This is a genomic window from Bradyrhizobium vignae (genome assembly GCF_004114425.1).
Taxonomy (GTDB): Bacteria; Pseudomonadota; Alphaproteobacteria; order Rhizobiales; family Xanthobacteraceae; genus Bradyrhizobium; species Bradyrhizobium vignae.
On sequence record NZ_RDQF01000010.1, the window covers coordinates 55,547 to 111,224 of the forward strand.

At 64.6% G+C, this 55,678-nt stretch carries 49 protein-coding genes and 4 pseudogenes (1 of these 53 only partly in view); 27 read left to right on the plus strand and 26 right to left on the minus strand.

The annotated features are described in order from the left end of the window. Positions 1-332: pseudogene (locus EAV90_RS11215) on the minus strand (cysteine rich repeat-containing protein); its annotated part reaches 388 nt to the left of the window's first position; the annotation flags it as partial. Between EAV90_RS11215 and EAV90_RS11220 the strand changes: the two are divergent. Next, positions 322-594: pseudogene (locus tag EAV90_RS11220) on the plus strand (ISNCY family transposase); the annotation flags it as partial. The pseudogenes EAV90_RS11215 and EAV90_RS11220 sit on opposite strands and share 11 nt — an antisense overlap. 402 nt (positions 595-996) lie before the next feature. Here the strand turns inward: EAV90_RS11220 and EAV90_RS11225 are convergent. After that, positions 997-1,998 (minus strand): NADP-dependent oxidoreductase, encoded by a 1,002-nt coding sequence (locus tag EAV90_RS11225; RefSeq protein WP_129143420.1) that lies wholly within the window; start codon positions 1,996-1,998, stop codon positions 997-999. Between the two features lie 212 nt (positions 1,999-2,210). Here EAV90_RS11225 and EAV90_RS11230 point away from each other — a divergent pair, with 212 nt between their 5' ends. Together EAV90_RS11230 and EAV90_RS11235 are read left to right on the plus strand one after the other, a co-directional pair. Continuing rightward, positions 2,211-3,509, plus strand: coding sequence for a dicarboxylate/amino acid:cation symporter (locus EAV90_RS11230; RefSeq protein WP_129143421.1), 1,299 nt, complete (start codon positions 2,211-2,213; stop codon positions 3,507-3,509). 9 nt (positions 3,510-3,518) lie between these two features. After that, positions 3,519-4,448: an amino acid ABC transporter substrate-binding protein gene (locus EAV90_RS11235; protein WP_129143422.1), complete on the plus strand. Its 930-nt coding sequence runs from the start codon at positions 3,519-3,521 to the stop codon at positions 4,446-4,448. Between the two features lie 96 nt (positions 4,449-4,544). On the opposite strand, the gene EAV90_RS11240 is transcribed toward EAV90_RS11235, so the two are convergent. Further along, entirely contained in the window at positions 4,545-5,348 is an 804-nt protein-coding gene (locus EAV90_RS11240) for an ATP-grasp domain-containing protein (RefSeq protein ID WP_129143423.1), read from the minus strand. Between the two features lie 372 nt (positions 5,349-5,720). Between EAV90_RS11240 and EAV90_RS11245 the strand changes: the two genes are divergently transcribed. From EAV90_RS11245 to EAV90_RS11255, 3 genes are all read left to right on the plus strand, one after another. Further along, complete coding sequence (locus tag EAV90_RS11245) at positions 5,721-6,494, plus strand: ferredoxin--NADP reductase (protein WP_129143424.1); 774 nt, start codon at positions 5,721-5,723, stop codon at positions 6,492-6,494. Positions 6,495-6,795: 301 nt separating this feature from the next. Then, positions 6,796-8,493 carry an FMN-binding glutamate synthase family protein gene (locus tag EAV90_RS11250; RefSeq protein WP_208738484.1) on the plus strand — a complete coding sequence of 566 codons (1,698 nt, stop codon included), beginning with the start codon at positions 6,796-6,798 and terminating at the stop codon, positions 8,491-8,493. A gap of 101 nt (positions 8,494-8,594) precedes the next feature. Next, positions 8,595-8,846, plus strand: a complete 252-nt coding sequence (locus EAV90_RS11255) for a PilZ domain-containing protein (RefSeq protein WP_122400634.1) — start codon at positions 8,595-8,597, stop codon at positions 8,844-8,846. Positions 8,847-8,873: 27 nt separating this feature from the next. Here the strand turns inward: EAV90_RS11255 and EAV90_RS11260 are convergent, their stop codons facing one another. Further along, the gene (locus EAV90_RS11260) at positions 8,874-10,157 is read right to left on the minus strand and encodes a hemolysin family protein (RefSeq protein WP_129143425.1); all 1,284 of its coding nucleotides are present in this window, start codon (positions 10,155-10,157) and stop codon (positions 8,874-8,876) included. Between the two features lie 31 nt (positions 10,158-10,188). Here EAV90_RS11260 and EAV90_RS40465 point away from each other — a divergent pair, with 31 nt between their 5' ends. Beyond that, positions 10,189-10,743: a hypothetical protein gene (locus tag EAV90_RS40465; protein ID WP_245509494.1), complete on the plus strand. Its 555-nt coding sequence runs from the start codon at positions 10,189-10,191 to the stop codon at positions 10,741-10,743. 83 nt (positions 10,744-10,826) lie between these two features. After that, positions 10,827-11,558, plus strand: coding sequence for a sulfite exporter TauE/SafE family protein (locus tag EAV90_RS11270; RefSeq protein WP_129143426.1), 732 nt, complete (start codon positions 10,827-10,829; stop codon positions 11,556-11,558). Between the two features lie 8 nt (positions 11,559-11,566). On the opposite strand, the gene EAV90_RS11275 is transcribed toward EAV90_RS11270, so the two are convergent. From EAV90_RS11275 to EAV90_RS11285, 3 genes are all read right to left on the minus strand, one after another. Further along, positions 11,567-13,498, minus strand: a complete 1,932-nt coding sequence (locus EAV90_RS11275; protein ID WP_245509493.1) for a carbohydrate porin — start codon at positions 13,496-13,498, stop codon at positions 11,567-11,569. A gap of 442 nt (positions 13,499-13,940) precedes the next feature. Beyond that, positions 13,941-14,204, minus strand: coding sequence for a hypothetical protein (locus tag EAV90_RS11280; protein WP_162500090.1), 264 nt, complete (start codon positions 14,202-14,204; stop codon positions 13,941-13,943). A gap of 140 nt (positions 14,205-14,344) precedes the next feature. Continuing rightward, entirely contained in the window at positions 14,345-15,151 is an 807-nt protein-coding gene (locus EAV90_RS11285) for a creatininase family protein (protein ID WP_129143428.1), read from the minus strand. A gap of 138 nt (positions 15,152-15,289) precedes the next feature. Between EAV90_RS11285 and EAV90_RS11290 the strand changes: the two genes are divergently transcribed. From EAV90_RS11290 to EAV90_RS11320, 7 genes are all read left to right on the plus strand, one after another. Beyond that, positions 15,290-16,312 carry an ABC transporter substrate-binding protein gene (locus EAV90_RS11290; protein WP_122400639.1) on the plus strand — a complete coding sequence of 341 codons (1,023 nt, stop codon included), beginning with the start codon at positions 15,290-15,292 and terminating at the stop codon, positions 16,310-16,312. Between the two features lie 209 nt (positions 16,313-16,521). Continuing rightward, positions 16,522-17,337 carry an ABC transporter ATP-binding protein gene (locus EAV90_RS11295; RefSeq protein WP_129143429.1) on the plus strand — a complete coding sequence of 272 codons (816 nt, stop codon included), beginning with the start codon at positions 16,522-16,524 and terminating at the stop codon, positions 17,335-17,337. Next, positions 17,334-18,152, plus strand: a complete 819-nt coding sequence (locus EAV90_RS11300) for an ABC transporter permease (protein ID WP_129143430.1) — start codon at positions 17,334-17,336, stop codon at positions 18,150-18,152. Before EAV90_RS11295 ends, EAV90_RS11300 begins: the two co-directional genes overlap by 4 nt. After that, a complete protein-coding gene (locus EAV90_RS11305) occupies positions 18,152-19,141 on the plus strand; it encodes a 2-hydroxyacid dehydrogenase (protein ID WP_122400642.1) in 990 nt (329 codons plus the stop codon). Before EAV90_RS11300 ends, EAV90_RS11305 begins: the two co-directional genes overlap by 1 nt. Continuing rightward, the gene (locus EAV90_RS11310; RefSeq protein WP_122400643.1) at positions 19,141-19,833 is read left to right on the plus strand and encodes an AprI/Inh family metalloprotease inhibitor; all 693 of its coding nucleotides are present in this window, start codon (positions 19,141-19,143) and stop codon (positions 19,831-19,833) included. The genes EAV90_RS11305 and EAV90_RS11310 overlap by 1 nt, the downstream gene beginning before the upstream one ends. Before the next feature lie 125 nt (positions 19,834-19,958). Next, positions 19,959-20,360: a YciI family protein gene (locus EAV90_RS11315; protein WP_122400644.1), complete on the plus strand. Its 402-nt coding sequence runs from the start codon at positions 19,959-19,961 to the stop codon at positions 20,358-20,360. Positions 20,361-20,391: 31 nt separating this feature from the next. Next, a complete protein-coding gene (locus EAV90_RS11320) occupies positions 20,392-21,672 on the plus strand; it encodes an RNA polymerase sigma factor (RefSeq protein WP_164936879.1) in 1,281 nt (426 codons plus the stop codon). On the opposite strand, the gene EAV90_RS11325 is transcribed toward EAV90_RS11320, so the two are convergent. Beyond that, positions 21,669-23,063 (minus strand): peptidoglycan-binding protein, encoded by a 1,395-nt coding sequence (locus EAV90_RS11325; RefSeq protein ID WP_122400646.1) that lies wholly within the window; start codon positions 23,061-23,063, stop codon positions 21,669-21,671. The genes EAV90_RS11320 and EAV90_RS11325 overlap by 4 nt on opposite strands. Positions 23,064-23,310: 247 nt before the next feature. Here EAV90_RS11325 and EAV90_RS11330 point away from each other — a divergent pair, with 247 nt between their 5' ends. Next, the gene (locus tag EAV90_RS11330) at positions 23,311-23,685 is read left to right on the plus strand and encodes a hypothetical protein (RefSeq protein ID WP_122400647.1); all 375 of its coding nucleotides are present in this window, start codon (positions 23,311-23,313) and stop codon (positions 23,683-23,685) included. Between the two features lie 61 nt (positions 23,686-23,746). Here EAV90_RS11330 and EAV90_RS11335 read toward each other — a convergent pair whose 3' ends face one another. The 4 genes and pseudogenes from EAV90_RS11335 to EAV90_RS11350 all read right to left on the minus strand — a co-directional run bounded on the left by EAV90_RS11335 (position 23,747) and on the right by EAV90_RS11350 (position 26,132). After that, positions 23,747-23,971 carry a DUF4926 domain-containing protein gene (locus tag EAV90_RS11335; protein WP_122400648.1) on the minus strand — a complete coding sequence of 75 codons (225 nt, stop codon included), beginning with the start codon at positions 23,969-23,971 and terminating at the stop codon, positions 23,747-23,749. Positions 23,972-24,083: 112 nt separating this feature from the next. Further along, complete coding sequence (gene radC / locus EAV90_RS11340) at positions 24,084-24,797, minus strand: RadC family protein (RefSeq protein ID WP_122400649.1); 714 nt, start codon at positions 24,795-24,797, stop codon at positions 24,084-24,086. Between the two features lie 59 nt (positions 24,798-24,856). Then, a pseudogene (locus EAV90_RS41960) lies at positions 24,857-25,000 on the minus strand (hypothetical protein); the annotation flags it as partial. A 211-nt stretch (positions 25,001-25,211) separates the two neighbouring features. Continuing rightward, the gene (locus EAV90_RS11350; RefSeq protein WP_129143432.1) at positions 25,212-26,132 is read right to left on the minus strand and encodes a DMT family transporter; all 921 of its coding nucleotides are present in this window, start codon (positions 26,130-26,132) and stop codon (positions 25,212-25,214) included. 131 nt (positions 26,133-26,263) lie between these two features. Here EAV90_RS11350 and EAV90_RS11355 point away from each other — a divergent pair, with 131 nt between their 5' ends. Next, entirely contained in the window at positions 26,264-26,914 is a 651-nt protein-coding gene (locus tag EAV90_RS11355; protein ID WP_129143433.1) for a bifunctional transcriptional activator/DNA repair enzyme AdaA, read from the plus strand. Here the strand turns inward: EAV90_RS11355 and map are convergent. Together map and EAV90_RS11365 are read right to left on the minus strand one after the other, a co-directional pair. Then, on the minus strand, positions 26,871-27,692 hold the full coding sequence (gene map, locus EAV90_RS11360; protein ID WP_122400653.1) for a type I methionyl aminopeptidase: 822 nt from the start codon (positions 27,690-27,692) through the stop codon (positions 26,871-26,873). The two genes, EAV90_RS11355 and map, sit on opposite strands and share 44 nt — an antisense overlap. 186 nt (positions 27,693-27,878) lie before the next feature. Continuing rightward, entirely contained in the window at positions 27,879-29,195 is a 1,317-nt protein-coding gene (locus EAV90_RS11365; protein ID WP_122400654.1) for a mechanosensitive ion channel family protein, read from the minus strand. 207 nt (positions 29,196-29,402) lie between these two features. Here EAV90_RS11365 and EAV90_RS11370 point away from each other — a divergent pair, with 207 nt between their 5' ends. Together EAV90_RS11370 and EAV90_RS11375 are read left to right on the plus strand one after the other, a co-directional pair. Then, positions 29,403-31,196 carry a potassium/proton antiporter gene (locus tag EAV90_RS11370; RefSeq protein WP_129143434.1) on the plus strand — a complete coding sequence of 598 codons (1,794 nt, stop codon included), beginning with the start codon at positions 29,403-29,405 and terminating at the stop codon, positions 31,194-31,196. A 224-nt stretch (positions 31,197-31,420) separates the two neighbouring features. Continuing rightward, a complete protein-coding gene (locus EAV90_RS11375; RefSeq protein ID WP_122400656.1) occupies positions 31,421-31,681 on the plus strand; it encodes a PepSY domain-containing protein in 261 nt (86 codons plus the stop codon). 48 nt (positions 31,682-31,729) lie between these two features. Here the strand turns inward: EAV90_RS11375 and modC are convergent, their stop codons facing one another. The 4 genes from modC to mepA all read right to left on the minus strand — a co-directional run bounded on the left by modC (position 31,730) and on the right by mepA (position 35,238). Next, a complete protein-coding gene (modC, locus tag EAV90_RS11380) occupies positions 31,730-32,392 on the minus strand; it encodes a molybdenum ABC transporter ATP-binding protein (RefSeq protein WP_129143435.1) in 663 nt (220 codons plus the stop codon). Between the two features lie 2 nt (positions 32,393-32,394). Further along, complete coding sequence (modB, locus tag EAV90_RS11385) at positions 32,395-33,090, minus strand: molybdate ABC transporter permease subunit (RefSeq protein ID WP_122400658.1); 696 nt, start codon at positions 33,088-33,090, stop codon at positions 32,395-32,397. 13 nt (positions 33,091-33,103) lie between these two features. After that, a complete protein-coding gene (gene modA, locus EAV90_RS11390; protein ID WP_122400659.1) occupies positions 33,104-33,889 on the minus strand; it encodes a molybdate ABC transporter substrate-binding protein in 786 nt (261 codons plus the stop codon). Positions 33,890-34,293: 404 nt separating this feature from the next. Next, entirely contained in the window at positions 34,294-35,238 is a 945-nt protein-coding gene (gene mepA / locus EAV90_RS11395) for a penicillin-insensitive murein endopeptidase (protein WP_129143436.1), read from the minus strand. 451 nt (positions 35,239-35,689) lie between these two features. Between mepA and EAV90_RS11400 the strand changes: the two genes are divergently transcribed. Next, positions 35,690-37,855: an EAL domain-containing protein gene (locus EAV90_RS11400; protein WP_129143437.1), complete on the plus strand. Its 2,166-nt coding sequence runs from the start codon at positions 35,690-35,692 to the stop codon at positions 37,853-37,855. Between the two features lie 962 nt (positions 37,856-38,817). On the opposite strand, the gene EAV90_RS11410 is transcribed toward EAV90_RS11400, so the two are convergent. Beyond that, on the minus strand, positions 38,818-39,033 hold the full coding sequence (locus EAV90_RS11410; protein ID WP_122400662.1) for a hypothetical protein: 216 nt from the start codon (positions 39,031-39,033) through the stop codon (positions 38,818-38,820). A gap of 467 nt (positions 39,034-39,500) precedes the next feature. Between EAV90_RS11410 and EAV90_RS11415 the strand changes: the two genes are divergently transcribed. The 3 genes from EAV90_RS11415 (at position 39,501) to EAV90_RS11425 (ending at position 41,006) form a co-directional block, all read left to right on the plus strand. Continuing rightward, entirely contained in the window at positions 39,501-39,746 is a 246-nt protein-coding gene (locus EAV90_RS11415; RefSeq protein WP_244607853.1) for a tetratricopeptide repeat protein, read from the plus strand. 6 nt (positions 39,747-39,752) lie between these two features. Then, entirely contained in the window at positions 39,753-40,271 is a 519-nt protein-coding gene (locus EAV90_RS11420; RefSeq protein ID WP_122400663.1) for a hypothetical protein, read from the plus strand. 318 nt (positions 40,272-40,589) lie between these two features. Then, positions 40,590-41,006: an SRPBCC family protein gene (locus EAV90_RS11425; protein WP_122400664.1), complete on the plus strand. Its 417-nt coding sequence runs from the start codon at positions 40,590-40,592 to the stop codon at positions 41,004-41,006. A 444-nt stretch (positions 41,007-41,450) separates the two neighbouring features. On the opposite strand, the gene lepA is transcribed toward EAV90_RS11425, so the two are convergent. Continuing rightward, positions 41,451-43,262, minus strand: coding sequence for a translation elongation factor 4 (gene lepA / locus EAV90_RS11430; RefSeq protein ID WP_122400665.1), 1,812 nt, complete (start codon positions 43,260-43,262; stop codon positions 41,451-41,453). A 114-nt stretch (positions 43,263-43,376) separates the two neighbouring features. On the opposite strand from lepA, the gene EAV90_RS11435 reads away from it, so the two are divergent. Next, on the plus strand, positions 43,377-45,002 hold the full coding sequence (locus EAV90_RS11435) for a glycosyltransferase family 39 protein (RefSeq protein ID WP_129143438.1): 1,626 nt from the start codon (positions 43,377-43,379) through the stop codon (positions 45,000-45,002). Positions 45,003-45,119: 117 nt separating this feature from the next. Here the strand turns inward: EAV90_RS11435 and EAV90_RS11440 are convergent, their stop codons facing one another. The 5 genes from EAV90_RS11440 to EAV90_RS11460 form a co-directional block, all read right to left on the minus strand. After that, positions 45,120-45,437, minus strand: a complete 318-nt coding sequence (locus EAV90_RS11440) for an HPr family phosphocarrier protein (protein WP_122400667.1) — start codon at positions 45,435-45,437, stop codon at positions 45,120-45,122. Next, complete coding sequence (locus EAV90_RS11445) at positions 45,434-45,835, minus strand: PTS sugar transporter subunit IIA (protein WP_007597752.1); 402 nt, start codon at positions 45,833-45,835, stop codon at positions 45,434-45,436. Before EAV90_RS11445 ends, EAV90_RS11440 begins: the two co-directional genes overlap by 4 nt. Positions 45,836-45,968: 133 nt before the next feature. Next, positions 45,969-46,493 (minus strand): HPr kinase/phosphorylase, encoded by a 525-nt coding sequence (locus tag EAV90_RS11450; protein WP_122400668.1) that lies wholly within the window; start codon positions 46,491-46,493, stop codon positions 45,969-45,971. Next, positions 46,490-48,286 (minus strand): sensor histidine kinase, encoded by a 1,797-nt coding sequence (locus EAV90_RS11455; protein WP_129143439.1) that lies wholly within the window; start codon positions 48,284-48,286, stop codon positions 46,490-46,492. The genes EAV90_RS11450 and EAV90_RS11455 overlap by 4 nt, the downstream gene beginning before the upstream one ends. Positions 48,287-48,407: 121 nt before the next feature. Next, positions 48,408-49,109 carry a response regulator transcription factor gene (locus EAV90_RS11460; RefSeq protein ID WP_008542552.1) on the minus strand — a complete coding sequence of 234 codons (702 nt, stop codon included), beginning with the start codon at positions 49,107-49,109 and terminating at the stop codon, positions 48,408-48,410. Between the two features lie 240 nt (positions 49,110-49,349). Here EAV90_RS11460 and EAV90_RS11465 point away from each other — a divergent pair, with 240 nt between their 5' ends. The 3 genes and pseudogenes from EAV90_RS11465 (at position 49,350) to EAV90_RS11475 (ending at position 54,653) form a co-directional block, all read left to right on the plus strand. Next, a complete protein-coding gene (locus EAV90_RS11465) occupies positions 49,350-50,099 on the plus strand; it encodes a HugZ family pyridoxamine 5'-phosphate oxidase (protein WP_122400670.1) in 750 nt (249 codons plus the stop codon). Positions 50,100-50,161: 62 nt separating this feature from the next. Continuing rightward, a pseudogene (locus EAV90_RS11470) lies at positions 50,162-52,745 on the plus strand (CHAT domain-containing tetratricopeptide repeat protein). Between the two features lie 291 nt (positions 52,746-53,036). Then, the gene (locus EAV90_RS11475) at positions 53,037-54,653 is read left to right on the plus strand and encodes a phosphoenolpyruvate carboxykinase (RefSeq protein ID WP_129143440.1); all 1,617 of its coding nucleotides are present in this window, start codon (positions 53,037-53,039) and stop codon (positions 54,651-54,653) included. Between the two features lie 159 nt (positions 54,654-54,812). Here the strand turns inward: EAV90_RS11475 and EAV90_RS11480 are convergent, their stop codons facing one another. After that, positions 54,813-55,628 (minus strand): acyl-CoA thioesterase, encoded by an 816-nt coding sequence (locus EAV90_RS11480; RefSeq protein WP_129143441.1) that lies wholly within the window; start codon positions 55,626-55,628, stop codon positions 54,813-54,815. Positions 55,629-55,678: the final 50 nt, after the last annotated feature.

Here is a 55,678-nt window from a genome sequence, read left to right on the forward strand (position 1 = left end):
CTCTTGATGGCGGCGACCTGCGCGCTGCTCGGCTGCTTGGCGGGGGCAGCCTTTGCCGCCACCGCTGGCGCGGCCGGCCTGGCCGGTTCAGCGGGCGGCGTGCTAGGCGCCGCCTGGGCCTTCGGTGCGGCGGGGGCCGCCGGCGCAGCTTCAGTCTTCGGCGCCGCCGGAGCGGCTTCAGCCTTCGGTGCCGCTGGGGGCTCGAGCGCGCGAACGGCGGTCTGGCATCCCGATGACAGGCTGGACATGTTCTTCTGCAGGCATTGAAACGCTTCCGCGCCGCCCGGCGTCACGCTCGAACAACGTGCCATGAAGTCCGACCGGGACGAGTTCGTCGACATCACCGGATTCCATCGCAAGCATGCGATGCGACTACTTCGAGGTCAGGAAGACGCGCGCCCAAGCCGAAGGGCGCGACGTCGAATGTATAATGAGGTAGAACACAACGCGCTCGTGCTCCTTTGGGAGGCGTCAGACCGGATCTGCGGGAAGCGGCTGAAGGCGTTAATGCCTGCGTTGATTGAGGCGATGGAACGGCATGGCCACCTCGACCTTACCCCCGAGATCCGCGACAAACTTTTGGCAATGAGCGCGCATTGCCTCGCCCTAATTGTTACCAGATGCTGAGCCGTTGCCTCACGTAAATTGCTCCCTTGGATCGGGAGCGAGCGGGGGCGAAGATGGGGTGGCTAAGCATGGCAACGCGGAAGGAACTGACGGCGGCAGCAGGCGCGCGCTATCGGCGTTCGGATCGCGCGAAGAAGACGCCAGCACTGCTGCTGCCAGCAATGCGCTGCGCGTGGAGCCATGCTTCAATTTCCCGAACATCGGTATGAGTTCCTGCCCTATAGCTGGAGCGCTCTAATGACCGTTCGGCGCTCTAAAAAAAAGTGATGCGATTGCAATCGTCGGGAGCCATGCGATGCATGGCATCATTGGCCGCTTTGTCCGCGACCGCAAGCAGATTGTGTCGAAGGACGGCGCTGTGGGGCGACGCTACAGTTTCACCATGCGCTTGCCGCGGTTCTCGCCCGCGAGGAGCCCGATCAGCGCTTTCGGCGTATTCTCGAGCCCGTCGATGATGTCCTCCTGCACCTTCAGCTTGCCGGACTTGACCCAGGCTTGCAGGTCGGCGAGCGCGCGCTGGCTCTCCTTCATGTAATCCATCACGATGAAGCCCTGCATGACGAGCCGCTTCACCACGATCAGCCCGGGCACGCCGCGCGGGCCGTGCGCGGCGGGCGTGCCGTCATATTGCGAGATCGCGCCGCAGCAGGCGATGCGGCCGTAATTGTTCATCTGCGGCAGGCAGGCTTCCAGAATGTCGCCGCCGACATTGTCGAAATAGACGTCGATGCCGTCGGGCGCGGCGGCGCGCAGCGCCTTGAACACCGCGCCGTCCTTATAGTCCACGGCAGCATCGAAGCCGAGCTCGGAGGTCAGCCAGTTGCACTTATCAGTGCCACCGGCGATGCCGACCACGCGGCATCCCTTGATCTTCGCGATCTGCCCGACGATCGAGCCGACCGAACCCGCGGCCGCAGAAACCACGACCGTCTCGCCTTCCCTGGGCTTGCCGATCTCCAGGAGACCGAAATAGGCGGTGAGGCCGGCGATGCCGAACACGCTGAGCAGATGGGTCATCGGCTCGAGCTTCGGCATCTTGGTGAGATGCTTTGCCGGCACCGCGGCAAATTCCTGCCAGCCGGTGTCACCGAACACGATGTCGCCGGGCGCCAGCCCCTCGGCCTTCGAGCTCACGACCTCCGCGATGGCGCCGCCGGCCATCACGCTGTTGGCCTCGACGGCGGAGCGATAGGTCGCGCCGTGCATCCACGCGCGGTTGGCGGCGTCGAGCGAGATGTAACGCACGCGCAGCAGGGCCTCGCCGTCCTTCGGTTCCGGCACTGTGCTCTCCAGCATCTTGAAATGCTCGGGGCCGAGCTTGCCGCTGGGTTTTTCCACCAGCAGAATCTGGCGATTGATATGTCCGCTCATGGCGTTTCCCTCTTTGATTGTCCTGCCGATCACTGATGCAGTCGCCGCAAACAAAACGTGCAGGCCGCATGTGTTGTGCGCTGCATGAAGGCTAGATCGCCGCATCCCGTTTCACAACGGGAACATCGTGAAAACGCGGTCGCACGCAAAGCGTGTTGCGTCGCTCGGATATCTGCGACATCATGAAGCGTCGGCGTATGTGGGGGTAAGCGATGTCCAACAGGTTCACGCAATACATTCTGGCGGCGATGGTGCTCGGCATCATCATGGGTTCGGCGATCTACAATTTCCTGCCCGACACGCGCGCCGACTGGGCGTCCTCCATCAACCTGATCGCCATGATGTTCCTGCGCCTGATCAAGATGATCATCGCGCCCCTGGTGTTCGCGACCCTGGTCGGCGGCATCGCCCATATGGGCTCGGGCTCCAAGCTCGGCCGCATCTTCGCCAAGACCATGGGCTGGTTCATCAGCGCGTCTTTCGTCTCGCTGCTGCTCGGCCTGATCATGGTCAATCTGCTGCAGCCCGGCGCCAACTTCCCCGGCACGCTGCCGCAGGCGGGTCAATCGACCGGCCTGCCGGTCTCGGCCTTCTCGATCGAGAAATTCCTCACCCATCTGATCCCGACCTCGATCGCGGACGCGATGGCGCAGAACGAGATCCTGCAGATCGTGATCTTCGCCGTGTTCTTCTCGGTGGCGATGGGCTCCATGCCCGAACGTTCAAAGCCGATCCTGGCGATGATCGACGACGTCGGCCACATCATGCTGAAGGTGACAGCCTACGTCATGCTGTTCGCCCCGCTCGCAGTGTGGGCCGCGATCACCGCAACAGTGGCCAAGAACGGCCTCCTGGTGCTCTGGAAGCTCGTCGTGTTCATGGGCGGCTTCTATCTCTCGCTGGCGATCCTGTGGACCATCCTGGTCATCGTCGGCTTCATCGTCATCGGTCCGCGCTACAGCCATCTCTTGAAGCTGGTTCGTGAGCCGTTGATGATCGCGTTCTCGACCGCGAGCTCCGAGGCAGCCTATCCGAAGACGCTCGAGGCGCTCAACCGCTTCGGCGCCTCGTCGCGAATCTCGAGCTTCGTGCTGCCGCTCGGCTATTCCTTCAATCTCGACGGCACGATGATGTACTGCACTTTCGCGGCCGTCTTCATCGCGCAGAGCTATCACATCGACATGCCGCTCGGCACCCAGCTCGCGATGCTGGCGACGCTGATGATCACCTCGAAGGGCGTCGCCGGCGTGCCGCGCGCCTCCCTCGTGGTGATCGCCTCGACCCTGGCGCAGTTCAACATCCCCGAGGCGGGCCTCTTGATGATCATGGGCATCGACACCTTCCTCGACATGGGTCGGAGCGCCACCAACGTGATCGGCAACACGCTGGCGACCTCGGTCGTGGCGAAGTGGGAAGGCGAGCTTGGGCCCGAGCATGCGATGGGGCCGGACGACGCCGTGCCCGACGACATGGTGCCGGGCGAAGTGCCTGCCATGGCCGGCCATGGTTAGGGGTGAACCATGGGCCAGGCACTGGCGAGGTCAGTGATCGGCGGCATCCTGTGGCTCGCGGCAGCATTGCTGCTCGCGACTGCGGCGTCCGCCCAGACCGGCAGCGAAGGGCTGAGCCCCACGCTGTCGGCCATCAAGACAGCGCACGCCGTGCGGCTCGGCTATCGCGAGAGCTCACCGCCGTTCTCCTTCCTCGATCAGTCCGGCCGTCCGATCGGCTATAGCCTCGAGCTCTGCGAGGCCATTGTCGAGGAGATCGGCGTCGAGGTCGACGATCCCAATCTCAGAATCGAGTACGTCAAGGTCACCTCGGACGACCGGATCGACGCCGTGCTCCAGAACAAGATCGACCTCGAATGCGGCTCGACCACCGCCAATGCCGAGCGCGGCAAGCGCGTCGCCTTCTCGCCGCTGATGTTCGTCGCCGGCACCAAGCTGATGGTGCCGAAGGGAGCGGCTGTTTCCGGTGTCGCAGATTTGAAGGGCAGGACCGTGGTGGTGACCAAGGGCACGACCAACGAGCAGGCGATGCACGCCGTCGACAAGAAGCTCTCGCTCGGCCTCAACATCGTCACCGCGCCGGATCACGAGCAGTCGTTCCGGATGGTAGCCGACGGCAAGGCGGATGCGTTCGCGACCGACGACATCCTGCTCTACGGCCTGATCGCCCGCCACAAGGCACAGGAATATTTTCGCGTGGTCGGGGACTATCTGTCCTACGACCCCTACGGCATCATGTTCAGGAAAGGCGAGCCGCAACTTTCCGCCGTGGTCGAGCGCGCCTTCCGCAAGCTCGGCTCCAACCGTGACCTCGTCCCGCTCTACAACAAATGGTTCACCGCGAGGCTCCCCACGGGCGAACGCCTGAACGTGCCGATCTCGCTGCAACTGGAAGAGGCCTTCAAGGCCATGGACGATTCGCCCAGCGGCAATAATTAGGGGGATGTTGTTGTAACGCTCGCGCGGTGATCTCGGTTCACCCCTCCCCCTCGTCGGCCCACGAGGGGAGAAGGGATTGCAGCGTGCACGTGGCGCTCAGCGGCTTCCCCCAAACACCCGATCAAGCGCCGCGTCATACGTCGCCTGCACCAGCTCCGGATGCAGTTTGCCCAGCGCCTCCATCATCACGCCGGAATTGATCTCGAGCACTTTCCATTTGCCGTCGGCATGGACCACGTCGATCGACGCGAAAGCAATACCGATGGCGCGCGCGGCATCGCTCGCGAGCTTCACGCAAGCCGCGCGAAGCTCGCCGTCCGCGAGCAGCACCGGCTTTGCGCCGGCATCGAGATTGTGCCGCCAATCCGAGCCACGCTGCTTGCTGTAGACGACTTGGGGAACATCATCGAGCAGCACCACGCGGACCTCCTCCTCGATGGCGATATAGGGCGAGATCACGAGCCCTGTGCTCATCGAAAAGACCTCGCTGGCGGCGTGGTCCAGCTCCGCCTCCGTCGTCACCTTGAACACCGAGCGCCCCGATGTCCCCTCGTTCGGCTTCACCACCACGCCGTGCGGATGGTTCTGAAGCAGCCCAACCATTGCCTCTCGCCAGGCGGCACCAACGACATCCTTGCCCAGCCTCGGGTTGAGGAAGAGTCGATGGGGAATGCAGGGCACGTCCGCCAGCGCCAGCGCCTCCGCGGTGGCCGATTTGTCGTTGGCGAGGCGGTGCGCGATGGCGCTGTTGAGGCCGATGTCGTAGCCGAAGGCGAAGTGGCGCTTCGGTCCCCGCCGCATCGCGATCAGCCAGCCGCCGGAGCGGACATCGACTGCAATGCCGCGGTCCGCACAATAGCGCCTGATCGCCTGAACGAAGATTCGCTCGCCGCTTGCCATGGTCCTTCGTCGCTCCTGTCGCCAAAAGCCGCAAAAATGCGGGAAGCGGCGCCAATCGGGATGAAAATCAGAGCTATTCTTAATGAAATTCTCGCGAGCGCGACGGAAATTAAGTGCTCCGACTACGCATCAGGGAGGAAAGAAATTGCCCTCCGCGCCTGTCCGGCAGCAGATTCATTGATGATGTGGCCAGTTCTGCCGCAAATGCCGGTTTGATCGGCATCAATTGCATCCGAAACGAGGTTGATTATTGGTCTCAATGGCGTAGATCACACACGCGAAATCCTCCGCCATGGCAATGGTGACCGCCCGTTTTCAGGGCCGGGCAACGCTTTTGCCCTAAAACCGCAGTTATTCGGAATATCGAAAATCATGAGCGCGTTTTACCGAGAGAAGGTTCTTTCCGTCCACCACTGGACCGACACGCTGTTCAGCTTCCGGGCCACGCGCGATACCGGCTTCCGGTTCCAGAACGGCCAGTTCGCCATGATCGGCCTGGAGATCGACGGCCGCCCGCTGCTGCGCGCCTACAGCATGGCGAGCGCCAATCACGAGGAACAGCTCGAGTTCTTCTCGATCAAGGTGCAGGACGGCCCGCTCACCTCGCGCCTGCAGAAGATCAAGGAAGGCGACACCATCCTGGTCGGCCGCAAGGCGACCGGCACGCTGATCACCGACAATTTGCTTCCCGGCAAGCGGCTGATGCTGCTCTCGACCGGCACGGGCCTCGCGCCCTTCGCCAGCCTGATCAAGGACCCCGAGGTCTACGACCAGTTCGAATCGATCGTGCTGGTGCATGGCTGCCGCCAGGTCTCCGAGCTCGCCTATGGCGAGAAGCTCGTCGCGACCTTGCGCGAGGATGAGCTGTTCGGCGAGCTGCTCGCGGACAAGCTCGTCTACTACCCGACAGTGACCCGCGAGCCGTTCAGGAACCGCGGCCGCATCACCGACCTCATCAACTCCGAGCAGATCTTCAACGATATCGGCCAAGGCCCGCTCGACATCGCAACCGACCGCATCATGATGTGCGGCAGCCCGGCGATGCTCGAAGAGCTGAAGGCGATGTTCGAGAGCCGCGATTTCGTCGAAGGAAGCGGCAACAAGCCCGGCCATTTCGTGATCGAGAAGGCCTTCGTCGAGCGGTAAGCGCCACGCCTCGTGCCCCGGACGCAGCGTCTTTCAGCGCTGCGCTGCAGAGCCGGGGCCATCTCGCGCATCGTATGGTGTTGTATTCTGGATCCCGGGTCTGCGCTTACGCTTCCCCGGGACACCGCCTGGCTTGCGGCCGCTTGCAGGCTAACCCAGCCCCGTCCCTCTGCTGCACCGCAAAACCCGTCCATCGGGCTGATTGATTTGTCTCGGCCGAATTCGCTAGCCTGAAACAGGGGCCGCGTCATATCCGTATGACAGGCAAAGGCGTATCGTACCGCCTCATGCTGGCGAGAGGATGGGAATCGTGGCCGACGACAACAAGACGCAGGAAGCTCCGAAACGTCTGCCGCTGGCGGAAGAGGGGATCCTGGAAACCCTACTGCTGCCCTTCTCGCCGCGCTTCATCGTGCTGACGATCTGCGCGGTGGTCACCGCGCTCTTGATCGGCATCGGCATCGTCGACCGCAAGATCTTCGACATTCTGCTGGTCCCGATCCTGATCTTCGGCGGGCTGACGCTGCTCGGCATCCGCGATCTCTTGCAGAAGAGCCACGCGGTGCTGCGCAACTACCCGATCTCCGCGCACATCCGCTTCCTGCTCGAAGAAATCCGGCCCGAGATGCGGCAGTACTTCTTCGAGAGCGAGAAGGACGGCATGCCGTTCTCGCGCGACACCCGCGCGGTGGTCTATCAGCGCGCCAAGATGGAGCTCGACAAGCGTCCGTTCGGCACCCAGGAGGACGTCTATCGCGAGGGTTACGAGTGGATGCATCACTCGGTCTCGCCGAAGCCGCATGCCAAGGAAAAATTCCGTGTCGTGATCGGTGGGCCGGATTGCGCAAAGCCCTATTCGGCCTCGGTGTTCAACATCTCGGCGATGAGCTTCGGCGCGCTCAGCCCGAATGCGGTGCGGGCCCTGAACGCCGGCGCCAAGAAGGGCGGCTTCGCGCACGACACCGGCGAGGGCGGCGTCAGCCCGTATCACCGTGAGATGGGCGGCGACATCATCTGGGAGATCGGCTCAGGCTATTTCGGCTGCCGTCACCTCGACGGCTCCTTCGACCCCGAGGCGTTCGCGCGCGTCGCCAGCGACGACCAGATCAAGATGGTCGAGCTCAAGATCAGCCAGGGCGCCAAGCCCGGCCATGGCGGCGTGCTGCCGGCGGCCAAGGTCTCGGAGGAGATCTCGAAAATCCGCGGCGTGGCGATGGGCGAGGACTGCATCTCGCCGGCCTCGCACCGGGTCTTCTCCACGCCTATCGGCATGATGCAGTTCATCGCGGAGATGCGCCGCCTCTCCGGCGGCAAGCCGGCCGGCTTCAAGCTGTGCATCGGCCATCCCTGGGAATTCCTGGCGATCTGCAAGGCGATGATCGAGACCGGGATCTATCCCGACTTCATCGTCGTCGACGGCAATGAGGGCGGCACCGGCGCCGCTCCGCTGGAGTTCATGGATCATCTGGGCATGCCGATGCGCGAGGGCGTCAATTTCGTCCACAACGCGCTGGTCGGCATCAATGCGCGCGACCGCATCAAGATCGGCGCCTCCGGCAAGATCGCCACCGCGTTCGACATGGCGCGCGCGATGGCGATCGGTGCCGATTGGTGCAATTCGGCGCGCGGATTCATGTTCTCGCTCGGCTGCATCCAGTCGCTGAGCTGCCACACCGACCGCTGCCCCACCGGGGTGGCGACGCAGGACCCGACGCGGGCGCGCGCGCTCTACGTGCCGCTCAAGATCGACCGCGTGCACAATTATCACCATGCGACCCTGCAATCGCTGACCGAGCTGATCGCCGCGGCCGGCCTCGAACACCCGCAGCAGTTGCGGCCGATCCATTTCAGCCAACGGACGTCGACGACCCAGGTGAAGTCCTTCGCCCAGCTGTATCCCGCGCTGCGCCCGGGCGAGCTGCTCGAGGGTACGGAAGATCCGCGCTTCCACGACGGTTGGCTGATGGCGCGTGCCGAGACGTTCCAGCCCGCGCTGTGAGCGCAGCTCCGCCGCATGATTCCGCCGGCTATCCCCGTGCAAATTTACCCGGCGCGAGGAGATCTTAACGTTTGTGTCAGCTTTGCGTGTAAATTGGGGGCATGAACGAGCGACGCAACGATGGCAGGCAACGCGTGCTGAAGGCCGCAACGATCGAATTCGGCGGCGGCGCGATCGATTGCACCGTCCGTAACTTTTCGAGCGGGGGCGCTGCGCTTGACGTGACGAGCCCCGTCGGTATCCCCGAGCAGTTCACCCTGTTCGTCCAGTCCGACGGACGACATCTGCCCTGCACCGTAATCTGGCGCAAGGAAAAGCGGATCGGCGTGAGCTTCGGGCGAGGGTCGAGTTAGCCGGAGCGAGTTTGCCCACGCCGCCGCCTACTCGGCGCGCCGGCTCGCCAGGATCTTGTCGATCCTCCGTCCATCCAGATCGACCACCTCGATGTGCCAGGCGCCGAAGTCGAAGGCGTCGCCGACATTGGGCAGCGCATTGAACTGTTGCAGCACGAGGCCTGCGACCGTGTTGTAGCGGTGCGGCGGCAATTCGACGCCGAGCAGCTCGCCGAATTCGTCGACCGGCATCCAGCCGGAGATCAGCAGTGAGCCGTCGGCGCGCCTGATGAAGGCCGGCTCGGGCGGTCCTTCCTCGGAATGGAAGGCGCCGACGATCGACTCGAGGATGTCGGCGGCCGTCACCATGCCTTCGAAGGCGCCGTATTCGTCATAGACGAAACCGACGTGAACCGGAGCCGCTTTCAGGATGGTCAGCACGTCGCGCGCATCCGCCGACACCGGGATGCCGGGCGCCTCGCGCACGAGCCCGCGCAGGTCCGGGTTACGTTCGTTCATATAGGCAACCAGCAGGTCCTTGGCCTGGAGCACGCCGATCGGCCTGTCGCGGTCGCCGTCGGAGACGGGGAAGCGCGAATGCGGGCTCTTGGCGATGATCTCGCGGATGGCGGCCGGATCGTCGTTCAGGTCGATCTCGTCGACCTCCGTACGCGGCGTCATGACCGCGCCGACCGGCCGGTCGCCGAGCCGCATCACGCCGGCGATCATCTCCTTCTCGCCGGGCTCGAGCACGCCCGCGCTCTCGGCCTCGCTGACGAGATGATGGATCTCGTCCTCCGAGACCTTCTCCTCGGCCTTGCCGCCGCGGCCGAGCAGCGTGAGGATCAGCTTGCCGGAGACGTCGAGCAGAAAGACGAGCGGCAGCGATATCTTCGCCAGCACGTGCATGGCGGGCGCGACCCGGACTGCGATGCTTTCGGGGTCGCGCAGCGCGACCTGCTTCGGCACCAGCTCGCCGACGATCAAGGTGGCGTAGGTGATCAGCGTGACCACGATGCCGACCCCGACGATGTCGGCAAGCCCTGAGGAGAGGCCGAGCTCGAGCAGCCATTGCGTCAGCCGCTGCCCGAGTGTCGCGCCCGAGAACGCGCCGGAGAGCACGCCGACCAGCGTGATGCCGATCTGCACTGTCGACAGGAACTTGCCGGGATCAGCCGCCAGCGTCAGCGCCCGCTCGGCGCCGCGTACGCCCTTGGCCGCGAGCAGCGACAGCCGCGCCGGACGCGACGACACCACCGCCAGTTCGGACATGGAGAGCAGGCCGTTGATGACGATCAGGACGACGACGATGACGAGTTCCAGCGAGAGCATTGACATTCCGGAGGTAAGTAAGAGTGGCCGGATGGCGGCGCACGCCATTGATATAGGTATTCGGTGGGGAGGTGCCGGCAATTCTGCGCATCCGGCCCTCGGGGAACCCGCGCGGGGGCGTTTTCACCGTCCTTCACGATCACGCCGCCCGCTCACCGCGGCCGAACTCTCGCTGATGGATCGCATGCAGGGGCGCGTGGAGGCCGGCCGCAAGCGCATCGAGGCCGGCATCGACCAGCTCGGAAATCCGCCCCGGATCGCGACCGCTATGAAGGCGGCAACCGAATCCTATTTCGGTAAGGCCGCGGCTGCCGTGGACAAGGAGATTCCCGCAGCCCGAAGCGACGGCAAGTACGGCACCAACGCCGACGAATTGGCGACCGTGATCGTGCCGGCGATCCAGATTTTCTATGGCGTGCGCGACGCTGCGCGGCACGAGCCAGACCGGATCGGCCTCCCCCAACGTGCTCGCGTCGGCCAGATCGCTGTCCGGCGAGAGCACGCGTCTCAAGAGCGAGGTCGGAAAATTCCTGGACGCGATCCGGGCGGCGTAGAGTCCGTTGTGAGCGGAGGCGATTTCATCTAGGCTCGCAGCCCCGGGGATGTCGCAGCCTCCCCGTGAAGTGGTGATCCCACGCAAGCGCTGCTCGCTGATTCATGGAGCGAGCAATGGACGGGATCGCCACCGAGCTTCCGCTTTTCCTGCTTGCCACCTTCGCCGGCGCCTTCGTTGCCGGCCTTTCCGGCTTCGCCTTCGGTCTCATCGCGGCTTCGCTATGGCTCTACGTGCTGACGCCGCTTCAGAGCGCCAGCCTGATCGTCGGCTTCGGTCTTCTCGTCCAGGGCTATTCGGTCTGGAAGCTGCGCGCTGCGCTCGACTGGCGCCGGCTCTGGCCTTTCATCGCCGGTGCAGTCATCGGCGTGCCGGCCGGGGTGTCGCTTCTGACCTGGGCTGATCCGAAGAGTGTCCGCATCGCGGTTGGCGCAATTCTGATCGCCTATAGTCTCTATGCATTCTTCCGGCCGCAGCTCAAGCTCGTGGGCACCGTGACGCCGGCCGCCGACATCGCGGTCGGCTTCGTCAACGGCCTGCTTGGCGGGCTGACAGGTCTTGCCGGCATCGTCGTCACCGTCTGGTGCAATCTGCGCGGTCTGCCCAAGGACGTGCAGCGTGCCACATTCCAGCCGGTCGCAGTCGTGGTGTTCGTCATGGCGGCGCTCTGGCTGGGCGCCAAGGGGGCGCTCTCACTCGACACGGCGAAGCTGTTTGCGCTCGGCCTGCCGTTCCTGTTCGCCGGAACGTGGAGTGGGCTGAAGCTGTTCGGCCGGATCGACGAGACCACGTTCCGCAAAATCGTGCTGGCGCTGCTGTTCGTCTCGGGCGCCGCGGTGCTGTTCTGAGCCGCCGCTCAGAACTCCCCGTGGAGCCGTCCTGAAAACACCGATACCGGGCCGCGGTCCGCGTTATAGGCGGGATTGACGATGAGCTGGTAGTCGGCGGTGAAGGTCAGCGCCTTGTTCAGCGCGTAGGCGTAGTAGGCCTCCAGCACGCGTTCGCGGCGATAGTTGAGGCGGCCGTCGCCGATCAGCGGCCCGAGACCGCCGGCGGCGATGAAGTCGCGATGGTCCTGCGACAGCGCATTGATGGCGCCGGCGATGCCGACGACGTCGTCGGGCCGGCCCCATTTGATGCCTTTGACCGAGACGCCGCCGGATAGGCTGCTATCGATGTCGGTGAAGGTCATGATCTCGTTGCGGCCGTCATTCCAGCTCCAGCGGCCGAACACGCCGATGTCGTCGGTGATGGCCTGTTCGAGGTTGAACGCGTATCCATATTTGATACGGCCGCGGCGAGTCTGGCTGATATCCACGCCGAACGCGGGATTGTCCAGCGTCTCGCGATAGCTGCCGGCGAAAGCGCTGTTGACGAAACCTAGCGTGCGCAGCTTGCCCGGCTGGCCGAACAGCGAATAGCGCGTCTCCAGCTCCATCACATATTCGCCGCGCCGGCCAACGTTCATGTCGAAATTGTTGGAGTTCGACTCCGCGCCGATCAGGAAATAGCCCGCGCGCAACGCCCATTGCTTCTGGTTCAATTCGGCCGTGGCGCCATAGCCGAGGCCGAGCTTGTCGGCGGCATAGTCGAACGCGCCGGAGGCCCAGATCGACCAGTTCATGAAATCCTTGCGCGGATCATGCGCGTAGGAATTGCCGTCGAACACGTCCACCACGGAGAACTTGCCGACCTGCAAGGTCAGGCGCGAGACGTCGACCTTGCCGGCAAGCTGCAGCTGGCCGCTCGCCAGCTCCTCCTGCTCGCCGCCGAAGCCGAAGGTCTGGCGCACGAACAGCCGGGAGGCGTTGAAATGCGGATAGGGGAAGCCGGACTTCTGCGCTTCACCATTGGGGAAGCCGGCGGCACCCGTCGTGTTGTTGAAGCCGAAGCCCTGCAGCAGCTCGGGATTGAAATAGACTTCGCCACCGTCCCACAGCCGTGCATTCAGATAGAGCGAGTTGCTCCAGGTCTGCTGAAAATCCGGCGACGGGATCAGGCTGTTCGGACCGGTATAGGGTGCGCGGAACGCGGGATAGCCCTGTCCCAGCGCGGTCGACTGGCCGTGAATCTCCCAGCGATTCGACTCCGTATCGGTGATATCCGACTTTGGATTGTAGGTCGGCACGCCCGGCCAGTCGATCTTGCGATTGAGGCCGACCCGCAGGCTGTGAAAATCCATCGACGACGAATATTGCGCGCCGGAGGGGAAGGCGACGCCCACGTTCTCGAACTTGCTGTAGAGATATTCGAGCCGCGCGCTCCAATGCGGCGCGAAGGCGTATTCGACGCCGCCACCCGCGGTCCAGCCGAACCGCGTGTGCAGCACTTTTTCTTCGACGCCGCCGGTCGGCGTCGAAAGAAAACGCTCGCCGGCGAAGGCCGCGCCGCCGGTGGCGTAGAACAGCCAATTGCCATTGGCGTAGCCGAGCCGCGCGCGCAGGCTCGCGACATAGTCCCAGCGTTCCTCCGCACCCGACAGCGCAGTCGCCGCCGATGACACGACGTGGTTGGAGGGCAGATAGTTCGGAAACGAGATGTCTCCTTCGACGCCGAGCAGCAGGCCCGAATTGAAACGCCAATTGTAGCCGGCCTGGACGCCGCCGGTCGCGCCGGTGAACACATTGTTGTCGGTCGCAAGCGTGGGATCGGTCAGCGTTGCCGAGGACGTGCCGCGGGTGACGCCGACATGCGCGCCGATATAGAGGCCGGTCCAGTCATAGACCGCTTTCAGCGGCGGCGCCTTCAGCGGCAGATCGGCCGCGCGGCTGACGGCGGGAAAAACCATCACGCCCGAGGCGATTGCCGCGGCTGTCCGCAAATACCTGTAACGGTGACCTCTCAACGTCAAAACGCACGCCCCCAAAACGCGAATGTCGTCCACCCGCCGCGATATCCCTGCCGATTCGCGGCGGCCCTGTCATCAGGCCCGGTGCTTTCGCGCGTCGGCCGAGATGATCCGGTTTCGACGCGCTTTCTTCCAAAGTCCCTCAAAGTCCCTGCATGTGCAGCGAACCTTATTGCAATTAATTCGCAATAGCAATTAGCGCGGATTGCCGCAGGTGATGGTTCGCACCCTTGTGTGACGGGGCTGCAACAAATTCCCCAGCGCAAAAAGGGATGACCCGCCCGGGGGGACAGCCGGGCGGGTCGGGGGCACGACACGGGGTGGATGAGGCGCCCGTGTCGGACGCGGGATCCACGTGTGAGATCGGCCTCAGGTACTCGAATCAGTAGCAGGTACGAACGCGGCCGACGTACTGGCCGAAGGCGTTGTACTGGGCGACCCAGCCGCAGCGGTGATAGCCGTAATAATAGGGGTCGTTGCTGGCAGCGATCGCGGAGCCGACGACGGCGGCGGTGGCGATGCCGGCGCCGACACCCCAAACCCAGCCGGGCTGCTTGGCTTCGGCCGAGGAGGTGGTGGACACGATGCTGCCGGTCACAGCGAGGGCAGCGAGAGCTGCCGCGGCAATCTTGGTCTTGATCGACATGTAAAACTCCATCCGGGGTTGAGGCGGTCCGTTGTGGCCCGCGTGCTCAGTTGGACGGAGGCTCTTCGCGTTCGGTTCGAAGAGCGGAGATTTGGCCGCCGAGAACAGATCTTTCCTGAATGAATCCAGGAGGATGTCCGCTAACCGAGAGGGCCCCTGGCGAGCCTGTTCACGTCGAAGTTATCGACCTCACGCAGCAGCTCGCAAAAGGCGCGCGCGCCCTGATCGAGCAGCTGCTCGCCCTTCTCAGGCAGGGCCAGCGTCGCATTGCCGACGGCGCCGCTGGGGTTGAGATCCTGCGCCTGCCAGGCGAATGGCGCCGGCCGCTGCGTCGACAGCCAGCGATACTGCTGCTCCATCGCGATGCTGCTCGCGGGAAAATCCGCGATCGCATTCATGCGCACTTGATCCGGATAGCGCGCCAGCATGATCGAGGTCTCGACCGCGCCGCCGTGAATGCCGTGGCGCACTTCATCGGCCGGGAACAATTTCTCCGCCGCAGAGAGCCGCGACCACGAGGTCGTCACCACGAACAGCTTGTGATGCGCGCGCAGATCCTGCGCGACCAGCATCATCGCCGCGCTGTTGCCGCCATGGCTGGTGATGAGGACGAGCTTCTTCACGCCGCGGCGTGCAACCTCCTCGCCGATCCCGGTCCATTTCTTCAGCGCAATTTCAGTCGGCAGCGTCTGCGTGCCCGGATAGTCGATATGCTCGGTGGAAATTCCGATTGGCTCGACGGGGAGGAAACTGGCTGGAACGCTTTCGGGCAGCAGTTCGCGCACACGCGCCAGATAAGCGTCCGCGATCAGCACGTCAGTCGTAAGAGGCAGATGCGGGCCATGCTGCTCGGTCGCCGCCAGCGGCAGCACCGCGATCCAGCGCGACACCTCCGCTGGGCCGGCATGAGCCCAGTCGATGTCGATCCAGTCACGGGGCGGCGTCATCGAGGTTTCCTTGCCCGAATTTGTCACGTAATTTGGGGTATGAGGGGACGCGGGCCTGGCCGGCTCGCGTCCCCTGATGTCATGCGGTTTTATCGCGTTGCGTTCACATCGGCCAGCCACGATCGACGGAGTGCCATCATGACCCCCTTTCATCTGCGGCGAGCGTTAATTGCGGGCTTGTTGGCCGCTCTCGCCTCCTTTGCACCCGCGCTGGCCGAGACGCTCGACAAGGTCACCTTCGGCACCAATTGGGTCGCGGAGGCCGAGCATGGCGGCTTCTTCCAGGCGGTCGCCGACGGCACCTACAAGAAGTATGGGCTCGACGTCACCATCGTCCCCGGTGGTCCCAACGAGAACAACCGGATGCTGCTGATCGCGGGCAAGATCGACTTCTTCATGGCCGCGAACACGCTGATGTCGTTCGATGCGGTCGCCAGCAACGTTCCCGTCGTCACCATCGCCGCGATTTTCCAGAAGGATCCGCAGGTGATGCTGACCCATCCGGACGCGAAGATCGGCAAGATCGAGGATCTCAAGCCGCTGACGCTGTTCGTCTCCAAGGAGGGCATGACCAGCTACTTCCAATGGCTGAAGTCCGAATACGGCTTCAGCGAGAAGAACGTGCGTCCCTATAATTTCAATCCGCAGCCCTTCATCGCCAATCCCAAGAGCGCGATGCAGGGTTACGTCACCTCCGAGCCGTTTGCCGTGGAAAAGGCCGCCGGCTTCAAGCCCAACGTGCTGCTGCTCGCCGATCACGGCTTCAACACCTATTCGACGCTGATCGAGACCCGCCGCGAGATCGTCGAGAAGAAGCCCGACCTGGTCCAGCGCTTCGTCGATGCCTCCATGATCGGCTGGTACAATTACATCTACCGCGACAATTCCGCCGGCAATGCCCTGATCAAGCAGCTCAACCCGGAAATGACCGACGATCTTTTGGCCTATTCCGTGGCCAAGATGAAGGAGCACGGCATCGTCGATTCCGGGGATTCCCTGAAGAACGGCATCGGCGCCATGAGCGACGAGCGCTATGCCTCCTTCTTCAACAAGATGGTCAAGGCCGGCGTCGTGAAGGCGGATCTCGACTTCCGCAAATCCTACACGCTGCGCTTCGTCAACAAGGGCGTCGGCGTCGAGCTCCGCCCGAACAAGCCGTAGCGCATGCCGAGATCAAACCGAGGCGTAGCCGCATCGTTCACCTCTCCCGAAGGGAGAGGTCGCATCGCATCGCTAGATGCGATGCGGGTGAGCGGTTACGCTCGCGCGTGGGAACGGCGCCCCCTCACCCGCGCCTTCGGCGCGACCTCTCCCCGTTGGGGAGAGGTGAGAGAGGCGGCGCGACCGAGCTCCACAACAGCCGACGATCGATGGTAGAGAGCAGAACTTCGCCCGCCGTCGAGGCCAGCCTGACCGCGCTCGCCGTCAGCCTGCGTGGCGTGACGAAGGTCTACGACAACGGCGTCATGGCGCTTGGCCCGTTCGACCTCGCTGTCCGCAAGGGCGAGTTCATCTCGCTGCTGGGGCCGTCCGGCTGCGGCAAGTCGACGGTGTTGCGGCTGATCGCCGAGCTCAGCGCGCCGTCATCAGGTACGGTGCGGCTGGCCCGGCACGAGGGCGAGGTGTTGCCGGGTCACGGCATTGGCTTCGTATTCCAGGAGCCGACCCTGATGCCCTGGACCAACGTGCGTGAGAACGTGCGGCTGCCCTTGAAGCTCGCAGGCGTGCCGAAGGCGGAGGGGCGCGCGCGTGCCGACGCGGCGCTGGCCAGCGTCGGCCTCGCCGATTTCGCCGGCGCGTTTCCGCGCGAACTATCCGGCGGCATGAAGATGCGGGTGTCGCTGGCGCGCGCACTCGTCACCGATCCCGATATCCTCTTGATGGACGAGCCGTTCGCGGCGCTCGACGAGATCACGCGATTCCGTCTCAACAATGATCTGCTCGCGCTGTGGCGGTCCTTGCGAAAGACCGTCGTCTTCGTCACCCATTCGGTGTTCGAATCCGTCTATCTGTCGCAGCGCGTCGTCGTCATGACCGCGCGGCCGGGCCGCATCCAGGCCGACATCCGCATCGAGACGGTCGAGCCGCGCGGCGAGGAGTTTCGCACCTCGGCCGCCTATTCCGATTATTGCCGCAGGGTGTCGGCCGCGCTGGCGCCGTCCTATTCGGGACAGTCGACGCTATGAGCGCGCAAGCTCCCGTGCCCCCGAGATCGTCCGCCTTGCAAAGCGCGATGCGCTTCGTGCTTCCCGTCATCGTGTTCGCAGCCGGCCTCCTCGCCTGGGAACTCGTGGTCCGCATCAAGGAGATCCCGCCTTACGTGCTGCCGGCGCCCTCCATCATCGTCCTGACGCTGATCAAGGACTGGGCGGTGCTGTCACAATCGCTCGCCACCACGCTTCTGACCACGCTCGAAGGTTTCGTCGCCGCCAGCATCGGCGGCATCGCGCTGGCGCTCGTGTTCAACCAGTCGAAATGGCTGGAATATTCGCTGTTCCCCTATGCCGTCGTGCTCCAGGTGACGCCGGTCATCGCGATCGCGCCGCTGCTGCTGATCTATCTGGAGCAGCAGACCGCGGTCGTCGTCTGCGCCTTCATCGTCGCCTTCTTCCCGGTGCTGTCGAACACCACGCTGGGCTTGAATTCGGTCGACCGCAACCTCGCCGGGCTGTTCCAGCTCTACGGCGCCTCGCCACAGCAAGCGCTGCGCTATCTCAAGCTGCCGGCGGCGCTGCCCTACATCCTCGGCGGCTTGCGCATCGCGGGCGGCCTGTCGCTGATCGGTGCGGTCGTGGCCGAGATCGCGGCCGGAACGGCCGGCGCCGGCTCCGGGCTCGCCTACAGGATCGCCGAGTCAGGCTACCGCTTGAACATACCCCGCATGTTCGCCGCGCTGCTTTTGTTGTCGCTGGCCGGGATTGTCATCTATGGGGTGCTGGCGCTAGTTTCGCACCTCGTTTTACGGCGCTGGCATGAGAGCGCGCTTGGAAAGGAAAACTGATGGCTGCCGGTTCGATTTCGTCCGAAAAGATCGATCTTTTGATTTATGGACCGGTGCGGCCGATCCTCGAGAATGGCTTTTCCGATCATTTCGTCGTGCACAAGGCGGAGACGCGCGGCGACCTCGAGCGGCTGACGCCGGCGGTCCGCGACAAGATCCGCGGCGTCGCCGTGACCTATCACACCGTGCGTGCCGACAGGGATTCGCTGTCGCAGCTGCCGAAGCTGGAGATGGTGGCGAGCTTTGGCGTCGGTTACGACCACATCGACGCCAAATACGCGGCCGAGAACAACATCGTCGTCACCAACACGCCCGACGTGCTGACCGAGGAGGTCGCCGACGTCGCGATGGGCCTTCTCATCGCCACCTTGCGCGAGTTCATCAAGGCTGATCGCTATGTGCGCTCCGGGCTGTGGCAGACGCAGAACTATCCGCTCAGCGTCGGCTCGCTGCGCGACCGCAAGGTCGGCATCGTCGGCATGGGCCGGATCGGGCAGGCCATCGCGCGCCGGCTCGACGCCTCGCTGGTGCCGGTGGTCTACCACTCGCGCAATCCGTCCAAGGACGTCTCCTACGAGCACTACCCCGATCTTATCGAGATGGCGCAGGCGGTCGACACCCTGATGGTGATCGTGCCGGGCGGCGCCTCCACCAACAAGATGATCGATGCCGAGGTGCTCAAGGCGCTCGGCCCGCGCGGCGTGCTGATCAACGTCGCGCGCGGCTCCGTGGTCGACGAGCCGGCGCTGATCCAGGCGCTGAAGTCGGGCACCATCCTCGCCGCCGGCCTCGACGTGTTCGCGGCCGAGCCGAACGTGCCGGACGAGCTCAAGACCATGCAGAACGTCGTGCTGCTGCCGCATATCGGCTCGGCCTCGGTGGTGACCCGCAACGCCATGGACCAGCTCGTCGTCGACAATCTCAAGTCCTGGTTCGCCGGCAAGGCGCCGTTGACGCCGGTTGCCGAAACGCCGTTCAAGGGGCGCTGATGAGAAGTCTTCGGGCCGTCGCATTCGCCGTCGCGACCAGCTTGGCCGCGATCGGCATCGCGCATGCGCAGGATGCGACGACCCTGAAGAAGCAGATGCCCGGGCAGTGGGAGCTCTCGACCACCGAGCGCAGCAAGACCTGCGTCGTCACGCTCAAAGGTGACGCCGCAGGCCAGGGATTCAAGCTGGAACTGGAGCCGGCCTGCAAGACGGCGCTGCCCTTCACCAAGGACATCGTCGCCTGGAGCGTGAAGGGCCTCGACATCGTTCGCTTGCAGGGTGCGACCGGTGAAGCCGTGATCGACTTCACCGAGGTCGAGGCCGGCATCTTCGAGGGCCTGCGCCAGGGTGAGGGCGTCTACATCCTGCAGGACCTCGCCGCCGCGCGTTCGATGGCCAAATCGATGGACCAGATGATCGGCGACTGGTCGATGGTGCGCGGCAACGGCCAGCCGGTCTGCGGGTTGACGCTGACCAACACCGAAGCGGGCCCGGACAATTTCCAGGTCTTCCTCAAGCCGAAATGCGATCCCGCCATCGCGCAGTTTAATCCGACGCAATGGCGGCTCGAGCGCGGCCAGATCATCCTGATGTCGAAAGCAGGCGAAGCCTGGCAGTTCGAGGCCGACGACAACGCGCAGTGGCGGCGCGTCCCCGACACCGCCGATCCCCTGATCATGCTGCGTCAATAGGCGCCTTTCGGTTCTTGCAATTTTTCCTGCGCCCATGTCGATCCGGCACCAGCTGGATCGTCATCCCAATAGCGAGCTGATCGCGCGGCCGAACCGGCCGTGTCTCGCCCTATCAGGAGTTTTGCATGCGCTTCATGTACATCGTCACCTCCAGCCAGCCGATGAAAGGTCCGACCCCCGCGCTGATGGAGGCCATGCAGAAGATTTCCGAGCGGGAAATCAAGGCGGGCCGGATGATCGACAATGGCGGCCTGATGCCACTTGCGACCGGCGCACGGGTGCGGATCGTCGACGGGGAACTGAGCGTCGTCGACGGTCCCTTCATCGAGGCCAAAGAAGTGGTCGGCGGCTATGCCATCTTCGAGCTGCGCGACAAGGCGGAAGCGCTGGCCATGGCCAAGGAGTTCATGCAGCTGCACCTCGACCACATGCCGGGCTGGGATGGCACCTGCGAGTTGCGGGCCTTCGCCACGCCGGGCGTCGACGGCGCCTGCGAGGTGAATGCGAAGGCGGCTGCGCACGCCTGATGGACGGCACCGCGCGCAACGGTCGGCGGCGATGACGGTCGCCGACACCGATCAAGCCATCCGTGCCACGATTCACGCAACCTGGCGCATCGTGCAGCCGCGGCTCATCGCGACGCTGTCGCGGATGCTGCGCGACGTGCCGCTTGCGGAAGAGTTGACCCAGGACGCGCTCGTTGCGGCGCTCGAGGCCTGGCCGAGCCTCGGCATTCCCGACAATCCCGGCGCATGGCTCATGACCACCGCGAAGCGCCGCGCGCTCGATGTCTTGCGCCGCGGCAGGATGCTGTTGGACAAGCACGACATGCTGGCGCGCGACCTGTTGCAGGAGCAGGAGATCGTGCCCGATTTTGGTGCCGCGCTCGACGATGATATCGGCGATGAATTGCTTCGGCTGGTCTTCACCGCCTGTCATCCCATCCTGTCGCGCGAAGCTCGCGCGGCGCTGGCACTGCGCATGATCTGCGGCCTCACCACCTCGGAGATCGCACGCGCCTATCTCGTGCCGGAAGCCACCATCTCCCAGCGCATCGTACGCGCCAAGCGGACGCTGTCGAATTCCGGCCTCGCCTATGAGACGCCGAGTGGTGAGGCTCTGTCGGAGCGCCTGGCCTCGGTGCTGGAGGTCGTCTACCTCATCTTCAACGAGGGCTATCTCGCGGCGCGCGGCGAGGAATGGCTGCGGCCGCAGCTCTGCGACGAAGCGCTGCGCATGGGCCGCGTGCTTGCAGGCCTGGCGCCGAACGAGCCTGAGGTTCACGGCCTCGTTGCGCTGATGGATTTGAATGCCGCGCGGACACGCGCGCGCACCGACGCGAATGGGGATCCCATTCTGCTGATGGACCAGGATCGCGCGCTCTGGGATTGGGTGCAGATCCGCCGCGGCCTCCGCTCGCTCGAATGTGCCGCCGAGCTCGGTGGCTCCGGAGGATTTTACGCGCTTCAGGCTGCAATTGCGGCGTGTCACGTCAGAGCGGCGACTGCCGTCGAGACCGATTGGCATCGCATCGCGCAGCTCTACGCCGAATTGGCGCAGCTGGTGCGCTCGCCGGTCATCGAGCTCAATCGCGCGGTCGCGGTCGGCATGGCCTGGGGACCGCAAGCCGGGCTCGACGTGCTGGACGCCGTCGCCGGCGCGCCAGCGCTGGCGACCTATCATCATCTGCCGGCGGTTCGTGGCGATTTTCTGCAAAAGCTCGGGCGGCTCGCGGAGGCGCGACAGGCGTTTGAAGCCGCCGCGCATCTTGCGACGAACGGGCGCGAACGCGCGCTGATGCAGCGTCGCGCCGCGGCACTCGACGCTCAGAATATCTAGGTCGTCACCTTCGGCGGCGGTGCGGTGCCTTGCGCCCATTTCTCCATCTTGCCGAGCACGCCCCAGACGGTGAGCGCGAGCGAGATCGGCATCGCGAACTGGCCAAGGCCGGGCACGGCCGACACGATCGTTCCGAGCAGACCGGCAAGACCGCCCGCATCGGGGCTCGCCGTCACCGAGGAGAGCAGCGCGGTGAGCAGCGAGCCGCCGATCCCGAGCGCGGTCTTCTTGCCGTCGAGCAGCTTGCCGATGGTCTCGCCGAGTGCGCCGTTGACCTGGCCGAGCATGGGCTTGCCGCCGCCGTTGTTGAGCAGGGTGCCGAGCAGGTCGACGACCTGCTTCAGCTGATCGACCGGGGCGGGACTGGTCGGGCTCACTGGTCCTGGCACGGGCGCCGTCTTGTTGATGAGGGCGAAAAGCCGCTCGAACAGGCTGACCGGGTCGTTGGTGGCAGGCAAAGTGTTGCCCGGCACAGTCGCTGGCAGCGTCACACCGCCGGCCGACGGTCGCAGCACTTGCGCGAGGTCCTCCAGCCGCTTCAGGATTTGCGACAGATCGCCGTTCTGCGCGGCGGGGCCCGGCTGCTGCATCGCGCGCGTGATCGCGGCGACGGTGGCGGCATCGAGCAGCCCGGTATCCCTCAGGCCGTGCTGCTGCTGAAACTGCGAGACGGCGGTCCTGGTCTTCGGTCCGCTGATGCCGTCCTCGGCGAGCGGCGGATTGGCGCCGAGCTTGTTGAGCGCCTGCTGCATGAGGATGACCGTCGAGGCCACATCGTCCTCCGGCTCGGTGCGGCCGGCGAATTGCGGGACGCTGTCGAGCGTGATCGAGGAATCCTGTGACATCATCGCATGCAGGATCACCGCGGTGCCGAGCTGGGAATCGACGTGACTGGAATCGAACACGTGGTCGCGGACGAATTTTCCGGCCCTTGCCTCTGGCGGGCCGTACAGCGTCGAGCCGCCGTAGAGATAGGGCGAATTGACGCCCTTGGCGTGATAGCCGAAGCCGTTGAACGCCTCGAGCCGGAACAGCATCCGCGCGATGCTCCAGTCCTGCGCGCCGATGAAGTTCTCGATCCTGAACGCGTCCACGGCACCGTCCACGAAGGTGGCGAATGGACCGCGCCCTTTCGGAACGATGGTGGTCACACGATGCAGCGACTCGCCGTTGCCGAGATACGTGTCGAAATCGAAGTTGGACTCGCGGTAGTGACAGAGCGCGGTGAAGTACCAGGGAACGCCCGTCAATCGCTCGATCTGCTGATAGGTCGCCTTGCCGTTGAGGGCCTTGCGGGCGACGGCATTCGCTTCGGTGAGGCGTCCCGCTCGGATTTCGAGACCGGCCCAATTCCGCTCATATTCGCTTTTCAAGCTCTCGAATGAGATCATTTTCCGCTCCCGCAAATTGACTGAATTATCGAGTCTCCGTGCAAGCCACAGTGAACCGGCTGGCGTGATCGACGCGTGACTGCAGCGTGATCTCTGGAAAATCTGGCAGTCCGCCGGTCCGGCGCATGTGAAATGGCTTACAGCGTTGACATGAAATCATTGGTAGAATCCTGCAACGCACCGCTCAAGGAACCGGCGCGGCCGTCGATCCATTAACAAGGCGAGACGGTCCGGCAAGGAGTCCTGCATGCCCAAGCGCGTCCTGGCGATCGGAATCGAACCCGGCAATGCCGACTACAGCGCATTTCCGCAGCTGACGCCGGAGCTCGTGCGCGACTACATCGAGGCGCAGCTCCTGCGCCTGCGCGATCTCGGCTTCGAGGTCACGAGCTGCCTGATCGATCTCGATGCGACGGCCGAAGCCGGAGTCACGGCGGCCTTGCGCGACGAGCGCTTCGATTGCATCGTGATCGGCGCCGGCCTGCGCGAGCCGAGGGAGCGCCTGCTGCTGTTCGAGAGGGTGCTGAACCTCGTCCATCGCCTGGCGCCTGACGCCGCGATCTGCTTCAACACCACGCCTGCCGACACCGCGGAGGCGGTGCAGCGGTGGGTCGAGCCGTGAAAGCCGGCAATTGTCAGCGGTATTGGTGCCGAGCGGTCATCGGATGCACGTCGGCATTGGATCAGTTGACTGCGCGCGCATGGACGATCTCGCGCGCCCCGACCGGGCGCACGTCAGACGCGTCGAGAGTCACAACGGCAACCGTGTCCCCCGACAGGGTCGTGAATTCGACTTCGAAGGCTTCGCCTTCTTGATGCACCAGGACGACGGTGCCCACGTCACCGGCGGTTAGCCGTTCCGAAGGCACATCCCGCTTCAATACGACAAGGTCCAATTCATTAATCATCAGTACTAATCCTCCTCGGTACCAAGGTCACGTGGCATGTCTGTTTCTCAAACGTGTCCCAAGGATGCTATTCGTGGCCGGTGTATTCCGTGACGGACGTTGGATCTCGCGCCTAGATCAGCCGCATCCCGCGCAGGCTGGCATGCCCGCTCCTGCCGACGATGATGTGATCGTGCACGGCGATCCCCAGCGGCTTGGCGATGTCGATGATCGCTTTCGTCATCTGGATGTCGGCCTGTGACGGCGAGGGATCGCCGGAGGGGTGGTTGTGCACCAGGATCAGCGCGGTCGCCGACAGCTCGAGCGCGCGCTTGATCACCTCGCGCGGATAGACCGGGGTGTGGTCGACGGTGCCGGTCTGCTGCACCTCGTCGGCGATCAGCTGGTTGCGCTTGTCGAGGAAGAGCAGGCGAAACTGCTCCTTGTCGGCAAACGCCATGCTGGTCCGGCAATAGTCGATCACCTCGTTCCAGGACGACAGCGCGTTGCGGCCGTTGACCCCGCCCTTGGCGACGCGATGCGCCGCCGCAGCGATCAGCTTGAGCTGGTTGATCGCGGACTCGCCGACGCCGTCGACCTCGCGTAAGCGCGCCACCGGCGCATGCACGACCTCGGCGAACGAGCCGAACGTCTTGATCAGCGTCTTCGCCAGCGGCTTGGTGTCGCGCCGCGGCAGCGCCGGAAACAGCGCCATCTCCAGCAGCTCGTAGTCGCTGAGTGCATCCGCGCCTGCGCTATAGAAGCGCTCGCGCAGCCGCTCGCGATGGCCGAGATAGTGCGGCGCGTCCTCAGGCTTGCTCTTGTCGTGGTCGGATCTGGCTGGCATGGGCCGCCAGCATTGCCTTGTCGAGAAAAATTTTCAATCGAGAATTGTAGTCCTCTCGTGACTGCCGCATGGGCTTGGGCGTGGCGCAGAACGCGCGCGGTCCAGGGATGGATGGTTACGGGGACACCGATCGCCGAGCGGTTGATGCGTCCGAGGTCGCTATCTGCGTCGTGGAAGCTCATCAGGTGTTGAATCAGCGACACCGCCTCAATTGATGTGTTGCTCGCGCCTACGTTCTCAGGGGCTCAGGATTGCCCTGGGTGGGACCGTTGCGCGTGCGATGACTGGCGGCACCACATTGGTGCATTGAGACTGCCTCGGGGATTGAGGTCGGCACCTTGGCTGGCGCAAGCGAGCTCCAGATCAAGCGCATTCTGGTCGACGGAATTTCTCAAACGACAATTGCAAGTCCCCTCATCGCTTCCGCATGGGGCCGGTTACCGCCATGACGCCGATGACGATAAACGTCATGCCGGCCAGCATCGACCACGTGAAGCTCTCGCCAAGGAGCGTGGTCCCAAGCGCCACGGCGAAGCCGGCGCGCAGGTAGCTACCGCTCGTCGTTCCGAGCGGACCAAGCGTATGGATCAGGCGGAAATAGATCACCATGGCGAGTGCGGTGCAGACGCTCGCCAGGCCGAGCACTGCCATGATCGCCTGCATCGTCGGCGCCAGTGTCCAGGGCCGATCGAGCACGGCGGCGATGGGCAGCATCAGGGCCGCGGCGCAGCTCATCGCGCCGGCGGCCGTGACGATCGCGGGAAGATACGCGAACCGCTGCCCCCAGATCGGTGCCAGCGCGTAGCAGAAGCTCGCCGCCAGGACGGCGGCCTGCGCCAGCGGCGCGGTGGTGCCGAACCCCGAGCGCGCATCAACTCGCATGGTGAGGGCGACGCCGGCCAGGCCCAGCGCAACGCCGATGATCTTGCGGCCGCTGATCGCCTCTCGCCCGCGTCCGGTCGACAGCGCGATCGCTAGCACGAACATCGGCGGGGTCGCATTGAGCACGCCGGCGAGACCGCTCGTGATATGCGTTTCGCCCCAGCTGATCAGGGTGAAAGGCAGCGCGCTTTGCAGCAGCCCTTGCACGACGAAAGCCGCCCACACCGGCCCTTCGCGCGGCAGGGCATGCCCCTGCGCGAGGGCGACCAGGATCAGGAGAACGGCCGCGATCGTCACCCGCGCCGCGACCATCGTGAAGGGCGGGATCGTCGGAAGCGCGACCTTGATGAGCGTGAATGAGCTGCCCCAGATCAGGGAGAGAAGCAGCAGGAGTCCGATCTCGAACGCGAGACGGGTTTGTCTTGGTGTCGTCTGTTGTGCCTGTGTGCTCATGCGATCTGCTCCGGAATCCATCGAGACCATGAACAGGAGCGGCGCTGCAGGCTGGCTGGATTCGGACCTCATCGCCCGGTCGAGTCCGATTTCAGCTACCCGGAAGGGCGGCTTGAAACTATGATTTGGCCATGACGACAGGCTCGGCGCATCGGCAGACGCTGCCGCCGCATCTCGACTGGGAAACCTGCGATCGGGCGCGCCTTGCGCGTGCGCGCGCTTTCGACGGCCTGTTCTTCTCCGGCGTTCGCTCGACGGGCATCTATTGCCGGCCGGTCTGTCCGGTGCGTCCGGCCCGCTCTGAGAACGTCACCTTCTATGCGACCGCGGCGGCCGCCGAGCGAGCCGGCTTTCGCCCGTGCCTGCGCTGCCGGCCGGAAACCGCGCCGGGCTCGCCGGCCTGGATGGGGACGGCGACCACCGTCGCGCGCGGGATGCGCCTGATCAATGACGGCTTTCTCGATCGCGCGACCATGACCGAGCTTGCGGAAACCCTGGGCGTGGGGCCGCGTCACCTGCTCCGCCTGTTCATGCGTCATGCCGGCGCAAGCCCGAGTGAGATCGCCGCCACGCGCCGCGTACAGGAAGCCAAGCGGCTTATCGACCAGACCGAGATGACATTGGTAGAGATTGCGTTTGCGGCCGGCTTCGGCAGCGTTCGCAGGTTCAACGACGCTTTTGCCGCGACTTACAAGAGGACGCCTTCGTCATTCCGCCGCCGGCGCCAGGACAACGCGATCAGGCGCCGATCTGCTTCTCGCCGTGCCGTTCCGACAGTGTGAAGATCTCCACGCCCGTCGCGGTGACGCCGACGGAGTGCTCGAACTGCGCCGACAGTGAGCGGTCGCGGGTGACCGCGGTCCAGCCGTCGGAGAGGATTTTGACGTGCGGCTTGCCGAGATTGATCATCGGCTCGATGGTGAAGAACATGCCGGGCTTGAGCTGCACGCCCTCGCCGGGCCGGCCGATGTGGATGATGTTGGGCTCGTCGTGGAACATGCGCCCGAGGCCATGGCCGCAGAAATCGCGCACCACGCTCATGCCCTGCGGCTCGACGAAGCTCTGAATGGCGTGGCCGATGTCGCCGGTGGTGGCGCCGGGCTTCACCGCGGCGATGCCGCGCATCATCGCCTCATAAGTGACTTCGATCAGCCGCTCGGCCTTGCGGGCGATCGGGCCCACCGCATACATCCGGCTGGAATCGCCATACCAGCCGTCGACGATGAAGGTGACGTCGATGTTGACGATGTCGCCCTCCTTCAGCGGACGGTCGCCCGGCATGCCGTGGCAGACCACGTGGTTGAGCGAGGTGCAGGTCGAATATCGATAGCCGCGATACATCAGCGTCGCCGGATAGGCGCCATGGCTGAAGGCGAAATCGCGGACGAATTCGTCGATCTTCGAGGTCGGCACGCCGGGGGCGACGATGTCGGTGAGCTCGTCGAGGCATTTCGCCACCAGCGCCCCCGCCTTGCGCATGCCGGCAAAGGCATTCGGCCCATGCAGCTTGATCTGTCCGGTCTTGCGCAGGGAGGTATCGGTGGCTTCGACGTAGCTCATGCGTGTCAAATCTTCTCGGGGCTGATCTCGATATCGGCGGAAAGGCTTGATTTCACGCTCTAATTTAATGATTGGCAGCCTTCATGCAAGCCGAGGCAGAGCGTTTTCGAGCGAAGTGGCTACCGGTTCGCGTGAAGAAAACGCGTCAAAAACAAGAGGCTTGCCAGCCTTGGATGGGAAAGTGCCCTAATTCGGGACTTCTACGGTGGTTTCCACCGGCAGGGCGCCGCCGCGGATGCGGATTTCGCGGACGGGGTAGGGAACCCGGATGCCCTCGCGCTTGAACGCGTCCCACAGCGCCAGCATCACGTCGCTCTTAACCCTGTCCATGCCGTCGGGATCGGCGATCCAGAAGGTCAGCGAGAACTTCATGCCGGCCTCTGCGAACTCGGTCAAAATGCAGGTCGGCGGCTTGCCCTTCTGGGCGCGCGGATGGGCAGCAGCGGTCTCGGCAGCGAGCGTGCAGACCAGGCGGGGATCGGCGTCGTAATTGGTGCCGAAGGCGATCTTCACCAGCGTGTTCTTGTCGGTATAGGTCCAGTTGACGACCTTCTGCGTCACCAGGTCCTCGTTCGGCACCAGGAATTCGCGCCCGTCGCCGGCGGCGACGGAAATATAGCGCGTCTTCATCGCGCTGATCCGCCCGGTATTGTCGCCGATGGTGACGAGATCGCCGGGCTTCACCGATTTGTCGGCGAGCAGGATGATGCCCGAGATGAAATTGGCCACGATCTTCTGCAGGCCGATACCGATGCCGACGCCGACCGCGCCGGAGAACACCGCGAGCGCCGACAGGTCGATGCCGACGGCGCCGAGCGCAATGACGATTGCGACGGCAAGCAGCCCGATGCGGATGATCTTCACCAGCAGCACCTGCACCGACGGCGTCAGGTCGGTGGTGGCGTTGATCCGGCTCTCGGCGAAATTGCTCGCGATGTTGGTCAGCCAGAGCGCGATCAGCAGCAGCGCGCCGGCCTTGAGCGCCAAGAGCGGGGTCAACCTGAGACCGCCGAGCACGATCGCGAACGAATCCAGCAGGTCGACCGTCGCATCGAGCTGGCCGACGATGGAGAGCGCGGCGACGAACCACGCCGTGATCGACACCAGCTTGACGATGAAGGCGTTGCGGAGCACCGAGGTCACGAGCCGGATCACGAGCCAGGCGAAGCCGAGCTTGGCTGCGACCATCAGGAGATAGCTGCGGCTCGGCCAGGTCGCGTGGTACATCACCACGCGCGAGATGATCACGAGCAGCGTGAACACCGCCGTCGAGGCGCTGGAGACCATCACCCGGACGAAGTGCCGGAGCGGCAGCGGCCAGCGCATCGCCAGTGACGTCATGTCGACGCGGCTGCGAATGGCGGCCTCCGCGGCATAGGCGATGCCGGCCGCGGCCAGGATGAGACCGAATTGCAGGTAGAACCAGGGCGAGGAGATTTCCGCCCCGACGCTGCGCGCGGTCGTCTGCACGAACTCCATGAAGTCTTTGAGGTCCATGTCCATCGGTCTCGTCGGCAAAGCGGGGAGGAATTGATTCGAGGGAGCCGCAGAATCCCACAAAGGGCACGGCCCGGCCATCGATACACCGCCAAGTGAAGCGCGTTAAGGCCGCAAAATGCCGACAGATTGCCGCGAGGAGCGGAAATGGGTTGGCGCGCGAGTCTGCCGACGATAAGGATGAAATTCCAGCGATTTGTACCCGGAAGGTGGATGGCCTCCCTCGACTCCGTCAGTCTCGCCATATTGCTCGGCGCCGTCCTCGTCATGGCCGGTATCCTGTCGAGCCTGCTTGCGCTGCGCTTCGGCGCGCCGCTGCTGCTCGTCTTCCTTGCCATCGGCATGGTCGCCGGCGAGTCCGGCCCCGGGCATCTGCAGTTCGACGACGTCCGCACCACCTATCTGGTCGGCTCCGTCGCGCTCGCCTTGATCCTGTTCGACGGCGGCTTGCGCACGCGCTTTGCCAGCATCCGCACGGTGCTCGCGCCCTCCGTGGTGCTCGCGACCGTCGGCGTGCTGCTGACCGCCGTCGTCACGGCGCCGTTCGCGAAATACGCGCTCGACCTCAACTGGGCGGAGTCGCTGCTGGTCGGTGCCGTGGTGGCCTCGACCGACGCGGCCGCCGTGTTCCTGCTGGTGCATACCCAGGGCCTGCGCCTGCGCCCGCGCGTCGGCGCAACGCTGGAGGCGGAATCCGGCACCAACGATCCGTTCGCGATCTTCCTCACGCTGATGCTGGTGGAATACATCTCGGTCGGCTCGAGCTCGCCCGGGCATGTGCTGATGGAGTTCCTCCTGGAGGCGGCGCTGGGCGCCATCGTCGGCGTCATCGGCGGCCGCCTCGTCGTGATCGCCCTCAACCAGGTGGCGCTGCCGCAGGGCCTGCACGCTCCGTTCGTGACCACGGGCGCGCTCGTGATCTTCGGCGGCTCGCAGATCATGCACGCCTCCGGCTTCCTCGCGGTCTATCTCGCCGGCATCATCATCGGCAACCGGCCGACCCGCGCGCATAATTCGGTGGTGACGTTCCTCGATGCCGCGACCTGGCTGGCGCAGATCGTGATGTTCGTGCTGCTCGGCCTTCTGGTCTCGCCGAGCCGGCTCGGCGCCAGCATATTGCCGGCGGTCGCCGTCGCGCTCGTCCTGATGCTGATCGCGCGGCCCCTCGCGGTGTTTGCGTGCCTTATGCCATTCCGCTTCAACTGGCGCGAAAAGATCTTCATCGCCTGGACCGGCTTGCGCGGCGCGGTCGCGATCTTCCTGGCCTCGATCCCGATGCTGGTCGGGCTGTCCAAGGCCTATCTCTATTTCGACGTCGCCTTCGTCGTCGTCATCATCTCGCTCTTGCTGCAAGGCTGGACCCTGGCGCCCGCGGCGCGCAAGCTGCATGTGGCACTGCCGCGCGCCGAGCGCGGCCCGCGCCGCGTCGAACTGGATCTGCCCGGCCAGCTCGAACAGCAACTGGTCGGCTATCCGGTGCGGCCCAAGAGCCTGTATTTCCGCCGCGGCCTGATCCCGTCCTGGTCCAAGCCGACACTCGTCATCCGCAACGAGAACATCCTGACGCCGACCGAAGCCGACCCGATCGCGCCCGGGGACTACATCTACCTGCTGGCCCCGCCGGAAAAGGCCGAGTCGCTCGACCGCTTTTTCGTCGACATGCAGCCGAGCTCGGCGCCCGATCCGCATCTGCTCGGCGACTTCATGGTCTCCGGCGAGCACACCCTCGCCGAGCTCGCGGAGATCTACGGCGTGAAGGTGAGCGAGGACGAGGGCAAGCTCACGCTCGCCGATTATTTCGACGTCCATCTCGACCGCGCGCCGAAGGAGGGTGCCGAGCTCGCGCTGGACGAGATCGTGCTTGTCGCGCGCTCGATCTCCGGGGGCCGCGTCAACGTCGTCGGCCTCCGTCTGCCCGAAGAAGACGAGACGCCCGCGCAGCTGACGCGCGCGCAGGCGCTGCGCAAGAGACTTGCGGAGCTGTGGACCTCGGTCGCGGGGGTCTGACGCTGCCGTAGGGAGGCAAAGGCGCCCTTGCGCCGTGCCCATCAAATGGGCACGGCGCGAGCTCAAAGGTGGCGTCGCAATTTGCGGGAACGGAACACCAGGCAGCCGCAGCCAAATCGCCGCAACCGCCGAAAGTTTCCGCTGTTCCGCCAAGTTGATAGCCGGAACGCTGCGCCGTTCCGCCCGTTCTCAGCCCGAGCAACGTCTTTGACAGGAGGAGTTCCATGCGAAGTTTCATCCTGCCTGCCATCGTCGCGATCGGCCTCGGATCGGCCGCGCCGGCGATGGCCTATGACACCGGCGACCAGATTTCCATGCAAGTCGCGCTCGACGTTGCCAGTGATCTTGGCGTCGCCACGGTCTCGCACACGAACTTCCTCGGCGATGAATGGCAGATCGAAGGCCGCGATCGCGCCGGGCGCTGGATGGAAGTCGATGTCGATGCGAGGACGGGCGAGGTGCGCAACGTCGATCGCGGCTGGTAGCTATTCGTAGCCCGGATGGCGCTTCGCGCAATCCGGGCTGCAAGTGCCTCACATCAGCACCTTCACCCCACCGAGACTCGTCACGCGGCCCTGCTTCAGCGTCACGATCTGCGTCGCGAGCTGGCGCAGTTCGGCTGCGTCGTGGCTGACATAGACCATGGGTACGTTGGCTTCATCCCGCAGCCGCACCAGATAGGGCAGGATCTCGAGCTTGCGCCCCTCGTCGAGCGCGCCGAGCGGCTCGTCGAGCAGCAGCAGCCTCGGCTTCGACAACAGCGCGCGTCCGAGCGCGACGCGCTGGCGCTCGCCGCCGGAGAGTCGTCCGGGGCGGCGGCCGAGCAGGGCACCGATGTCGAGCAGGTCGATGATGCGCCTGTGCTGGACAGGATCGGACGGCAGGCGGTTCATCCGCCGTCCGTAATCGAGGTTCTGCGCGACGTCGAGATGCGGGAACAGCCGCGCGTCCTGGAACACATAGCCGATGCGACGGCGCCAGGCCGGGACATGGATGCCTGCCGCGGTATCGTCGACGGTCTCGCCGTCGATCACGATGGTCCCGCGGTCGGGCCGCAACAGCCCGGCGATCATGTTCACCAGCGACGTCTTGCCGGCGCCCGAGGCGCCGAACAGGCCGATGACGCGGCCTTCGCTGCTGAAGGATGCATGCAGCGAGAATTCGCCAAGCTGCTTTTCGATGTCGACCCGCAGCATGGTCAGTTTCCGTGCAGCCGCGCGGTGGCGCGGCGGGCGAACCATTCGGCGGCAATCAATGCGCCCAGCGCCAGCGCGATCGAGACGATCACCAGCCGTCCCGCAGCGGCATCACCGTCCGGCGTCTGGATCAGCGAATAGATCGCGGAGGAAATCGTCTGGGTCTCGCCGGGAATGTTGGAGACGAAGGTGATCGTCGCGCCGAACTCGCCGATCGCCTTGGCAAAGCCCAGCACCATGCCGGCGAGCACGCCGGGCAGCGCCAGCGGCAGCGTCACCGTGAAGAACACCTTCCACGGCGCCGCGCCAAGCGTCTCGGCGGCCTGCTCGAGCCGGCGGTCGATCGCCTCGATCGACAGCCGCATCGGGCGCACCAGCAGCGGAAACGACATCACGCCGCAGGCGAGCGCCGCGCCAGTCCAGCGGAATGCGAAGACGATGCCGAGATGGTCGGCGAGAAAGCCGCCGACGAGGCCGCGGCGGCCGAAGGTGAGAAGCAGGAGATAGCCGGTGACGACAGGCGGCAGCACCAGCGGCAGATGCACGACGGCGTCGAGCATCGACTTGCCCCAGAAGTCACGTCGCGCGAGCAGCCATGCCAGCGCAATACCGAATGGCGTCGCGACCAGCGTTGCGACGATGGCGACCCTGAGCGAAAGCAGGATCGCCGTCCATTCGGCGGGGGAAATCTCAGACATCAAGCCGCAAATATCACGTCGTCGGGGTGACCAGGAACTTGAAGCCGTACTTTTCCAGAATGGTCTTGGCCGCCGTCGAGCGCAGGAAGGCGAGATAGTCATTGGTCTGCGGCTTGGCGGTGGTGGTCGCAGCGACCGGATAGATGATCGCGGGATGTGAATCCGCCGGGAAGGTGCCGACGATCTTCACGCCGGGCTCGATCTTGGCGTCGGTGGAATAGACGATGCCGAGTACGGCCTCGCCGCGGGCGACCAGCGTCAGCGCCGCGCGCACGCTCTCGGCCATCGCGAATTTCGGCTCCGCGGCCTGCCAGGCGCCGAGCTTTTCCAGCGCCGCCTTGGCATATTTGCCGACCGGCACAGCTTTGACGTCGCCGGTCGCGATCTTGCCGTCGCCGGCGAGCTTGGCGAGATCGAAGCCTTGCGCGATCGTCACGTCGTCGATCCTGGAATCCTTCGGCGCGATCAGCACGATGCTGTTGCCGAGCAGGTTGACTCTGGAAGGCTCGTTGATGGTCTTCCTGGAGATCGCGTAGTCCATCCAGTCGGTGTCGGCCGAGACGAACACGTCGGCCGGCGCGCCCTGCTCGATCTGCTTGGCGAGCACCGAGCTTGCGGCATAGCTGACGATGAACTTGACGCCGGTTCTGGCGGTGTAGGCGGCGTCGATCTCGTCCAGCGCGTTCTTCATCGAGGCGGCGGCGAACACGGTGATGGTCTTGTCCTCGGCCGCGGCCGGCGAGAGGGCCGCGCCGGCGAGGATGACGAAGGCAGTGAAAAGTCCTGATAGACGAAACATGGGATGCGCTCCGTGCGAGCTCGCGCGCGCAAGGCAGCACGCGCAAATCTGGCGTCGAATGGGTCAGATGCGACGGGCGGAAGCGCTGTTCCACGGTCCCTTGCGACGGCTTACGGCCGGCGGGGATATCGCAGTAGCGAAGATAGCAGGCCGCGCCGCTAGGTCAAACCTGGTTCGTCATCCCAGGACAAGTGCGCCTAAATCACCGCTGTCGTCCCGGACAAGCGTAGCGCTGGACAATGCGTAGCGTTGTCCAGAGCGGAGCGCCGATCCGAGATCCATAGTCACAGGCAGGTGTGGTTACGGGGACTCGGTGTGGCTTGCCGCGCCACATCGCCCGCTGTGATTACGGGGCTCGGATCGGCGCGCGCTTGTCCGGGACGACGGCATTGCGCTAGCGTCGTTTACGGCTGCGCATCCGCCGCGTGCAGCACCGCCTTGCAGGCGGCCGGCATTTGCGCCAGCGTCATCGGCGGCTTCGGCTTTGGCGGCTCCGGCGGCGGCTTGGGATGCAGCACCGCATCGGAGAACCAATAGGCGAGATCGGCGGGCTTGCAGCCTTCGTCCTCGGCCTGTGACGGCTGGCCCTCGCATTCGCCGGCGCCCGCCGGGCAGCGCATGCGGATGTGGAAGTGGTAGTCGTGGCCCCACCAGGGGCGGATCTTCGACAGCCACGCGCGATCGCCCTTGGCCTCGCGGCACAACGCCTTCTTGATTGCGGCGTTGACGAAGATGCGCTGCACGGCGGGCTCCTGCGCCGCATCGCGCAGCACCAGCACGTGACCTGGCGTGAACACCCTGGGGTCGACATCGAGCCGGTCCGGGCGCACCATCATCACCGCCGACATGTCCTCGCGCTCCTCGCGCGAGAGCCGGCGGTCCGGCATCGGCGTCAGCCAGATGTCGGCGTCGAGACCGATCTGGTGGCTGGAATGGCCTGACAGCGCCGGCCCGCCGCGCGGCTGGGCGATGTCGCCGACCAGGATGCCGGGCCAGCCCGCGTCCTTGTGGGCTTTCGCGGCGAGCCGCTTGATCAGCGCGATCATGTCGGGGTGACCGTAGCTGCGGTTGCGCGACAGCCGCATCACCTGCCAATACTCGCCGTTGATTGGAATCTGCTCCGCGCCGCCGATGCAGCCCTTGGTGTAGGAGCCGATGACATGGGCCGGCCCTTTCGAGGGCAGCAGCTTTCGCGCGAACAGCTCCTTGGCGGCGAGATCGGGATCGTTCGGGTTGGCGAGCGGCGGCAGCGGCTTCGGGTTGATGCTGCCCTTGTCCTGGGCCGGCGCGTCGCCGGCGCTCAGGCAGGCGAGCGAGAGCAGGAGGAGGGTGATGCAGCGGCGACTCATGCTGGCGTCCTTATAGCCCAATGCTGCATCAGGGTTAAGAATGAGGCCGTGAGCCGGCTATCGGCTCATCGCAGCTCGCCCAAATCGCGTCTCGAGCTCGCGGTTTCTTAACGGTGCAATAACCCTATCCTGCATTGACCAAAATTCGTGCGCGGCGTGAGGAAAATCTGCAGCTCGCATGCAATCACGCGCGATTTCGGAACTGATTCAAGCGCCCGCGCAATTTTGTGCCAGATTGATCATCGATTGCTGTGCAGGACTCAGTCTGACGGTGCCTGCCGCCGCGGCCGCGCCGCGCAAACAGGCAGCAAGCTCCGCCGCGGGCTGACGGCGGCCGGTCAAGATTACTTTTTTTTCAGACACTTGCCCCAACACTTGCGGCCGCTGGGCGCGACTGGGATGAGTGACGTTGAGTTTGGGGTCTCGAACAACGAAGAAGCGAAAGCAAAGCGTGCTTGCCCGCGCCGGCGAAAAGGCGCGCAAGCCGCGCTTCGCGCGCGCGCCGCGTGCCCTTTCCGAACGCGACCAAGTCCTGCGCAGCCGTGCCGAGGCGGAAGCCGCGATCGCCGAAGCGCGCAAATCCCATGAGCGCCTGCGTCAGGCCATCGACATTCTGCCGCAGGGCATTGTGTTTCTCGATGCCGAAGGCCGCTACGTCCTCTGGAACAAGAAATACGCCGAGATCTACAGCAAGACCGCCGATCTGTTCAAGGAGGGCGCGCGCCTCGAAGACACGCTGCGCATCGGCGTTGCCCGCGGCGACTATCCCGACGCCATCGGCAACGAGGACGCGTGGATCGCCGACCGGCTGCAAAAGCTCTATCAGCCCGGCGCGCGCCACGAGCAGAAGCTGTCGGACGGCCGCGTCATCCTGATCGACGAGCGCTTGACCGATGACGGCGGCGTCGTCGGCCTGCGCGTCGACATCACCGAATTGAAGCAGCGCGAGGCCTCGTTCCGCCTGCTGTTCGACGGCAATCCCGTGCCCATGATCATCTGCGCGCTGGACGACGAGCGCATCATCGGTGTCAACGAGGCCGCAATCGCGCATTACGGCTATAGCCGGGCCGAGTTCGAGCGACTGAAGATCCGCTCCTTGCAGGCGTTCGACAGCGAGCCGCCCTGGACCACCGATCCGACCGGCGAGGAGCAGGCCGGCCGTACCTGGAAGCACGTCAAGGCCGACGGCGCGCTGATCGATCTTGCGATCTATTCCCGCGAATTGATCTATGCCGAGCGGCCGGCAGTGCTGCTCGCGCTGATGGACATCACCGAGCGCAAGCGCGCCGAGGCGCGGCTCGCCTTCATGGCCCAGCATGACGGGCTGACCGGCCTGCCCAATCGCAGCCTGCTGCGGCAGCAGATGGACGAGATGCTGCTGCACACGCGGCGCAGCGCCGAGAAGGTCGCGCTGCTGATCCTCGGGCTCGACAATTTCAAGGCGGTCAACGACACGCTGGGGCATGGGGTCGGCGACAAGCTCCTGCGCGGCGTCGCCAAGCGGCTGCGCTCGACCTTGCGCGAGGAGGACGCGCTGGCGCGCCTTAACTCCGATGAGTTCGCGGTTCTGCAGAGCGGATTGGCGCGGCCGGAAGACGCGGTGGGTCTCGCAAAACGCCTGCTGGAGGCCATTGCCGATCCCTATCTGCTCGACGGCCATTCCGTGGTGATCGGCGCCTCGATCGGCATCGCGATGGCGCCGGGCGATGGCGATGATCCCGAGAAGCTGCTCAAGAGCGCCGACATGGCGCTGTCGCGCGCGAAAGCGGATGCGCGTGGCACCTTCGCCTTCTTCGAGGCCGCGCTCGATGCGAAGGCGCAGAGCCGCCGCAAGATCGAGGTCGAGCTGCGCGATGCGATCCAGAACGACGTGCTGCGTCCCTATTACCAGCCGCTGATCGACCTCCAGAGCGGCCGCATCACCGGCTTCGAGGCGCTGGTGCGCTGGCCGCATGCCGAGCGCGGCATGGTCTCGCCGGCCGAGTTCATCCCGGTCGCCGAGGACACCGGCCTGATCAATCCGCTCGGCGGGCTGATGCTGCGCCGGGCCTGCCTCGATGCCGCGGCCTGGCCCGACGACGTCCGCGTCGCCGTCAACCTGTCGCCGCTGCAGTTCCGCAGCGGCAATCTGCTCTCGATGGTGACGGACGCGCTGAAACATTCCGGCCTGCCGCCGCGCCGGCTCGAGCTCGAGATCACCGAGACGCTGCTCCTGGAGAAGAGCGCGCAGGTGCTGGCGACGCTGCACGCGCTGCGCGCACTGGGGGTGCGCATCTCTATGGACGATTTCGGCACCGGCTATTCCAGCCTCAGCTACCTACGCAGCTTTCCCTTCGACAAGATCAAGATCGACCAGTCGTTCGTGCGCGATTTGGCGGCCAACCGCGAAGCCCAGGCGATCATCCGCTCCATCGTCAGCCTCGGCAAGGGCCTTGGCGTCACCATCACCGCCGAAGGCGTCGAGACCGAAGCCGAGCTGAGCTGTCTCCGCGCCGAAGGCTGCCATGAGGGGCAGGGCTTTCTGTTCAGCAAGGCCCGGCCGAATGCCGAGATCATCAGCCTGCTCGCCGCACAGCGCGGCATCGATGGCGACGAGGACGCTGCGCTGGTGGCGTGAGTCGGCGCTGGCCGCTTGTTGCCTCCCGCCAAAATCACCTTCCCCACGTCTCGTAATGCGTGTCGCGCGGTTGGATCTGCTGCGCGATTGCGCCAGTGTCTTGCTGTCCTTCGCGGCTCATGCACTGCTCAGCATGCTGGAACAGCCTGGCATCGCAGACGCTGCTCACTTTCGCAGGGCTGGGCCTGATGAGCGCCCTGCTGATATCGCTCGCCGCAATCGATCGCGGTGTGGCTCCTGAGCTCCGGCCGTTGTAGTTTGGACATGAATGCGCAGACGGGTGAGCCCATGTCGGTGCAGGTAAGCCGCTCGCCATCGGAAGCCGACAGTTCGGTCTATCTCCGCTTTGGGGGCCGGTCGGATATCGACCCGGGTGCACCACCCGTAAATTTCCCAAGTGCCGACCCCCGGCCGCAGTCGTTAAATGGTGCAGGTCGTGGGGCCGCACCATGAAGACACCGAAGCCAAAGCAATGGGCCGAGCAGGAGATTCGGCGGCTGGTCGCGCTGGCCCGGCGGGGCGTTGGAGTATCGAAGATAGCCGCGGAACTGGGTCGCCACGCCGGATCAGTCAGGCGAATGGCACGAACGAAGGGACTACTGTTGAAGAAGTAGCCGCCGGGTAGGGCGCTGCCTGATCGAGGAGGCGCGCGGACGTGGCTCTACAGCCCGAAGCCTCGGCCGATGTCGCGCATAAGACTGAGCGCAGCCTCGGTATTGCGACCATAGAAGAGCGCTCGATCGAGCTGAGAAAAGATGCCCATTCCGAATAGCGCTATAGCGATGCCTCTAAGCATGGTTGTGGACCGGGTTTGAACGATGCTGCGAAAGTTCAAAACGGCCCCAGCCGCAGGATGGGGGTAACAGCCGGGGCCGGCATTCCCATTCCAATGTGCCGCACGGCGGCGGGCGGCACTCTTCAGCTTAGACACACGGAAGCTAACAAATCATTTTATTCCGCACTCACCCCGTGAGGGCCGCGGCCGGTTTCGTGATGTCGGGCTCTCGATCGGGCGGCGAGCCAACCGAGCAACGTTCGAAATCCTCGAACGGCGCATCCCTGGCCAAATGCTCCCAATATTCAGCTTCGGCGAGCAGTTTCCAACTTCGATCAGGATGACGCGCGGCTGTCTGGCGGCACAACACTGCCATCGCGCGCAGGCGACCCGCAGTATCCATCTACTCCTCCCGTTATTCTCGTCGATTATTCTTGTTGATTGCACAGTATTTTCATTTTTTGCGTCGGAGTCATTACGATTATGACATAAAACTAATTTTCACCTTTCGAAGCGCGTTTTGATTTTCGTTACGCTTTAAATCGCGCTTCGAGCACAACGGGCGCAATCCAGCCGGTGGGATTGGCGGAGCGAAGCGAAACCCATCAAACTTCATTCTTACGAATTGGAACGGGCAAGAACGCGAACCTGCGTCCCGCCCGCTAGGGCGAAGCGGTTTCGCGAAGGGCTCAATCCATCTTGCGGGCGCGCTCGTCCTCCTGGCCGGGACATGGCGACCGGATGGTGGATTGGTCCGTCATCGTCGTGCCTGAATTGAACCTGTTCGGCTTCCGCCTGCACCAACGGCGCGTAGGTCCGTGATATCAGCGACGAAGGAAGGCGCGATGAAGGCCGTGAAAGCATCGATCCGTGTTGCAGTCACAGCGCTTGCTTCTGGCGGCGCTCTATGCGCGTCAGGGGCGTAACGCCGAGGCCGAGCGGCTGTTCAAGCGCTCGGTGGCCACATGCGAGAAAACCCTCGGCCCCAACCATCCGGATCTCGCCGGCGTCCTGGACAACCTCGCCGGTCTCTACAAGGATCAGGGCCGCTATGCCGATGCCCAGCAGGTCCTGAAACGGTCGATGGCCATCCGAGAGAAGACAAGACCGATCTGACGTCCCATGCGCGACTTGATCCCCGCCGCCGCCGAAAATCGCCCGGTTCGCTCCCTTCTCACCGGCCTGATCGCATTTGCCTTCGCGGCGATTGCCTCGCCTTGTGTCGCCAGCGAGTGGCGTTACGGGTGTCGGGGCGTGCTGCCCAGCGGCGATGAGCCGGTCATCATCTTCAATCGCTCCTCGCTCATCATGTTGCCGAAGGCCTGGGTCCGCGGATCGCTGCTCGGTTCGGTCAACGGTCAGCTCTTGAGCTCGAGCTTTCGCGCAGCCGATAACAATTCGGGGCTTGTCCCGAAGATGGTGTTCGCGCGCGACGATCATCCCGACGAGAAGCTGACCCTGATCGAAAAATCGTCACAGACGATCTCGGATGTTCACCGTCCGGCTGGAAGGCAACCGCGTTCCGAGCAAATCACCACCTACCGCAAGGTCTATCGGTGGGTGAGCGACGGCATCTATCAGGGGCCCTACGATATCAAGATGGATTGCGTAAACTACGAGCTTTCGGCGCCCCGTCGATAGCTTTGCCGGGGACGCGCGGCGCGTCCCGATAGGCTCAAAGCTCAGTGTCCCACGCGGAAATGACGTCCTGGAGGCCGATCCGCCAAGGGCCGATCGTTCCCGCTGGACGAGCCACCGACCGTTCCCGCTGGACGAGCCAAAAGACATGCTGGCCACACTTTTCCAACTTTTTTGCGCGCTGACGGCCGAACCATGTCGGCTTGGGCCGGTCTCGATCGTCCTTGGGTGGACGTCCGGATGAGCCGTGAGATGGACCCGACTCATGCGACGTGATTTCGTCGATTCGAGCTGTCAAAGTCGGAACTGGAGCAAATGCCCATGAGGATCACCGTCGAAACCAGCGTAGCCGCCCCCATCGATCGGGTCTGGCGTGCCTATACGACGCCTGCCGACATCGTGAAGTGGAATGCTGCGTCCGACGACTGGCACACGACCAAGGCGACGGTCGACCTGCGGGAAGGCGGCACTTTCTCGTCTCGGATGGAGGCCAAAGACGGCAGCATGGGCTTCGACTTCGCCGGCACCTACACGACGATCGTCGAACACAAACTGATCGAATATGCGTTCGGCGATCGCAAGGCCGAAGTCGAGTTCGTGCCCGGCCCGAACGGGGTCGTCGTCCGCGTCGTCTTCGATGCCGAAACGATGCACTCGGTCGAGCAGCAGAAAGGTGGCTGGCAGGCGATCCTCGACAATTTTGCACGGTACGTCGAGGCGAAGCAGAAGCCGTCGTAGGCGTGCGGAGGGCGTAGCAGCTCGTAGCAACCATTAAGTCGCGGCGGTGGGTCGAGCGACTTGTCCGCCGTAGCTCGAAGAGCGAAGGCGGAAGCAAAACGCATCAAGCCTCACCCTCGCATGTCGGATCGAGCTGCACTCGCCTTGGCGATGGGTTTCGCAAGAGCTCAATACATCCTACGCACTGGATTGAGGCCCGTAAGCCGCCACCTGTTGTCGTGCCTGGATGTCGAGATCAGATGCTGCGTGCCTGTCTCACACGGGCTGCGACGATGCCACCATACCCCTGTTTTGCCCGACGGGTCAAATCGATTTCGTAAAATCAAAAAATGCAATGCCACCAAGGAGTCGGCTACTGTGCATGGGGTTGTTTTCGCGGTTTTTGTTTGCGGGCCCCCGATGACGGACCGACCTCGTCGGTGTCCAAAGCGGCCGGCCGTTGCCTCAGCTATCCACCTTCAGCGCGGCGATGAAGGCTTCCTGCGGGATGTCGACCTTGCCGAACTGCCGCATCTTCTTCTTGCCTTCCTTCTGCTTCTCCAGAAGTTTTCGTTTGCGCGTGATGTCGCCGCCGTAGCACTTTGCGGTGACGTCCTTGCGCAGCGCGCGGACCGTCTCGCGGGCGATCACCTTGCCGCCGATCGCCGCCTGGATCGGGATCTGGAACATGTGCGGCGGGATCAGCTCCTTCATCTTCTCGACCATGGCGCGGCCGCGCCCTTCCGCGCGGGTGCGGTGGACCAGCATCGAGAGCGCATCGACCGGCTCGGCATTGACCAGGATCTGCATCTTGACGAGATCGGCCGGCTTGTAGTCGGTCAGGTGATAGTCGAACGAGGCGTAGCCTTTGGAGACCGATTTCAGGCGGTCGTAGAAATCGAACACGACCTCGTTGAGCGGCAGGTCGTATTTCACCATGGCGCGGGAGCCGACGTAAGTGAGCTCCTTCTGCGAGCCGCGGCGGTCCTGGCACAGCTTCAGCACGCTGCCGAGATATTCGTCGGGCGTGAGGATCGTCGCCTCGATCCAGGGCTCGTCGATCTCGGCGATCTTGACCACGTCGGGCATGTCGACGGGATTGTGGATCTCGATCTCCTGGCCGTCGGTGAGCTTCATCTTGTAGATGACGCTCGGCGCGGTCGCGATCAGGTTGAGATCGAATTCGCGCGATAGCCGCTCCTGGATGATTTCGAGGTGAAGCAAGCCGAGGAAGCCGCAGCGGAAGCCGAAGCCGAGCGCGGCTGACGTCTCCATCTCGAAGGAGAAGCTGGCGTCGTTGAGGCGCAGCTTGCCCATCGCCGCGCGCAGTGTCTCGAAGTCATCCGCATCGACCGGGAATAGGCCGCAGAACACCACGGGGATCGCCGGCTTGAAGCCGGGCAGCATCTCGGCGACCGGCTTCCTGTCGTCGGTGATGGTGTCGCCGACGCGGGTGTCGGCGACTTCCTTGATCGCGGCGGTGATGAAGCCGATCTCGCCGGGACCGAGTTCGTCGACCTGCTGCATCTTCGGCGTGAAGAAGCCGACGCGCTCGACATCGTAGGCCGCGCCGGTGCCCATCATGCGCACGCGCTGGCCCTTCCTCATCGTGCCGTCGACGATGCGCACCAGCACGACGACGCCGAGATAGACATCGTACCAGCTGTCGACCAGGAGCGCCTTGAGCGTCGCGTCGCGGTCGCCCTTCGGCGGCGGCAGACGGGTGACGATGGCTTCAAGCACGTCGGGAACGCCGAGGCCGGTCTTGGCCGAGATCATCACCGCGTCGGAGGCATCGATGCCGATGACGTCCTCGATCTGCTGCTTGACCTTCTCGGGCTCGGCCGCGGGGAGGTCGACCTTGTTCAGGACCGGGACGATCTCGTGATTGTTGTCCAGCGCCTGGTAGACGTTGGCGAGCGTCTGCGCCTCGACGCCCTGGCTGGCGTCGACGACGAGCAGGGAACCCTCGCAGGCCGCCAGCGACCGCGAGACCTCGTAGGCGAAGTCGACATGGCCGGGCGTATCCATCAGGTTGAAGATGTAATCCTTGCCGTCCTTGGCGCGGTACTGCAGGCGCACCGTCTGCGCCTTGATGGTGATGCCGCGCTCGCGCTCGATGTCCATGGAATCGAGCACCTGCTCCTTGCCCGCCATCTCGCGGTCGGAGAGACCGCCGGTCATCTGGATCAGGCGGTCGGCCAGCGTCGATTTGCCATGGTCGATATGGGCGACGATGGAGAAGTTGCGGATGTTGGAAATGGGGACGGTCGTCATGGGCGCGGGATACCACTCACATCCCCGTGCGGCAACCATATTGCTGTATTTTCAGGGCCTTTCTTCACGCCAAGCTGATTCCACGGACGCCCAAAACGCGCTAGCAAGCGGCCCATGTCCACGACCTCTCTTCCCACTGCCGGAGCGCGGGCGAAGACCCGCCTGGGTTACAACCGCTTCCGCGCCTGGCTGGTTGCCTGCGCGATCCGTCCCGAGGCCCGTCTGTGGCTGGTGATCCAGCTCGCCATCCTGCATGCGGTGCTCTGGACCTTCATCCTGATCAATCTCAAGGCGGCGCAGGACGTTCACATGGACGTCGCAGAAGCCTGGGGCTGGGGCCAGAAATTCCTGTGGGGCTACGGCAAGCACCCGCCGCTGTCGGGCTGGGTCGCCGGCCTTTGGTTCAAGGCGTTCCCGGCGGCGGATTGGGCGACCTATGCGCTGGCGATGGCGACGGTGAGCGGCGGCATGGTGATCTGCTGGCTCGTGAGCTTGCGCGTGGTGGACGCGCGGCGCGCGTTCCTGGTCGTCATGATGATCGCACTCTACCCGATCTTCAATTTCAAGGGTTTCAAGTACAATCCGGACCTGCTCCAGCTCGTCACGTTGCCGCTCCTGGTGCTCGCTTATCTCAATGCGTTCGAGAAACGGAGCTGGCAATCCGGAGTCTTCCTTGGCCTTGCCGGCGCGCTGGCGCTGATGACCAAATATTGGGTGCTGACCATGATCGGCGCCATCGGCCTTGCCGCGCTGATCCATCCCGACCGGCTGCGCTTCCTGTCGTCGCCGGCGCCATGGGTCGCGATCGCGACGATGGTCGTGGCGATGATCCCGCACATCGTCTGGCTGGCGGATGCGCATTTCGTGCCGCTGATCTATGCCGGGGACACCTACAGCCTTCAGGACAAGAGCCAGGTGCATCAGCTCGTCGCCGGCTATGCTCTGCATAACGTCGCGCTGCTGGCATTGCCGGTGGCGCTCGCGGCGCTGGCCATGGCGCTGGTGCCGCCCTGGGTCAAATTGCTGCTGCGCGCGCCCACGCGCATCGTCACGCGCGCCTGGGCGCGCGGCGCCAATGCAGGCGTCGATCTCTCGCAGGCGCTGAACGTCTGGATTGTCCAGGTCATCGTCGCGGTCGGCCCGCCGCTCGGCGCGCTCGCCTTCAGCATCTACTTGAAGACCGATTGGGGCATCTCGCTGTTCTTCCTGGTGCCGCTGGCGCTGGTCGCGATTCCCGCGCTGCGGGTGCAGAGCGCGGTGCTGTTCAACATCGCCGCGATCTGGCTCGTGCTCAGCGTCGCGACGCTTGCCGCCTCGCCCTGGATCGCCGCGCGCGAGATGGCGGCCAATGCCGGCAACACCGCGACCTATGGCGCGCGCTCCGAGCTGGCGCGCAAACTGACGCAGGAGTGGCACATGCGCTTTGCCTCGCGCTGGGCCGTCGTCGCCGGCACCATGGAGTCGATCCAGCCGATGGTGTTCTACAGCCCGGATCATCCGTCCGCGTTCACGCCGAACGAGCCGTGGAGTTCGGGTCTGACGTCACTCGACGACGTCAGGACGTATGGATTCATCGGCGTGTTCGATCCGACCGACGAACGCCTGCCCAAGTTCGAGAAATGGGTATCCGAGACCGCGCCGAACGCCGAGCGCATGGTGATGTCGACGCGCCGCTTCACCCACGGCAAGGCCGGCCCGTCGATGAGCTGGAACATTTACATCGCGCCACCGGGGAAGTGAGGCTGTCGTCGTTCCGGGGCACGCCAAGCGTGAACCCGGAAGCTCGCGATTCCCCGGTGCGCAATTGCGCACCTGAGGTCTGGTGCTGTCGCACCATCCCGGAATGACGTTGGGGTCCTAAACCCCTTCCTCGTTGAACTTGCTCTCGACGAGCTCGGTGATCGCCGCGAGCGCGGCTTCGGCGTCAGTACCCGCCGCCGACACCGTGATCGTCGTGCCAGGACCAGCGGCCAGCATCATCAGGCCCATGATCGAGGTGCCGCCGACGGTCTCGCCGCCGCGCGTCACCCACACCTGCGCGTTGAAGCGCTCGACCGCCTGGACGAACTTCGCCGAGGCGCGCGCATGCAGGCCGCGCTTGTTGATGATCAGAAGCTCCTTGGAGATCGCGCCCGCGGGCGCGCCCGTCCCCGCTTGTGGCGCCTCGTCGCTCATTTGCCGGCGAGCACGCGGCTGGCGATGGTGACGTATTTGCGGCCCGCTTCCTGGGCCATCGCGATCGCGTCCGGCAGCGGACGTTCCTCGCGCACCTTGGCGAGCTTCACCAGCATGGGCAGGTTGATGCCCGCGAGCACTTCGACCTTGGGCCGGCTCATGCAGGATATTGCGAGGTTCGACGGTGTGCCGCCGAACATGTCGGTGAGGATCGCAACGCCGTCGCCGGAATCGACGCGGTTAACCGCCTCGATGATGTCGCTTCGGCAGAGATCGGAATCATCCTCGGCGCCGATCGTGATCGCTTCGATTTGCTTTTGTGGGCCCATGACATGTTCAAGCGCTGCCTTGAATTCGTCGGCAAGGCGCCCGTGGGTCACAAGTACTAGACCAATCATCGGAAAACTCCTCGCGGGCGCTTTTGGTGCACCGCACGAACGCGCCACTTTGACCATCCAGAGCCCCCGCGCAAGAGGGGATGTTGCGTATCTCCCTGAATATAGACGGATGGATAAGGGGAGCTGCACCGGTCTATTCGGTCGCGATAGTGGGCTTCATATGGTTACCATTTCCCTTCAAACAATCGCCAGAAGGGTTAACCGAAGATGAACTCTTGGTAGTGGTCAAGGCCGCAACAACCAAGGGGAGGGGCGAATAGTCGCGGGGGACCGGGATTCGCGGTATTTCGACACCAGAAATGCTGGTTTTCAGGGATTCGGCCGCAGGCAGGCGCTCCGCATCCGCCACATTCAGATCGACCACGAGGCCGATGGTCGCACGCTCCACGAAGTCGCAGCGGCGGATTCCTAAGCCCCGGATCTCGATCAGACCAGCCAATGCCGGCACAGGGCGGACCTCAATTTCATGGCCGACTGTCGCCAGATGGACACGGTCATCACCGACCAGAACGGCCCTGTCCACAACGCCCGACCGGCCTGCCATGATCAAATCGAAGGCAAGGCGCGACTTGCCGGATCCCGAGGGCCCGCGGATCAGCACGGCAAAAGTCCCGACCTTGACGGCGGAGGCGTGAACGCTGGGCCCGCCGTCGCTCATAGGGCCGGCAGCCTCACCACGAAGCGCGCACCGGCAACCGTCGGAGCTCCGTCGGCATCGAGCGGGCCAGGACGGTTCTCCGCCCAGATGCGTCCGCCATGGGCGTCGACGATCTGCTTGGAGATCGACAGGCCGAGGCCGGAATTCTGGCCAAAGCCCTGATGCGGACGGTCGGTGTAGAAGCGCTCGAAGATGCGCTCCAGCGCGTCGTCGCGAATGCCGGGGCCTTCATCGTCGACCACGATCTCGATCTCGCCGCGCATGCGGCGGCAGGTGAGGCGCACCTTGCTGCCGGCTTCCGAGAACGATTGTGCATTGGAGAGCAGATTGGAAATCACTTGCCCGAGCCGAGAATCGTGACCCATCACGGAGAAAGTGTCGGTCGGGCTGCGGCCCTCGAAGCGCGTCTCGACCGCGACGTCGTGGCCGAGCTTGGTTTCATTGGCGACGGACGCCAGCGTCGTCAGCAGGCGGCGCAGGTCGACCGGGATGGCGTCCTGGCGCTGCAATTCGGCATCGAGTCGGCTGGCGTCGGAGATGTCGGAGATCAGCCGGTCGAGCCGCTTGACGTCGTGCTCGATCACCTCGAGCAGGCGTGCGCGGCTGCTCTCGTTGCGGGCCAGCGGCAGCGTCTCGACCGCCGAGCGCAACGAGGTCAGCGGGTTCTTCAATTCATGGGCGACGTCGGCGGCGAACATCTCGATCGCCTCGATGCGGCTGTAGAGCGCGCTGGTCATGTCGCGCAGCGCGCCGGAGAGGTGGCCGATCTCGTCGCGGCGGCGGGTGAAATCGGGAATCTCGATGCGCGCCTTGATGCGGCGGCGGACGCGCTCGGCGCTGTCGGCGAGCCGGCGCACGGGCCCGGCGATCGTGCTCGCCAGCAAGAGCGACAGCATGATCATGACGGCGGCGGCGACGCCGCCGACCTTCAGGATCGCGAGACGCTCGGCCGTGACCATCTGGTCGATGTCGTCACCTTGCGTCGACAGCATCAGCGCGCCGTGGATTGCGCGCGAGCGGAGCACGGGGACCGCGACGGACACGATCACCTCGCCGCGCGCATTGACCCGCACCATCGAACGCTTCTGGCCCTGAAGAGCGTCGCCCACCTCCGCATAGCCGTTGCCGTTCTCGGGCCCGAGCTCGCGATAGAGCGGCAGATCGCCGCGGTTCAGCCAGGTACGCACCGCGACCATGCCGCGCTCGACGATGCCGGGCTTCTCGGCCGGCGGCGGCAGGTCGTAGCGCAGCACGTTTTCGAGGTTGCGGCTGTCGAGCAGCAGGCTGCCGTTCGGATCGTAGATGCGGGCGCGCGTCTTGGTCGGCGAGATCAGCGTGCGCAGCACCGGCGCCACGCGCTCCGGATTGATCGGGAAGTCCAGCGGCGAATATTCGTCCGAGCCGCCATAGGTCTCGCCCGGCTTGAGGTCGAGCAGCCTGTCGGGATCGATGGTGATGGCGTTGGTCTGCACCGTGGCGGAGGCCGCGATCGCGCCGGCGATGATCTCGGCCTGGACCAGCAGGCTCTGCGCGCGCGCGTCGATCAGGCCGGCGCGGAATTGCGACAGGTACAGGATGCTCGCCACCAGTGCGACGAGACCGGCGAGGTTGAGCGAGACGATGCGGCGGGTCAGGCTCGAGAAGGACAGCGCAAAGAAGAACTGCCCGGCGCGCTTCAGCCAGTTCAGCGGCCGCCAGCCCTGCGGCTTATCATCGGTGACGTGGTCCGGAACGCCGTCGGATACGAGATCCCCGGCGCTCTGGTTTGGGTCAGGCTGCGTTCGGTCAAGCAATGCTTACGCCCGCGTTAGGACAGGCCGTGCGAAGGTCCCCCCGCATCCTAGAGCGATCCTGGCCCCGATGGAACGAGAACCGGAGATGCTCTCTCGATCGTCGTGGAGGGCGCCCGCCGCCTCAGGCTTCCTTGAAACGGTAGCCGACGCCGTAAAGCGTCTCGATCATCTCGAACTCGTTGTCGACCACCTTGAACTTCTTGCGCAGCCGCTTGATGTGGCTGTCGATGGTACGGTCGTCGACATAGACCTGGTCGTCATAGGCGGCGTCCATCAACGCGTTGCGGCTCTTCACCACGCCGGGCCGGGTCGCGAGCGCCTGCAGGATCAGGAATTCGGTGACGGTCAGCGTCACCGGCTCGTTCTTCCAGGTGCAGGTATGGCGTTCCGGATCCATGCGCAAAAGGCCGCGGTCGAGCGCCTTGGCGTCGTTCTCCTTGGGCGCGACGGTCGGGTCCTTCGGCGCCGAACGGCGCAGCACCGCCTTGACGCGCTCGACCAGAAGGCGCTGCGAGAACGGTTTACGGATGAAGTCGTCGGCGCCCATCTTGAGGCCGAACAGCTCGTCGATCTCTTCGTCCTTGGAGGTGAGGAAGATCACCGGCAGGTCCGATTTCTGCCTGAGACGACGCAGCGTCTCCATGCCGTCCATGCGCGGCATCTTGATGTCGAGGATGGCAAGATCGGGCTGGGTGGTGCGAAAACCGTCGAGCGCGGAGGCACCGTCGGTGTAGGTCATGATGCGGTAGCCTTCGGCTTCCAGCGCGATCGAGACGGATGTGAGAATGTTGCGGTCGTCGTCGACCAAAGCGATTGTGGGCATGAGCCTCTGCTTTCTGCTTTCCGTTTGGGTCGTGGCTTGAAACGGCGAGCAATCAGTGATGCGCCGCATACATGGGTGCCGAACTCGGCATTCGAACCTTGTCACCGAGCAATGCAAGCTGGGCTGAAGTGTGACCAAGTTCCACGAAACACGGCAGATTCGCCGCGTCTCGACCCGTAACCGGGCCCCCGTTTACCCGAAACAAGGCCCCCCATGCAACCACCTGACCCGAGAAAGCCGATGCAACCGACCCCGGATTTCGACCCCGCAAAGCTCGCCAAATCGCTGCTGAGGCGATCCCGGCAGGGCGCGCTGGCGACGCTGATGGCCGGCAGCGGCGATCCCTATTGTTCCCTGGTCAATCTCGCCAGCCACCCCGATGGCTCGCCGATCCTCCTGATCTCGCGCCTCGCCGTGCACACCCGGAACATCCTCGCAGACAGCCGGGTCTCGCTGATGCTGGACGAGCGCGCGGCCGGCGATCCCCTGGAAGGTGCCCGGATCATGCTGTCAGGCCGCGCGGAACAGGCCGCCGCGAACAAGGATCTGCTCCAGCGACGGTATCTCAGTGCCCATCCGTCGGCAGAGGGCTTTGTTTCCTTTAAGGATTTCTCCTTCTTCCTGATCCGGCCCACGGGAACTCATCTGGTCGCGGGTTTCGGCCGGATCATCGACCTCAAGCCTGAGCAATTCCTGACGGACCTCACCGGCGCCGAGGACCTGCTGGCCGCGGAAGAGGGCGCCGTGGAGCACATGAACGCCGACCATCGCGATGCCATGAACCTCTATGCAACAAAGCTCCTCGGCGGCGCCGCGGGGGATTGGCGCTGCACCGGCTGTGACCCTGAAGGCCTCGACATGCAGGACGGCCGAACGACACTGCGGCTGGAGTTCCCGGAGCGGGTGACGGATGGCACGGGCTTGCGCAAGATGCTGGTCCGCCTCGCTGGCGAAGCGCGCATGAAGGTGGACCAGAGCGCAACAGATTGAACGCCGCCGCCCATCGCTGCGACCCAGATCGTAACCGGTCCGGGTCGGCAGCGAGAGGGTTCATGACGCATCGTCGTTTGGCACTGGCCGCGGGCCTGGCACTCGCCATCACCACGTCCTTTGCTCCGCCTGCTCTCGCCCAGAAGGTCAGTCCCGCCGCACAGGGCGCGCGGATCAATGCGCTCATGAGCGCCGGCAAATATGCGGAAGCGCTTCCGCTCGCGCAGGCGATGGTCACGAGCCTGGAGAAGGGCGATGACGGCCGCGAATTGTCCGCCGCACTCAACAATCTCGGCCAGGTCTATGCCGGCCAGGGTCGCGACGATCTGGCCGAGCCGATCTACAAGCGGGCCATCGCGCTGTTGGAAAAGTCGCTCGGCCTCGACACCGCCTTGATCGCACCCGAGCTGAGCAATCTCGCCGCGCTATATCAGCGGCAGGGCCGCTTCACCGTTGTTCAAGCGCGCGCTCACCGTCAGCGAAAGGAGCCTGTCGCGCGAGCATCCCGATGTCGGCCGGGCCCTCAACAATCTCGCCACGCTTTATGTGAAGCAGGAGCGCTTTGCCGAGGCGGAGCCGCTGTTTCAGCGGGCGCTCGCGATCTATCAGAAAGCCGCCGGGCCCGAGCATCCCGCGGTTGCGACCATCCTGAACAACATCGGTCAGGTCGATCGCGACCTCAACCGCGACGCCGATGCCGAAGCGCCGATCAAGCGCTCGCTCGCCATCCGCGAAAAAGTGCTCGGGCCAGATCATCCCGATGTCGCGCGTTCGCTCAACAATCTCGCCGGGCTCTACGAGCACCAGCAGCGCTATGCCGAGGCCGAGCCGCTTTATCGCCGCGCCCTGTCGATCCGTGAGCGTGCACTCGGACCAGATCATCCTGACGTCGCGACCTCGACAAGCAATCTCGCTTATTTCCTGCAGGCGACGGGACGGACTGCCGACGCCTTGCCGTTCGCGCAGAAGACGCTCGCTGCCAATCGTGCGCAGCTGCGGGTCGTGCTGCCGATCCTGCTCGCGGCGCGGCAGCAATCGCTGCTGGCGAGCGACAAGGCACTCGATGATGCGCTCGGTGCGATCCAGCGCGGCACGCAATCTTCGGCCGCTTCTGCGGTGAACAAGCTCGCGGTGCGGCTGGCCGCCGGCAGCGACCGGCTCGCTGAGCTCGTGCGGAAGGATCAGGATCTCGCAGCCGAGTCCGAAGCGCTCGACAAGGCGATCATCGCTGCGGTGTCGAAGCAATCCGCCCAGCGCGACGTTGCGGCCGAGCAGCGCAGCCGCGCGCGGATCGCGGCGATCGCGAGCGCGCGCGACGGATTGCAGAAGACGCTCGCCATCGAGTTTCCCGACTATTCCTCGCTCTCCAACCCGCTGCCGCTGGCGGTGAAGGACATCCAGCCGCTGCTGTCGGCCGACGAGGCGATGGTGATCTATTGCGTCGTCGACAAGCAGAGCTATGTCGTCGCGATCACGCGCGAGGGCGTCGACTGGAAGGAGATTTCTCTCGGAGCGGATGCGCTGGCGCAGAAGGTGGCCGCTTTCCGCAAGGGGCTGGATGTCGGCAAGGCGCACGACGCTTCCGGCAAATCGGGCCTGTTCGATCTCGCGCTCGCGAGCGAGCTCTATGTCGCGCTGCTCGGCCCGGTCGAGGCGCTGACGAAGGACAAGCGCAACCTGCTGGTCGTGCCCTCGGCGGCGCTGACCGCATTGCCGTTTCATCTGCTGGTCACGGAGAAGCCGCAGGCTGCGATCCCGGACCGGCTCGAGGGCTATCGCGATGCCGCCTGGCTGCTGCGGCGTCAGGCCGTCTCGGTGCTGCCGTCGGTGATCGGCCTGAAATCGCTGCGCGCCTTTGCCCGCAGGGACCAAGGGGTCAAGCCGATGACCGGTTTCGGCGATCCCGTGTTCAACCCTGCAGCCGAAGCGCCTGCCGACCGGCGCGCCGCCAGCGGCAAGATCGCCGCGCGCAACGTCGCGACCATTGCCTATGCCGACTTCTGGCGCGGCGCAGGTGTCGATCGCGCGCGGCTGGCGCAGGCATTGCCGCAACTGCCCGATACTGCCGATGAGCTGAACGCGGTGGCGAGGAACGTCGGCGCCACTGATGCCGATATTCATCTCGGACGCGATGCCAGCGAAACGACGCTCAAGCGTGCAGCGCTTGCCCAATACGGCATCATCTACTTTGCCACCCACGGCCTCGTCGCCGGCGACGTCAAGGGACTGGGTGAACCCTCGCTCGCGCTCTCGATTCCCGATCAGCCATCGGAGCTCGACGACGGTCTTCTGACCGCGAGCGAAGTGGCTCAGCTCAAGCTCAACGCCGATTGGGTGGTGCTGTCCGCCTGCAACACCATCGCCGGCGACAAGCCCGGCGCCGAGGCACTGTCGGGACTGGCGCGCTCGTTCTTCTACGCAGGTGCCCGCGCACTGCTGGTTTCGCATTGGGCCGTGGATTCCGAAGCTGCGACCCGCCTGACCACATCGACGTTCGAGCTGCTCAAGAACGAACCGAAGATCGGTCGTGCCGAAGCCTTGCGCCGCGCGATGTTGACTTATCTCGACGACGCCTCGTCACCACGCAACGCTTATCCCGCGATGTGGGCACCGTTCGCGCTGATCGGCGAGGGCGAGGTACGATAGGAAGCTGCTACACGGATTGTGCGTCGCAATAACGGGACGTAACGCGCCAACGCGCATTTGGTTGCGCGATCATTCGCACTTTTTTCGATGCGCTTGCTCAGAGCTGACATGCGCGACGTTTGGCGCGGTCCTTGAATAAACCAAATCCTGCGGGATCAGCTTGGCAAGGCCAGCGTTCATCAGTATTACGTCGTTCAGCCGAGGCCGAACGAACGGCCCATTAATCACGGTGACCGCGATGGCGCCAAACTTGGTCGCGCTGGGTGTCGCGGGTTCTAGGAGGATCTTTTCGTGCAAGAGACGGGCGTGCGTAACGGTGCCTTCGGCGCCGACAAATTCGGCTTAAAGAACCTCAAGCAGGTTCACTGGAACCTCGGTGCGCCACAACTCTATCAATACTCGCTCTCGGCGGGTGAGGCGGTGCTCTCCGCTGACGGCGCGCTCTGCGCCGACACGGGCGAGTTCACCGGGCGCAGCCCGAAGGACAAGTTCACGGTGCGTGACGCCACCACCGACAAGAAGATGTGGTGGGCCGGCAACCAGTCGATCACCTCCGAGCAGTTCGAGACGCTCTACCAGGACTTCCTCAAGCACGCCGAAGGCAAGCGCCTGTTCGCGCAGGACCTCTATGGCGGCGCCGACCCGGCCTACCGGATCAAGACACGCGTCTTCACCGAGCTCGCCTGGCACTCGCTGTTCATCCGCACGCTTCTGATCCGCCCCGAGGCGATCGAGCTGTCGACCTTCGTGCCGGAGCTCACCATCATCGACATGCCGAGCTTCCGCGCCGATCCCAAACGCCACGGCGTGCGTTCGGAGAACGTCGTCGCGATCGATTTCGCCCGCAAGATCGTCCTGATCGGCGGGTCCTATTATGCCGGCGAGATGAAGAAGTCGGTCTTCACCACGCTGAATTATTACCTGCCCGAGCGCGGCGTGATGCCGATGCACTGCTCGGCCAATATCGGCTCCAAGGGCGACACGGCGATCTTCTTCGGGCTGTCAGGCACCGGCAAGACCACGCTGTCGGCCGACCCGAACCGCACGCTGATCGGCGACGACGAGCACGGCTGGGGCCCGAACGGCGTCTTCAATTTCGAGGGCGGCTGCTATGCCAAGTGCATCAAGCTCTCGAAGGAAGCCGAGCCGGAGATCTATGCGGCATCGACCCGCTTCGGTGCGGTGCTCGAGAACTGCGTGCTCGACGATGATACCCGCGTGGTCGATTTCGACGACGGCTCCAAGACCGAGAACACGCGCTCGGCCTATCCGCTCGACTTCATTCCGAACGCCTCCCGCACCGGCCGCGCGCCGCAGCCGAAGAACGTGGTGATGCTCGCCGCCGACGCCTTCGGCGTGCTGCCGCCGATCGCAAAGCTGTCGCCGGCGCAGGCGATGTATCACTTCCTGTCGGGCTACACCGCCAAGGTCGCCGGCACCGAGCGCGGCCTCGGCAACGAGCCGCAGCCGGAATTCTCCACCTGCTTCGGCTCGCCCTTCCTGCCGCTCGACCCATCCGTCTACGGCAACATGCTGCGCGACCTCATCGCCCAGCACAATGTCGATTGCTGGCTCGTCAACACGGGGTGGACCGGCGGCAAATATGGTGTCGGCTCGCGCATGCCGATCAAGGTGACGCGCGCACTGCTGACCGCCGCGCTCGACGGTTCGCTTCGCAACGTCGAATTCCGCACCGACAAGTATTTCGGCTTCGCGGTCCCGACCGCGCTGCCGGGCGTGCCGGCCGAGATCCTGAACCCGGTGAACACCTGGAAGGACAAGGACGAGTTCGACAAGACCGCCCGCGCACTGGTCGGCATGTTCCAGAAGAACTTCGCCAAGTTCGAAGCCCAGGTCGACGCCGAAGTGCGCGCCGCCGCGCCCGACGTGAAGCTGGCGGCGGAGTAGGTTCGCTTCTCTCTGTCAATGCAAAAGGGCGGCCGCAAGGCCGCCCTTTTCGTTTGTGGGCACGACCTCTCCACTCGTCATTGCGAGCGGAGCGAAGCAATCCAGAAATCCATCCGCGATTGCTTCGCCGCTACGCTCCTCGCAATGACGTGGGAGCACCTACGCCTTGAAATACGCGATCTGCGTCGTGGTCGCGAGCAGCCGTCCGTTCGGCGACCACAGCTCGCCGTTCTGGTCGCCATAGCTCCTGTGGAAGATCTTTGCGTCCGCCGTCGCGAGCACGCGCGTGATGTCTTCAGTCGCGAGTTCCTCGGCATCGGTGTGGAAATAGGTCGTCAGCGACACCGTGCCGAACGGCACCAGCTCGCGCCGGGCGTGGAAGATGCGGCCGAAGAAGGCGTCCGACATCGACATCAGCGACAGCATGTCGAGCTTGCGCGGGGTGCGGTCGCTGATCCAGATCTTCGAATAGGTGCTGGCGGGCTCGGCTTGCGGCGGGCCGATCCGCATCTCGCCCTCGACGAAGCGGAATTCGTACTGGTTGGCCCAGGACGCCGAGATCTTCGGGAATGGCAGGGTCTCCTCGAACGGCTTGGCGTCCGGGCATTTCGCCACCCTGTGCTCCCACGAAGGCCGGCGCTCGGCGAACACGGCGGTGGCGAGCGTTGCGACCTCGCCGCCGCCCTGGCTGAGCTCGACGCTCCAGTGCTGGCTGGATCGGTTGGCTTTGACCAGCCGCACGTCGAGATCGAACGGGCCCTTGGCGATCGGCGCGCAATAATTGACGGTGACGGCGAGCGGATCGCCGGCGCGTTCGGGATGGTCGATCAGTGCGCGCAAAATGGTCGCAGCCGTCGCGCCGCCGAACGGGCCGACAAAGGCCCAGTAATCGTCGCTGGTGTGTCCCTGCCAGCTCGAGTCACCCGCGGTGATGCGCGTGGCCTCGTCGAAGGGATGCGGGAGTCTGGCGTGCATTGTTTGTCCTCGGTGTCTCCCCGCCGTCATTGCGAGGAGCCCTCGCGACG

What these genes read in the sequence shown, in the direction of transcription:
- EAV90_RS11225 (WP_129143420.1), bottom strand. Translation starts at nt 1,998, where the DNA reads ATGAGCGGACATATCAATCGCCAGATTCTGCTGGTGGAAAAACCCAGC.
- EAV90_RS11230 (WP_129143421.1), top strand. Translation starts at nt 2,211, where the DNA reads ATGTCCAACAGGTTCACGCAATACATTCTGGCGGCGATGGTGCTCGGC.
- EAV90_RS11235 (WP_129143422.1), top strand. Translation starts at nt 3,519, where the DNA reads ATGGGCCAGGCACTGGCGAGGTCAGTGATCGGCGGCATCCTGTGGCTC.
- EAV90_RS11240 (WP_129143423.1), bottom strand. Translation starts at nt 5,348, where the DNA reads ATGGCAAGCGGCGAGCGAATCTTCGTTCAGGCGATCAGGCGCTATTGT.
- EAV90_RS11245 (WP_129143424.1), top strand. Translation starts at nt 5,721, where the DNA reads ATGAGCGCGTTTTACCGAGAGAAGGTTCTTTCCGTCCACCACTGGACC.
- EAV90_RS11250 (WP_208738484.1), top strand. Translation starts at nt 6,796, where the DNA reads ATGGGAATCGTGGCCGACGACAACAAGACGCAGGAAGCTCCGAAACGT.
- EAV90_RS11255 (WP_122400634.1), top strand. Translation starts at nt 8,595, where the DNA reads ATGAACGAGCGACGCAACGATGGCAGGCAACGCGTGCTGAAGGCCGCA.
- EAV90_RS11260 (WP_129143425.1), bottom strand. Translation starts at nt 10,157, where the DNA reads ATGCTCTCGCTGGAACTCGTCATCGTCGTCGTCCTGATCGTCATCAAC.
- EAV90_RS40465 (WP_245509494.1), top strand. Translation starts at nt 10,189, where the DNA reads ATGGCGGCGCACGCCATTGATATAGGTATTCGGTGGGGAGGTGCCGGC.
- EAV90_RS11270 (WP_129143426.1), top strand. Translation starts at nt 10,827, where the DNA reads ATGGACGGGATCGCCACCGAGCTTCCGCTTTTCCTGCTTGCCACCTTC.
- EAV90_RS11275 (WP_245509493.1), bottom strand. Translation starts at nt 13,498, where the DNA reads ATGGTTTTTCCCGCCGTCAGCCGCGCGGCCGATCTGCCGCTGAAGGCG.
- EAV90_RS11280 (WP_162500090.1), bottom strand. Translation starts at nt 14,204, where the DNA reads ATGTCGATCAAGACCAAGATTGCCGCGGCAGCTCTCGCTGCCCTCGCT.
- EAV90_RS11285 (WP_129143428.1), bottom strand. Translation starts at nt 15,151, where the DNA reads ATGACGCCGCCCCGTGACTGGATCGACATCGACTGGGCTCATGCCGGC.
- EAV90_RS11290 (WP_122400639.1), top strand. Translation starts at nt 15,290, where the DNA reads ATGACCCCCTTTCATCTGCGGCGAGCGTTAATTGCGGGCTTGTTGGCC.
- EAV90_RS11295 (WP_129143429.1), top strand. Translation starts at nt 16,522, where the DNA reads ATGGTAGAGAGCAGAACTTCGCCCGCCGTCGAGGCCAGCCTGACCGCG.
- EAV90_RS11300 (WP_129143430.1), top strand. Translation starts at nt 17,334, where the DNA reads ATGAGCGCGCAAGCTCCCGTGCCCCCGAGATCGTCCGCCTTGCAAAGC.
- EAV90_RS11305 (WP_122400642.1), top strand. Translation starts at nt 18,152, where the DNA reads ATGGCTGCCGGTTCGATTTCGTCCGAAAAGATCGATCTTTTGATTTAT.
- EAV90_RS11310 (WP_122400643.1), top strand. Translation starts at nt 19,141, where the DNA reads ATGAGAAGTCTTCGGGCCGTCGCATTCGCCGTCGCGACCAGCTTGGCC.
- EAV90_RS11315 (WP_122400644.1), top strand. Translation starts at nt 19,959, where the DNA reads ATGCGCTTCATGTACATCGTCACCTCCAGCCAGCCGATGAAAGGTCCG.
- EAV90_RS11320 (WP_164936879.1), top strand. Translation starts at nt 20,392, where the DNA reads ATGACGGTCGCCGACACCGATCAAGCCATCCGTGCCACGATTCACGCA.
- EAV90_RS11325 (WP_122400646.1), bottom strand. Translation starts at nt 23,063, where the DNA reads ATGATCTCATTCGAGAGCTTGAAAAGCGAATATGAGCGGAATTGGGCC.
- EAV90_RS11330 (WP_122400647.1), top strand. Translation starts at nt 23,311, where the DNA reads ATGCCCAAGCGCGTCCTGGCGATCGGAATCGAACCCGGCAATGCCGAC.
- EAV90_RS11335 (WP_122400648.1), bottom strand. Translation starts at nt 23,971, where the DNA reads ATGATTAATGAATTGGACCTTGTCGTATTGAAGCGGGATGTGCCTTCG.
- radC (WP_122400649.1), bottom strand. Translation starts at nt 24,797, where the DNA reads ATGCCAGCCAGATCCGACCACGACAAGAGCAAGCCTGAGGACGCGCCG.
- EAV90_RS11350 (WP_129143432.1), bottom strand. Translation starts at nt 26,132, where the DNA reads ATGAGCACACAGGCACAACAGACGACACCAAGACAAACCCGTCTCGCG.
- EAV90_RS11355 (WP_129143433.1), top strand. Translation starts at nt 26,264, where the DNA reads ATGACGACAGGCTCGGCGCATCGGCAGACGCTGCCGCCGCATCTCGAC.
- map (WP_122400653.1), bottom strand. Translation starts at nt 27,692, where the DNA reads ATGAGCTACGTCGAAGCCACCGATACCTCCCTGCGCAAGACCGGACAG.
- EAV90_RS11365 (WP_122400654.1), bottom strand. Translation starts at nt 29,195, where the DNA reads ATGGACATGGACCTCAAAGACTTCATGGAGTTCGTGCAGACGACCGCG.
- EAV90_RS11370 (WP_129143434.1), top strand. Translation starts at nt 29,403, where the DNA reads ATGGCCTCCCTCGACTCCGTCAGTCTCGCCATATTGCTCGGCGCCGTC.
- EAV90_RS11375 (WP_122400656.1), top strand. Translation starts at nt 31,421, where the DNA reads ATGCGAAGTTTCATCCTGCCTGCCATCGTCGCGATCGGCCTCGGATCG.
- modC (WP_129143435.1), bottom strand. Translation starts at nt 32,392, where the DNA reads ATGCTGCGGGTCGACATCGAAAAGCAGCTTGGCGAATTCTCGCTGCAT.
- modB (WP_122400658.1), bottom strand. Translation starts at nt 33,090, where the DNA reads ATGTCTGAGATTTCCCCCGCCGAATGGACGGCGATCCTGCTTTCGCTC.
- modA (WP_122400659.1), bottom strand. Translation starts at nt 33,889, where the DNA reads ATGTTTCGTCTATCAGGACTTTTCACTGCCTTCGTCATCCTCGCCGGC.
- mepA (WP_129143436.1), bottom strand. Translation starts at nt 35,238, where the DNA reads ATGAGTCGCCGCTGCATCACCCTCCTCCTGCTCTCGCTCGCCTGCCTG.
- EAV90_RS11410 (WP_122400662.1), bottom strand. Translation starts at nt 39,033, where the DNA reads ATGGATACTGCGGGTCGCCTGCGCGCGATGGCAGTGTTGTGCCGCCAG.
- EAV90_RS11420 (WP_122400663.1), top strand. Translation starts at nt 39,753, where the DNA reads ATGCGCGACTTGATCCCCGCCGCCGCCGAAAATCGCCCGGTTCGCTCC.
- EAV90_RS11425 (WP_122400664.1), top strand. Translation starts at nt 40,590, where the DNA reads ATGAGGATCACCGTCGAAACCAGCGTAGCCGCCCCCATCGATCGGGTC.
- lepA (WP_122400665.1), bottom strand. Translation starts at nt 43,262, where the DNA reads ATGACGACCGTCCCCATTTCCAACATCCGCAACTTCTCCATCGTCGCC.
- EAV90_RS11435 (WP_129143438.1), top strand. Translation starts at nt 43,377, where the DNA reads ATGTCCACGACCTCTCTTCCCACTGCCGGAGCGCGGGCGAAGACCCGC.
- EAV90_RS11440 (WP_122400667.1), bottom strand. Translation starts at nt 45,437, where the DNA reads ATGAGCGACGAGGCGCCACAAGCGGGGACGGGCGCGCCCGCGGGCGCG.
- EAV90_RS11445 (WP_007597752.1), bottom strand. Translation starts at nt 45,835, where the DNA reads ATGATTGGTCTAGTACTTGTGACCCACGGGCGCCTTGCCGACGAATTC.
- EAV90_RS11450 (WP_122400668.1), bottom strand. Translation starts at nt 46,493, where the DNA reads ATGAGCGACGGCGGGCCCAGCGTTCACGCCTCCGCCGTCAAGGTCGGG.
- EAV90_RS11460 (WP_008542552.1), bottom strand. Translation starts at nt 49,109, where the DNA reads ATGCCCACAATCGCTTTGGTCGACGACGACCGCAACATTCTCACATCC.
- EAV90_RS11465 (WP_122400670.1), top strand. Translation starts at nt 49,350, where the DNA reads ATGCAACCGACCCCGGATTTCGACCCCGCAAAGCTCGCCAAATCGCTG.
- EAV90_RS11480 (WP_129143441.1), bottom strand. Translation starts at nt 55,628, where the DNA reads ATGCACGCCAGACTCCCGCATCCCTTCGACGAGGCCACGCGCATCACC.